Raw genomic sequence first — 53,846 nt, 5'->3', positions numbered from 1 at the left:
GTCCGCCTTCGTCCACACTTTAACGAAGACCTCTTGCAGCGCTTCTTCCGCATCTCCGCGATCCTTCAATACACGAAGGCACACGCCGAAAAGTTTCGCACTGGTTTGCCGGTAAAGCAGATCGAACGCAGTCCGATCCTTCATCGAGGTCCGGACAATCAGGGTGGAGATATCCTGCGGCGTCATACGGACAAGCTAAGCGATCACGATTTATTTGCAAAGGCAGAAATCTTGTTGTCCACGCAATCGATGTCCGCGCCCGATCGCCAGTAATCGCCGGTCGGTTGCCAAGGAAATCGGCTGTCGTTAGCCTCCCGCAGATAGGGGAACAGCAATGTCGGCCGAACGGATGCTGTGGGAGAACGATGCGACCGGCTTGGCAGAGCTGTTGCACAGAGGCGAGATCTCGCCGCCAGACCTTGTCGATGCTGCGATCGCGCGCGCCGAGGCAACCCGATCATTGCGCATCCGCCGCTTGCCTGAGGCGCCATGGACCCGAAGGGGGCCGACGAGCTCATCGAAAACCTGCTCGACAAATTGCATTTGACCCGTCTCTTGGAGATCAGATCCTTGTTTGGGCAATTGATGGACAAGAGCCTGTGGTTCACCACTGGCCGGCGATCCAGAATGTCAGCGGCCAGCCGTCGATCGCGCTGCCGGTCCATGTCACCGATGCCGGCCTGCCGCTCGGCATCCAGGCCGTCGGCCGCCCCGGCGACGAGCAGGACGCTTTTGTCGCTTGCTGCGCAGATGGAGAAGGTTTCCGGGTGGCTGACGCGGCGGGCGCCGCTCAAGGTGCCGGCCTGATCCGGCAGATTTCATCATCGTGATAGCAAAGCTGTTTGCGGCCTGGGCCAATTCCCGCTAAGACGCCGCCGTCCTTACCCACATCCAGGGAACCATGCCGATGACGGAGATCACCGCCACCGCCGAAATGCAGGCCGCCCTGCTCTCGCGGGCCCTGCCCTATATGCAGCGCTACGAGCACAAGACGGTGGTGGTGAAATATGGCGGTCATGCCATGGGCGATATCGAGCTCGGCAAGGCTTTCGCCCGTGACATCGCGCTGCTGAAGCAGTCCGGCGTCAACCCGATCGTCGTCCATGGCGGCGGGCCGCAGATCGGCGCCATGCTGGCCAAGATGGGCATCGAATCCAAGTTCGAAGGCGGACTGCGCGTCACGGATCAGAAGACGGTCGAAATCGTCGAGATGGTGCTGGCCGGTTCGATCAACAAGGAGATCGTCGCGCTGATCAACGCCGAGGGCGAATGGGCGATCGGCCTGTGCGGCAAGGACGGCAACATGGTGTTCGCCGAAAAGGCGCGCAAGACCATGATCGACCCGGATTCCAACATCGAGCGTGTGCTCGATCTCGGTTTCGTCGGCGAACCGGTCGAAGTCGACCGCACCCTGCTCGACCTGCTGGCGCGCTCCGAAATGATCCCGGTGCTGGCGCCGGTGGCGCCCGGCCGCGATGGCCATACCTACAACATCAATGCCGACACCTTCGCCGGCGCCATCGCCGGCGCCTGCCAGGCGACGCGCCTTTTGTTCCTGACCGACGTGCCCGGCGTGCTCGACAAGAACAAGAAGCTGATCGACGAGCTGACGGTGGCCGAAGCCAAGGCGCTGATCAAGGACGGCACGGTGTCGGGCGGCATGATCCCCAAAGTCGAGACCTGCATCGAGGCGATCGAGCGCGGCGTCGAAGGCGTCGTCATCCTCAACGGCAAGACGCCGCATGCGGTGCTTCTGGAACTGTTCACCGAACACGGCGCCGGCACGCTAATCGTGCCCTGATCGGCAACTGGCTTGGCGGCCAGTTGGTCGGCTGGCCAGCCCTTAGGCAGGCTGGGGCAGGCGCGCGATGACCTTTATCTCGAAGTCGAAGCCGGCTAACCAGTTGACGCCGACCGCCGTCCAATTGGTGTAGGGCGGTTCACCGAACACCTTCAGCCGAACGGCATCGATCACGGGCCATTGCGTTGCCGGATCGGTGTGGAAGGTGGTCACGTCGACTATATCGTCGAACGTGGCGCCCGCTGCTTTCAGCACTGCCGCGAGATTGTCGAAGGCAAGCTGGACCTGCTTTTCGAAGACAGGTTCGGGCGACCCGTCCTCGCGGCTGCCGACCTGGCCCGAGACAAACAAAAGATCGCCCGATCGGATTGCAGCAGAATAGCGATTGATCTCGTAGAGAGCCTGCCTGCCGGCAGGAAAGATCGCGTCACGTTTGGTCATTTTCACTCCATTGTCCGGGGCACTCACATACGTCCCGTATGCATGAGGTGGGTACATACGCCGCGTATGTCAATACGCATACGGTACGTATCTATGAATGGCAGCGAGCCGGTCAGGTGCCGGCCGAGATCGCGACAGCCGCTTCGGCCGGCTTGCGCGACGGGCGCATGACGAGCATGGATTCCTCATCAGCATCCTGCGGAGCGCCCCAGAACTCAGCCAGCGTCGGACCATCCTTGAGGCGGCGGTCGCGGGCCAGGAAACCCCAGACCTCGCGGAACCACACGCGGCGGCCCATTTGGGTGTACCAGCGCATCGAATGGCGCTGTTCGGGATCGGGGTGGAAGAGAATGCGCGCCAGCGCCTTCGGCCGCGACTGCACCGCGACCTCGATCAGCTTGACCGAGAAGAACAGCATCCACGGTTTCAGCCGGGTCATCTGCAGCACCTGGTGCTTGTAGTCCCACAGCCGGGCATCCGTCTGGATCACCTTGCGGTCCTTGGCGATGCGGAAGAACGGCGTCCAGCGGTGCGGCGTGACATAGAGCGCCTGGATCTGGTCGGGGTCGTAGGCAAGCAGCTGGCGAAAGCCGCGCCACAGATCGCGAAAGGTCTCATCTTCGAACCCCGCCACCCAGGTCGCCATGGACAGTATGCCATGCTGGCGGAGCAGCCGGATCGCCTCGCGGTCGGATGAGGTGCTGCCGCCCTTGCGGATCAGTTGAAGCGTCTGCTGGTCGGTGTTTTCCATGCCGAGCAGCCAGCGGATGACGCCGGCCTTGCGATAGAGGTGCAGGATGTCGGCATCGCGCACGATGTCGTCGGCCCGGGTCGAGCCGACGATCAGCACCGGCACGTTCTCGGCGATCAGCGCATCGAGAAAGGCGCGCCAAACCTTCTTCGACACGGTCGGGTTTTCGTCGGCGAGGTTGATCAGTTCGACGCCGTGCTGGCGGTGCAGCCAGGCAATCTCCTGCGCAAATTTCTTGGGGTCGCGATGCCGCCAGCGGGTCCAGAAACCGCGTTGGCCACAATAGTTGCACAGATGCGGGCAGCCCCGCGAAAACTGCATGACCACGGCGCGCTTGCCGCCCCAATAGCTGTAGCGGCGGTGATCGATCAGCTCCCAGCCGACGCGGTACTCGTCCAGATCGGCAATGGTCCCGGCCGGCCGCGTCGCGAAGGGGCGGCCGAGATCGTCGCGATAGGCGATGCCCGCGACATCGGCCAGTGGCCGGCGATTGTCCAGTGCCACGACCAGGGCAAGGATGGTTGCCTCGCCCTCGCCGCGCACGATGAAGTCGAAGACATCGCTCGCCGCCAGTATGTCGCGCCAGTGATAGGTCGGGAACACGCCGCCATAGATCACCAGCGTCGCCGGCTCGAGCGCCTTGACCATGCGGGCGATCGCGAGCGCGGTGGGATGCGCCGAGGTCGAGCCGGAATGGCCGATCAGGATGCAATCGGGCTGGCCGCTGAGCGCATCGCGCACCAGCGTTTCCAACGGCATCGGCCCGAATTCGGCATCGACCAGCCGGACTTTATGGCCGGCTTCGATAAGCGGGCCGCCCAGTGCCAGCAGGCCGAGCGGTGGCAGATGGTCATCGGGCACGCGGCTGCCGATGGCGGTGTGCGGCGGATTGATCAGCACGATGTTCATGACGGACCTTTGAGCGACGGTCCGCATGGCGTAGCCGGCGTTTCAGTTTCGCATTTGGGCTCCGTTCAGCAGTTTGCGTGCAGCTTTTCCGCAGAAATGGCGGTGCGTGTCCTACCGCCTGAGGTGGGCGAGCGGCACGTGGCCCGGGCCCTTGATGTTCTGCAGCACCAGCTGGGTGTGAACGTCGCGCACGCCGGCAAGACGCATCAGGCGGTGCATGACGAAGGCGTTGAGTTCGTCGACCGACGGCACCATGACGTGCAGCAGGAAATCGTGGTCGCCGGTCATCGTCCAGCATGACGACACTTCATCCATGCGTTGCACGGCGGCGATGAAGGTTTCGGGCGAACCGTCGCTGTGGCTGGTGAGCCGCACCTGGATGAACACCTCGACCATCAGGCCGACGCCGCGGCGGTTGAGCACGGCGGCAAAGCCCTTGATGATGCCGGCCTCCTGCAGCGCCTCGAAGCGGCGAGCGCAAGGCGTCGTCGACAGGCCGATCTCCTGCGCCAGTTCGGACACGGGCTTGCGTCCATCGCGCTGAAGCACATCCAGCATCTTGATCTCGAAATCGTCGAACTGAGGCATTTTCACTCTCTTTCAGCTTCTGCTTGGTGATTTTTACCCCAAATCATGGACCCAAGCCATCATCAAAGCTGAACTGCCTCGCCGGCCGCCGCTAGACTCTGCGGACATATTCAAGTGTCACGATCAGGGGAGAAGAACCATGACGACGATGAGCGTTGCCGAATATGCCCGTGATTGCGCGGCGCAAGGCCTGCGTGGCGACTATTCGGTCTGCCGTTCCGACTTCACCGTGGCGCAGGGCTACAACTACAGCGCCGACGAACAGGCGGTGTGGCGCACGTTGTGCGACCGGCAGACCAAGCTGACGCAGAAGCTGGCGCACCATTCCTATCTCGATGGGATCGCCGCGCTCGGCCTGCTCGACAAGATCCCGGATTTCGGCGCGGTCTCAGACAAGCTGCGCAAGCTGACCGGCTGGGAAATCGTCGCCGTGCCTGGCCTCATCCCGGCCGCGCCCTTCTTCGACCATCTCGCCAACCGGCGCTTTCCGGTGACCAACTGGCTGCGCACCAAGGACGAGCTCGACTACATCGTCGAACCCGACATGTTCCACGACTTCTTCGGCCATGTGCCCATCCTGACGCAGCCGGTGTTTGCCGACTTCATGCAGATGTATGGCGAAAAAGCCGAGAGCGTGATTGCGCTGGGCGGTGACGAGATGATCACCCGGCTCTACTGGTACACCGCCGAATACGGGCTGATACAGGAGGAGGGCCAGAAGCGGAAAGCTTTCGGCGCCGGGCTGATGTCGTCGTTCACCGAATTGCAGTTCGCCGTCGCGAGCCCTGACGCGCACCACGTGCCCTTCGACCTCGAAACGGTGATGCGCACCGGCTACGAGATCGACAAGTTCCAGCGCGCCTATTTCGTGCTGCCGTCTTTCGACGTGTTGCGCGATGCGTTCCGGACCGCCGATTTCAAGGCGATCGTCGCCCGCCGCAAGGGGCAGCCGGCGCTGGATCCAGCGACGGTTTAGCAAATCCTGAAGGGTTTGCGCGGCACCTACCCCCACCCTTAATCCCTCCCCAAAGGGGAGGGAGATCTCGTTGGCGCTGATTTCCGAGGGTTTCGACACCAAGGCATGGGTAGCGCCGGTAGCAATCCTGTCGCGCCGTTCGCTTTTTTGACAATCAGACGGTAATGACTTCGTCACACCGGGGATGACTTCGTCACACCGTGATTACTTTGGTCAGATGGTCGCCTAGCCGGCAGGCAAGTGCGGTGATCGTCGTCGTCGGGTTGCATTCGCCCGACGTGCAGAACACCGACGAGCCGCCGACATAGAGATTGTCCATGCCGTGCACCTTGCAGTTGGCGTCGACCACGCTCTTGGTGATATCGGTGCCCATGCGCGTGCCGCCCATATGATGGTGGCCGGCCAGTTCCTCATCCGTCGGGTAGTCCTCGCCATTGGTCAGCCAGTCCATGATGCGGACGCGGCCGAGGTCCTTCTCGATCAGCGTCGTTCCGAACAGCTTGAGCCCCTCGAGGATGGTGCGGCGCTCCAACGGCGACTTCTTCCAGTGCAGCTCGATGCGCGGCACGCCGGCACGGTCGACATCGGTCTTCGACAATTCGATATGGTTCGAGGCCAGCGGCGCCTGTTCCCAGGCGACGTAGAGCTGGGCGGCGCAGCGCAGGTTCTGGCTGAGCTGGTAGGCGACCCATTCGGCGGCCTCGGGCGCGGTGCAGGCGAGGTCGGCAATCAGGCTCTTGACGCCGGCATAGGGCGTCTCGATCAGGCGTATGCCGAAATTCATGATCTGCAGCCGCTCCATGGCGGCGAGCGTCGGCGAGAAGAACGCCTCGTTGACGGCATCGACCTCGAACTCCCTGTAATCGGCCAGGATGGCATTGCCGCCCTCGAAGGTCGGGTGCTCCATCCAGTAGCGGCCAAGTGCCGTGGCGTTCGGCACCACGCCGCCATTCGAGCGCTGGTTCGACCATAGAAGCAGCCGCGAATTCTCCAGCCCGCCGGCGCAGACGATGAAATAATCGGCGCTGAAGGCGCCGGCATCCTTGCCGTTCGACCACAGCCTGGCGCCGGTCACTCGTTTGCCGTCCCCGGCAAGTTCGGTGGCATAGGTGTTGAGCACGAGCGCTATGTTCTTGCTCTTGTCGAGCTCGTCGGAGAATTTCTCGCCAAAGCGCACGGCCGGGCTCTTGATCAGCTGCACCCAGCGTATGTCGTCTGAAATCGGCACATCGGGCTTGAAGTCGGGAAGCTCGAGTATGTCGTGCACCTCGGACAGATAGGGCTCGATGTCGGTCCGGGCGATTGGCCAGCCGGTGTCCGGCGCCCATGCCTTGGGCTCAAAGTCCTGCTTGTCGAGCACGCGGCACCAGCCGGCCCAGTGGTTCGACGACCCGCCCATGAAGCGCAGCCGGGTGATGTCGAGATCGAAATATTGATCGCCGACCGTGGAGCCGCGGTAGAAATCCTGCGACTCGTCGCTGAATTCGCGTGCGCCGGCCTCCAGCACCACGACCGGAATGCCGGCGGCGCCGAGCTTTCTGGCAATGGTGGTGCCGGCCGGCCCGGAGCCGAGAATGCAGACCTTGGGCTTGAAATCCGAGGCTCGAAACGCCTCATAGCTGTCGAAGATCATACCAGATCGCTCCGCTTCAGGATCCAGCCATTGACCACGACGATCTCGTCGGGATCGGATGGGGGGCGGTCGCTGTCAGGCAGCTTGCGAAAAAGCTGTAGCGCCGGCATCGCAATCAGCGCCTGCACGATGGTGCGGCGCGATATTTTCCTGATGAACAAACTCATGACACGTCTCTGGATGGGGGCTTCGATCCACGCATAGCGTTCCCTGAACGGCACACGTACCGGCCAGACATGCCATGCCCGTGCCAAGGCTTGCCTGTAAACGAGTTACAACCCGGTAAACGGCGCAGTTGCGTGGAAACAATGTCGGCGATCCGTTAACAGCCCCACCACCAACACCTCAGGCAGCTTCGGAAATATCCCGGTCTAGGATCGACAAATTGCGGCCGCGGTGCTTGGCCTCGTAGAGCCGGCGGTCGGCGGCGCGCATCAGGTCCGAGACATCGGCATCTTGCGCACAGGTGATGCCGCCGATCGAGACGGTCAGCGGCACCGTGCGCTCGTCGACCGGACGAAAGCGGACCAGCTCGACTTCACGGCGGATGCGCTCGGCCACGCGCCGGGCTTCGGCTTCCGTAGCGCCGACCAGGAAGGCGCCGAACTCCTCACCGCCAATGCGGCCAAGCACGTCGCCGCTGCGGACGCCGCGCTCGATGGCGCTGGCGATCAACAGCAGTGCGTCATCGCCGGTCAGATGGCCGAAACTGTCGTTGATCGCCTTGAAATGGTCGGCGTCGATGATCAGCAGCGCGCCGCGATCGGATTTGCGCCGCGAGCCGTCCAACGCGGCAAAGAAGCTCTCGCGGTTGAGCATGCCGGTCATGTCGTCGCGGCTCGCCTTCGCCGACAGGCGCCGATGCGCGGCGGCGAGCTGGGCATGCGCGCGGGCGAGATCGCGATGCGCGTTTTTCAGTCGGTCGCTCTGCCAGAAGGTGCTGGCGCAGGCGATCCAGGCGAGCGCCAGCGGGCACACCGTCGATGTCAGCCAGACAGTGCGGTCGACCGGAAAACCCATGGCCGGAACGATGATCAGCGTCAGCAAAAGCGAGATGGCTACCGAGCCGAATGCGACCGCGGCGGACTTTAAGACTATGCGACTCATCGCTGGCTCCCACTGAACCGTCTCTGTGCCAGCAAGCCCTGAAGGCCACCTTTCCGTGATGGCTAAAATTTGAATGGTGAGCCCATTTTTACAACTCTAGATGCACATAGGTTGTGGATAAGCTCTACATCAGAAAGGGGTTCGAACGGCAGATATTTCATGCCATAAGGACGCCATGACCACGCTGCCCGATCCCGCCCGCTTCGCCCATGTCACCGACTGGGTGTTCGACCTCGACAACACGCTTTATCCGCACCATTCGAATCTGTTTTCGCAGATCGACGTCAAGATGACGGCCTATGTCGGAGAACTGCTCACGCTGCCGCGCGAGGAAGCGCGCAAGCTGCAGAAGGAACTCTATCTCGAATATGGCACGACGCTGAACGGGCTGATGACGCGCCACGGCATCGACCCCGACGATTTTCTCGAAAAGGTGCACGACATCGACTATTCGTGGCTGGTGCCGGATCCGGTGCTGGGCACCGCCATCCGCCAGCTGCCCGGCCGCAAGTTCATCTTCACCAATGGCGACCGCAGGCACGCCGAGCGCACCGCGCGCCAGCTCGGCATACTCGACCATTTCGACGACATTTTCGATATCGTCGCCGCCGGGCTGACGCCGAAGCCGTCGCGGCAGACCTATGAGAAGTTTGCCGAACTGCACGCCGTCACCGGACACAATGCGGTGATGTTCGAGGATCTCGCCCGCAACCTCGAGGTGCCGAAATCACTGGGCATGACCACGGTGCTGGTGGTGCCGCGCAATTTCGAGCCGACCTTTGCCGAGATCTGGGAACGCGATCCGGCCAATGAGGACGACGTCGATTTCGTCACCGACGATCTCGCGACGTTTCTGACGGGGATAGTGGAGGGGGTAGAGGAATTGAGGAGCTGAAGAATTGAAGAACTGGTGAAAGGGAGACCGATCCGGACCTCCTTTTCCTCAATTCTTCAGTTCTTCAATTCCCGGTTCCCCTACTCCCCCAACTTGTAGAAGCGGCTGATGATCCCCCAGGCCTCGTCGGCGGTGTCGACAAAGTCGATGATATCCTGGTCGCCGGGCGTGATGGTGCCTTGTTCGGCCAGGAAATCGAGGTCGATCGCGCGCTGCCAGAACGCCTTGCCGAACAGGATCACCGGCACGCGCTCCATGCGGCCGGTCTGGATCAGCGTCAGCGTCTCGAAGAATTCGTCCATGGTGCCGAAGCCGCCCGGAAACACCGCGACGGCCTTGGCGCGCATGACGAAATGCATCTTGCGGATGGCGAAATAGTGGAAGTTGAAGCACAGCTCCGGGGTCACATAGGCGTTCGGCGCCTGCTCGTGCGGCAGGACGATGTTGAGGCCGATCGACGGCGCGCCGACATCGTCGGCGCCGCGATTTCCCGCCTCCATGACGCCTGGACCGCCGCCGGTGACGACGACGAATTCGCGGTAGTAGGACGTGGCCGATTGCTGTGAGCAGAGGCGGGCGAATTTGCGCGCCTCCTCGTAATATTTGCTGTTTTCCTCGAGGTTTTTCTTCTGCGTCTCGTTCTTGGCGGCCCAGGCCTCGCCGCCGGGCTCGGGAATACGCGCGCCGCCGAACAGGATCACCGTCGAGCGGATGCCGCGCTCGGCCAGGATCATTTCGGGCTTCAAGAGCTCAAGCTGCAAGCGCACAGCGCGCAATTCCCGGCGCGTCATGAAGTCGGGATCGTTCCAGGCCAGCCGGTAGGTTTCGGCGCGCGTCTGCGGCGTGTCGGGAACGCTTTTCGAGCGCTCGAGATCCTCGTCCGAATGCGGCAGCGGCGTCCATCCCGCCTTTTCCATGGGAGTCATATGCTTTCTACCCGTCCCAACAGTTCACTTGCGCCGTCCCATGGCGCACGCGCGATTGACCCCCAATACGCCTTAACATAGGGTCCGCGCGACTTTCAAAACAAGGTTAAGGCCGACGGCCTTAACAGCGTGGTAACGGAGCGAATTCATGTCGAAGCCTGATCTGGCCAGCCTCGAAAAGACGATCGAGAAGGCCTTCGAGGAGCGCGACACGATTTCGACCGCGACCCGCGGCGAAACGCGCGACGCCATCCAGTCCTCACTCGACCTGCTCGACCGTGGCACCGTGCGCGTTGCCGAGCGCCAGCCCGATGGCAAATGGCATGTCAACCAGTGGCTGAAGAAGGCGGTGCTGCTCTCGTTCCGGCTCTATCCGATGGAGATCATCAAGGGCGGCCCCGGCCAGGCGGTCTGGTGGGACAAGGTGGCGTCGAAGTTCGACGGCTGGAGCGCGGTCGATTTCGAGAAGGCAGGCTTCCGCGCCGTGCCGTCTTCGATCGTGCGCCGCTCGGCCTATGTCGCGCCGGGCGCGGTGCTGATGCCGTCCTTCGTCAATGTCGGCGCCTATGTCGATAGCGGCACCATGGTCGACACCTGGGCCTCGGTCGGCTCCTGCGCCCAGATCGGCAAGAATGTGCACCTCTCGGGCGGCGTAGGCATCGGCGGGGTGCTGGAGCCGATGCAGGCCGGCCCGACCATCATCGAGGACAATTGCTTCATCGGCGCGCGCTCCGAAGTGGTCGAGGGCTGCATCGTGCGCGAAGGCTCGGTGCTCGGAATGGGTGTGTTCATCGGCCAGTCGACCAAGATCGTCGACCGCGCCACCGGCGAAGTGTTTTATGGCGAGGTGCCGCCGAATTCGGTCGTCGTCGCCGGCTCGATGCCGGGCAAGGCCTTTCCGAACAACGAGCCGGGCCCTGGCCTCTACTGCGCCGTCATCGTCAAGCGCGTCGATGCTAAGACCCGGTCGAAAACCTCGATCAACGAACTGCTGCGTGATTGATCCTGTCCGAGCAACCAGAGCGCTCCAGATTGCCCAACACACCACCACTTCCCTGGCTTTTCTTCAGCCTCTCAGGGCGCGTCAGCCCAAGTGCCTACGTGCTCGCCGGGCTGCTGCTGGTGCTTGCACAGTTTTTCCCGCTCTACCAGTTGTCGAGACTGGAACCCGGCACCGCAACCAGCCAGAACTGGGCACTTGTGTTCTGGGTCGTTTTGCTGATCTCGACATGGTCGAGCTTTGCGGTAACCGCAAAGCGGTTTCATGATTTCGGCAAGCCGACTTATTACGCGTTGATCTCTCTTATCATCGGCCCCATTCTTCTCATCGTTCTAGCGTGTTTCCGCGGTGACCCCGGTCCGAACCGCTACGGCAAACGCAGCAACGCGCCGGCTGAACCATGAGCGCCGACCGGATATCTCGCCATGCGCTACCGCACGCTTGATCCGAAACTGATCATCGACACCGCCGAGCGGCTGGAAGAGCGCGTCGCCGAGCGTTTTCCCGATGCCGGCCTGCGCGGCGTCGCCGCCGAACTGGTGTCGCTGTCGCGCGACCTGGCCAAGGCGGCGCAGGCGCTGGAAGCGCCGATCTGGTGGCTGCGCGGCGCCATCGTCGCCGCTGTTGCCGCCGGCGCGCTGATCTTCCTGTTCGTCGGCACCATCCTGCCGCTCATCCATATCTCGCAGGCCGACGATGCGGTGCAGTCGGTGCAAGGCATCGAAGCCACGATCAACATGATGATCCTTGCCGTGCTCGGCCTGCTGGCGCTGATCCGCACCGAGGAGCGCATCAAGCGCAAGCGGGTGTTTCGCCAGCTGCATGGGTTGAGATCGCTGATCCATGTCATCGACATGCACCAGCTGACCAAGGATCCGGCAGCATTGTCCGCCAATTTCAGGCCGACCGCGCATTCGCCGGCGCGCATCACCAATGCCGCCGACCTGGCGCGCTACCTCGACTATTGCTCGGAAATGCTGTCGATCACCGGCAAGATCGCGGCGCTGTTTGCGCAGTCCGTCAATGACGATGTGGTCATCGACGGCGTCAACGACGTCGAGAACCTGGCGTCCAACCTGTCGCGCAAGATCTGGCAGAAGATCACGCTGATCGAGAACCACCCGGCGGCGCAGCCCGTGCCGGCGCCAGGCCCGGCGAGCAAAGCGCCGGCTCCGAGGCGCGCACCAAAGCTGTGACGCGGCGGGCCCACGCGCCTGTTTTCGGGCTATGCGGGCCAAGGCCCGAGGCTCGCGGCAAGTAGACTATCCAGTGACGGCTTCCGGCGTCAGCCCGGGTGAGCCGCGCTTTTCCCGCTCGGCCTGCCGCACCAGCGCGGTGACCCGCTTCAGCAGAGGCGCCGGCGTGCCGGCCTTTTCGGCGAGGCTCAGGACGGCCCCCTGCAGGTCACCGATCTCGGTCGGCCGACCGCGCTGGAGGTCGTCCCACAACGACGAGCGCGCCTGCGGGTCGATCGCGAGCATGCGGCGGGCGACCAGCCGGAACAGCCAGTCCGGCAGCCGGAGCAGTTTCGGCAGCAGGCCGGGACGCAAGCCGCCGATCCGCGCCGGCGCGATATGTAACGCCTTCATCGCCGCCAGGGCCTCGTCGATCTGACCGGCCAGGATCCGCCGCCAGCGGCGGTCGGCAAGTTCGCTCGCCAGCGGCAGGCCGGACAAGGCGACAAGCGCGTTGTTGAGGTTGATCAGCAGCTTGCCCCACTGAACGGCTTTCATGTCGGGATGGGTTTCCACGCCAAGCCCTTCGACATCGAGAAGGCCGGCAAGCCCGGCCATACCGTCTTCAATCATCACCTTGCCGTCGCTGGCGCGATGCACGTGAAGCGGCAAATTGCCTACGGCCGACTGGACGACATTGAACGGCACCATGCCGGCGAGCACAGTCCGGCCACCGAGCCCGGCGCGTAACCGGTCGGCATTGCCGACGCCGTTCTGGAGGCTGACCACCACGACTTCGCCGCGCGCATGTCCGGCAACAAGCGACGCCATCTCCTCGGTAGCGCCGTTCTTGACCGTCACCAGCACCACGTCGGCACTGGCCAGGGCAGCGGCGGGATCAGTGGTGACGGACTCCGGCCGGATGGATCGGTCGCGATTATCGAGATCGGTGATGCGCAGGCCGCCGTCCAGCAAGACCGTCGCGATGCCTGGCCGCGCCAAAAACACCACCTTGCGTCCGGCCAGCGCCAGGCAGCCGCCGACATAGCAGCCGATGCTGCCGGCGCCGGCAATGACGATGGTCTTTTCGGCGTTGGCCATGCGATTACCTCGTGTTGGCCTGCACTATACGACATGAAAACCATAATGTCGGCGGCAGGACCGGTCATCATCTCTGGCCGTGACAGGCCTTTCGCTTTCGACTATCGCTTTGCCCATGAAACTGCCGACCGATCCCGCCGCCAACCTCGCGACCCTCATACGCTGCGCCTCCGTAACGCCCGCCGAGGGCGGCGCGCTGGCTGCCCTGGAAGGCATGCTGAAGCCGCTCGGCTTTTCCGTCGAACGCCCTGTGTTTTCCGAAGACGGCACCCCCGACATCGAGAACCTCTACGCGCGTCGCTCCGGCAACGGGCCGCATCTGATGTTTGCCGGCCATACCGACGTGGTGCCGGCGGGCGACGAGGCGTCGTGGACGCATCCGCCCTTCGCCGCCGAGATCGCCAAGGGCGAGATGTATGGCCGCGGCGCCGTCGACATGAAGGGCGGCATCGCCTGTTTCATCGCCGCCGTGGCGCGCCATGTCGAGAAAAAGGGTGGTCCGAAAGGCTCGGTCTCGCTGCTGATTACCGGCGACGAGGAGGGGCCGGCGATCAACGGGACGACAAAACTGCTCGACTGGGCGGCGGCCAAGGGCGAGAGATGGGACGCCGCGATCGTTGGCGAGCCGACCAATCCGGACACGCTCGGCGACATGATCAAGATCGGCCGGCGTGGCTCGATGTCTGGCAGTGTCACGGTCAACGGCCGCCAGGGCCATGTCGCCTATCCATTGCTCGCCGACAATCCGGTGCGCGGCCTGATCAGCCTGGTCGACGCCTTGCTGTCACCCGTCTTCGACAAGGGCACGAAGGATTTTCAGCCGACCAATCTGGAAGTGACCTCGATCGATGTCGGCAACCCGGCGACCAATGTTATTCCGGCCAAGGCGACAGCCACCTTCAACATCCGCTTCAACGACACATGGACTGCCGAGACGGTGCAGGCCGAGATCCATAACCGCCTCGACCAGGCGGCGAAGCGCAAGAAATACCGGACCGGCAAGACGCCGGTCGACTACGAGCTGATCTGGCGCGACCGGCCGAGCCATGTCTTCCTGACGCGCGACGACAAGCTGATCGAGACGCTGCGCGGCTCGATCAAGGCGACGGTCGGCAAGGAGCCGGCGCTGTCCACCTCGGGCGGAACCTCGGATGCGCGTTTCATCAAGGACTATTGCCCGGTGGTCGAGTTCGGCCTCGTCGGCAAGACCATGCACATGGTCGACGAGCGCGTCGCACTGGCCGACCTCGAGACGCTGACCCAAATCTACCAGCGCTTCATCGATGACTGGTTCGAGCAGGGCTGATCATGCTTTCGGTTGACGAGACCTCTTCATCGCTTAACGGCGCCTGGCGGCTGATGCTCGGAAAGGCCGACGGCTTGCGGCTGCTCGACCTTTCGGCGGACGGCTTCTGGAATTCCTTCTTCGCCATCGTCGTCGCCGCGCCGGCGATGATCGTCGGCTGGGTCGGCACGGCCAACGAGATCGGCGATCCCAATGCGTTCGCCGGTCGGCTGGGCATGTTGGTTCGCCTGGCGACCGTCGACCTCGGCTCGTGGCTGCTGCCCCTGTTTGTGCTTGCCCTGGTCGCATCGCGCGCCGGCATTGGCGACCGCTTCGTCCACTATGTCGTCGCCAGCAACTGGGCGTCGGCGATCACCGCCTGGATGCTGCTGCCTTCAGCGCTGATCAGGCTTTTCCTGCCGTCCGGCAACCCGGTTGCCGAATTGGTGTGGCTGGTTCTGGTGGTGCTTTCGCTGGTACTCTCCTGGCGGATGACCAACGCCGCGATCGGCAAGGGCGCGGCTGTCGGCAGCGCCGTGTTCGCAGGCATGTTGGTGGTGTCTCTGGCCGTGTTGTTCGGCCTGGTGGCGCTGCTCGGCATCACTGTGCCGACCGCCGCTCCGGCCTAGAACTTTTCCGGATAGTCTACACCGACGAGAAAAAGCCCGTCGGGCGGCGCCACCTGGCCGCAGGCGGCGCGGTCTTGTGCAGCGAGCGCGGCCTTGAGGTCGGCGGCGGTCCAGCCGCCGTCGCCGACGCGTTTCAGCGAACCGACCATGGAGCGCACCTGGTTGTGCAGGAAAGAGCGCGCCGAGGCCCTGACTTCGATCAGGTCGCCCTGGCGGCTTACATCGAGCAGCTCCAGCGTCCGCACCGGACTGTTGGCCTGGCATTGCGTCGAGCGGAAGGTGGTAAAGTCATGTCGGCCGAGCAGGACTTTCGCCGCTTCGTGCATGGCGTCCGCATCGAGCCGCTTCGGCACCCACCAGACCTTGCCCTTTTCCATCGCTGCAGGCGCGCGCCGGTTGAGGATGCGGTAGAGATAGTGCCGTCCGCGGGCCGAGAAACGGGCGTCGAACTCATTGGGGACAACCGTCGCCTGCAGGATGGCGATCCGCGCGCCCGCCGCCTGCAGGTGCGCGTTGACGGCGTCGCGCACCTTGTCGTTTGGCCATGCCTTGGCGAGGTCGACATGCGCCACCTGGGCGGTCGCATGCACCCCGGCGTCGGTGCGGCCGGCGGCGCGTATCCGCACCGCCTCACCGCAGAATTTCTCGATCGCCTGCTCTATCGCCTGCTGCACCGAAGGCTGATCCGCCTGGTGTTGCCAGCCGGCGAAGAGGCTGCCGTCATATTCGATATCGAGACGAAAACGCGGCATACACCCTTCGTTCAGGCGGCGAGTGCGGTAAAGGCCTGGGCGTAGACCAGTTTGCCTTTTTCGGGTGCGTCACCCCAGGCCAGCGCCTGCAGCGCTTCGCCCAGATATTCGCTCTCGAACTTTTCGGCGCGCGCATGGCTGTAGCCGAAGCGGCCGTAATAGGCCGGATCGCCCAACACAACGGCGAGCGTCTCGCCGCCATCCCTGAGGCGGATATGCGCCTCGCGGATCAGCGCACCGCCAATGCCCGAGCCGTGGAACGAAGGTTCCACCGCCAACGGCGCCAGCGCCACGGCTGCGAACTGCTTGCCGCCGTTCTGGACGAACAGCCTGGAAAACAGGATGTGGCCGACCACCTGGCCGTCTTCTTCCGCCACCAGTTCGACAACGGCGTCGCCGCCGGTGACCAGAGCGTCGACCAGCCCGGCCTCCGCCTGCTGGCCGAATGCGTGTTCCTCGACCAGGCGTATGGCCTCGCGGTCCCGCGGCGTCGCGCCGCGTATCGACATCATGCTCATGAGAACTTCATTCCTTTTTCGATCTTGGCCCCGCGCAGAAACTCCTGCGCGGCAGCGGGCTTTCCGCCCGCCCGTTGAACTTCGACCAGCCTGACCGCGCCCGACCCGCAGGCGACCGTCAGCCGGTCATCGAGAATTCCTCCCGACTCGCCCATGCTTTCAGAAAGCGTACCTTCAGAAAGCGTCGAGCGAAGCAGTTTCAGCCGTTCCGTGCGGCCGCCGATGTCGGCCTCGCACCAGGCGCCGGGGAATGGCGACAGCCCGCGAATGTGATTGTGGACCTCCGCAGCCGGGCGCGTCCAGTCCACACGTGTCTCCGACTTATCGATTTTCCTGGCGTAGGTCACCCTGTCAGCCGCCTGCAAAGTCGATGCCAGGGTATTTGTCTCCAATCGGGACAGCGCTTCCACCATCAGCGTGGCAGCAATATTCATCAAGCGGTCGTGCAGATCGCCGGCGGTCATGTCGGGCTCTATGGCGCATTTTTCAACCAGTGCCACCGGACCGGTGTCCAGGCCCTCTTCCATGCGCATCACCATCATGCCGGTTTCGACGTCGCCGGCCATAATGGCGCGCTGGATGGGAGCTGCACCACGCCAACGCGGCAAAAGCGAGGCGTGGCCGTTGAGGCAGCCGAGGCGCGGAGCCTCCAGAATACCCTTCGGCAACAGCAAACCATACGCGACGACGACCGCGACATCGGCACGCAACGCATAGAAAGCAGCTTGCTCGGCCTCGCCCTTCAGCGACAGCGGCGTGCGCACTTCGATGCCCAGCCGCTCAGCCTCGCGCTGCACCGGCGACGGTGTCAGCTCCAGCCCGCGGCGGCCCGCGGCGCGCGGCGGCTGGGTGTAGACGGCTGCTATCTCGTGCCCGGCCTCGGCAATCGCGCGCAGCACCGGCACCGAAAACTCCGGCGTGCCCATGAAGATGACGCGAAGCGGCATTTTTCGTCCAGTATCCTGTTCTGCGCGCGGCAGTCCGCTCAAGCGTCTGCTTCAAACGGGTTTACGATCTTGAGGTCAAGCTCTTCGAAGTCCTTAATATTGCGCGTCGCCAGCATAGCGTCGTGCGACAGGCAGATGGCAGCGATCATGGCATCGGAAAGGCTGATCGGCCGGCCGATAGTTTCCCGCATTGCCCGGAGCTTGCCCGCCAGACGGGGAATGGGACCGGCAAATTCGACGACACGTCCCGAAAACTGCTTCGAAACCAGGTGGTCAAGTGCACGGACGTGGCGGTCCGAGCCGGTCTTGTTGAGAAACCTTTCGGCTCCAAAGGACTGCTCCATGACAACAGGACCGCAGAGATAGAGGTCGAGCAGGTCCTGTCTGCCAAACCACTTAGCGACGTTTGGATCGGGCGCGGGCCGGCTCGCTTCCGAGACGACATTGGTATCGAGGATTATCACTCGAAATTCTCAATGGTGCGGCCAAAGTCGCGTTTCCGTTCCGCTTCGATCTCATCCATCATCTGCGCAAATTCGTCGCTGATTGCATTTTCCGAGGCGAAGGCAGCGCGAATCGCATCCCAAGCCGTGAGTCCAGGCTCGGCCTTGCCTTCTTTTTCCGCAACCATGCCTTTTCGCAACAGATCGATCGCCTTGATCGAGAGGCTTTGGCCGCCCTTGCGTGCCGCATGCTCGATTTCACGCTTCAACGGCTCGGGAATATCTCTGATCAACATATCGCCCATCTGAGTCTCCAGTCTGATATCAATGATATCACGCAAGGAAGCGTCTCTCAATAGGGGCGGGTCGAGACGGGATTTTGTGCGAGTCGCCGAAAGCAGGGCCTATCCCACCAGCTTGCCCGGCGCCTTGTCCTTGGCGAGCTTCTTGAACTTCTTGACCACCATGTCGCGCTTCAGCTTCGAGATGTGGTCGATGAACAGCACACCGTTGAGATGGTCGATCTCGTGCTGCAGGCAGGTCGCCATCAGGCCTTCGGCCTCGATCTCCTGCAGCTTGCCGTCGCGGTCGAGATATTTCACGCGCACCGAGGCGGGACGCTCGACCTCGGCGTAATAGTCCGGGATCGACAGGCAGCCTTCCTCGTAGACCGAGCGGGCGTCGGCGCTTTCGAGGATTTCGGGATTGATGAAGACATGCGGCGCCGGCGGCTCGTCTTCCTTGGCGAGGTCGATGACCAGCATGCGCAGCGGCTCGCCGATCTGGATTGCGGCCAAACCGATGCCCGGCGCATCATACATCGTCGCCAGCATGTCGTCGGCCAGTTTGCGCAAAGGCGCGTCGACGCGTTCGACTGGTTTGGAAACCTGGCGCAGGATGGGATCGGGAAGGATGATGAGCGGCTTGATCGACATGGCGCCTCACCTAAAACGTCGCAGGAGAAGCGTCAACCGGTGCGAATCGGTCTCGTTCACGTTTTGATCTGTGCCAGGTCTGCGAATCGGCTATGCTGGCGGGATGAACGACCTGAGCACCATCCTTTCCGAACCCGTTGCCCGGCTTGGCGCCACGACGATCACGCTCGGCCATGCACTGGCCCTCGGCGCGCTGGTGTTTCTCGGCCTGTTCCTGGCGCTTGTCGTGGCGCTGTGGCGATCGGCCAAGGCGCGCACCATCGCCGCGGCGGAAGCCGCCGACCACGCCCGCGACGCCGAGGCGCGGATGGCCGGCATTTTGCAAAGCCAGGCCGAGATGCAGGGCCGCATGGGCGCCATCGCCGACGTGTTCGGCGCAAGGCAGGCCGAACTCAACCAGTCGATCGGCCAGCGCCTCGACGCCATGACCGGCAGGCTCGGTCAAACCATGACCGAACAGACCAAATCGACGCATGAGAGCCTCGCCAAACTGCAGGAACGGCTGGCGGTCATCGACACCGCGCAAGGCAACATTCAGTCGCTGGCCGGCCAGGTCGTGCAATTGCAGGCGATCCTGTCCAACAAGCAGACGCGCGGCGCCTTCGGCCAGTCGCGCATGGAGGCGATCGTCGCCGACGGCCTTCCGATGGGCGCCTACGAGTTCCAGGCAACGCTGTCAAACGGCAGCCGTCCCGACTGCCTGGTCAGGATGCCGAACGGTGCGCCGCAGCTTGCCATCGACGCCAAGTTTCCGCTGGAAGCCTGGAACGCCATCCGCGCCGCCGATGGCGCCGAACAACAGAAGATCGCGGCCCAGGCTTTCCGCCGCGACATCGAAATTCACGTCCGCGATATCTCGGAAAAATACCTGATCCAGGGCGAGACGCAGGACACCGCCTTCATGTTCGTGCCGTCGGAATCGGTGTTCGCCGAAATCCACGAGAATTTCGACGCCGTGGTCCAGAAGGCGCACCGGGCGCGTGTCATCATCGTCTCACCGTCGCTTTTGATGCTGTCGATCCAGGTCATCCAGGCCATCCTCAAGGACGCCCGCATGCGCGAACAGGCGCATCTGATCCAGGGCGAGGTGATCCGGCTGATGGAAGACGTCGCGCGCGTCGACGAACGCGTGCGCCGGTTGCAGACGCATTTTGGCCAGTCGGCCAAGGATATCGACGAGATACTGGTGTCGACGTCGAAGGTGACCAAGCGCGGCCAAAAGATCGAAGCGCTGGAGTTTGGCGAAAGCGAAGCCGAAGTGCGCGGTGGCGGACCCGCCAAGGCCGAAGCCGGAGTGCGGGTGGCGGATTCCAAGACGGGGCAGCTCAGGCTACGTGTCGTCGAAGGCGACGATTAAAGCGCGTCGCGCTGAACGGATTCATACGACGCGCTTTAAAAGTCTTTGTTTTGATGCATGTCGTTGTCCCAGAACCGCGGCACACTTCTGGGCGCCATGCATTAGACCGTAGCCACGATCACGTGCGCCTGGATCTTGGCCGCAACCTCGCCGCTGCCGTGTCTGGCTGCAATCACGGACGCGGCGTGATCGGTTGCGGCTTCCAGTTTTCCTCTAGCCTCGATTTCGTTGCGAAGCGGAGTTCCCTGGCAATAGGCAACCGCCGGAAGGCGCGGCGAGGAGGCACGGCTTTGTTCGGCCCTCGTGTCGATCACCACACGGGAGAAACCTGCGGCTTCCAACTCGCCGCGGATCAATGCAATGTCATTGTAGCCGTGCGGCGTGCGGGCGAGAAAGCGGGGCGGATCGTTCGGAAAAATCTCCGCAAGAGCATTCGTCACATCATTGGCGAATACATTCTCTTCGATGCGATCCCACACGTTGAACAGGAAATGGCCGCCGGTCTTCAGGACCCGCTTTGCTTCGCGATAGCCGGCGGCTCGGTCGGGAAAGAACATCGCGCCGAACTGACAGCAAACGAGATCGAAAGCCGCATCTTCGAACGGCAGCGCCAGAGCATCCGCCTGACGCCATTGTATACGACTGTCGGGAGCTTGTCGCGAGGCCGCGTAGTCGAGCATAGGCTGGTTGAGGTCGGTCACGACATAGCTTGCGCCGGGAGACAGTTTTGGAGCCAATGCGCGGGTGACAACGCCGGTACCGGCGGCGACTTCCAGGACGGCGCCGGGCGACAAGGACGCTGCCCGTCGTGCCAAATCCGCGGCGAACGGCTCGAAGATCAGCGGCACCATGTAATGGTCGTAGTTTTCCGGAATCGAGCCGGCAAACACTTTGTCCGTTTCCGACATTGCTATCCCCCGCCATCCGTTTGATGGCTAGCCTAGCACATTATTGGCTGGTTTGGGCCGCGTTTAACCGGGAGGCAGGTGCTACTGCGCCTCTACGATGCTTACGCCCTCGAATTCCGGAAGCCAGTGCAGGGCCGATCGGTGCCATTTCTGTTGGGTCGGAACGAGATCCTCGCGTTGCCGCGCGGTCCCCGCCCTGATCCCATAGACCTTCGGCCCGTCGCCAACCGACGTTGCGTAAAGATGGGAACCGCAGTCGCCGCAGAACGCCTGGGCACGCTTGGCGCCGCTCGATCCCGTCTTGATATAAACCTTCGGTGTGCCCTTTGTGATCCTATAATGATCCTCAGGCGCGGGAACAGTGACACGAAAGGCGGTACCGGTCAGTTGCTGGCAGTCGGTGCAATGACAGATAGAGGTCTTTTCCGGGTCGACGTCTGCTTCATAAGTTATGGCGCCGCAATGGCACCCACCATCGATTTTCATCGTTGATTCTCCGAAATCCGTCGGGTGATCTTAGCGGGACCAGGCGATGGCGCCAACGGTGGACTGCTGGTCCAGAACTAGTCCGACGCCGCCTCGACCTGCTTGCGCCGGTGCTCCCAGGTTCCGGTCGTCTGCGGCTTGACGAACAGTCTGGTGATCTCCGGCATTTCTTTTTTCAAGAGCGCCTCGATGCGCTCGACACAGGCTTCGATCTCAGGCGCCGTCAGATGGTCCTCGAATTCGATGCTCAGCCCAGCGACGATCTGTTGCGGGCCGAGATGGACGGTGAGAACGCCGTTGGCCCGCTGCACTGCCGGATCCTGCTGGGCGATGGCCAGCACCTTGGCCTGCACTTCCGGCGAGGCCGGCTCACCGATGAGCAATCCCTTGCTTTCGCGCGCCAGAAAGATGGCGGTGGCGCCGAGGATCATCGCGATGCCGATCGAGGCGACGCCGTCGAGCTCGGGCATGTCGAGGAGTTCGGCCGCCAATATGCCGGCGAAGGCGACGAACAGACCGAGCAGGGCGGCGCTGTCCTCGAACAGGATCGTGTAGACGCTCGGATCCTTGCTCGATTGCACGGCCTGCAGCCAGCCTTGGTTGCCCTTCTGCTGGCGGAACTCCTTCAGCGCCACGTACCAGGAGCTGCCCTCGAACAGCATTGAGAGGCCAAGCACGATGTAGTTGATTTTGGGATTGGCGACCGGCTGAGGCGCCATGATGTGGACGACGCCTTCATAGAAGGACACGCCAGCGCCGAGCGCAAAGACGAGCAGGGCGACAATGAAGCTCCAGAAATACAGCTCGCGGCCATGGCCGAGCGGGTGCGTGCGGTCCGGCGGACGGGCGGCGCGGTGCATGCCGTAGAGCAGCAGCCCGCCATTGCCGGTATCCACCAGCGAGTGCACGCCTTCCGACAGCATCGCCGAGCTGCCGGTGAAGAAGGCGGCGACGAATTTGGTCATAGCAATAGCTAGATTACCGGCGAGCGCCGCGTAGATGACCGTCTTCGACCCGCCATGCGCTGCCATGCTGTCCCTCCAAGGCGCCCAATGTAACGGCCTGCCGCCGAGCTCCACAGGCATCACAACGCACGAATCGCCTGGTCGTTCAGGTTGAAGGCCAGCTTGCGGAAAGACGCCCCTATTCGATGATCTCGTCCGTCCACACCTTGAAACCAGCCAGCGTGCCCGGTCCGAAGATGTGGGTCAGCGGCACGTCGGCGGCGTCGCGACCCGACGCGATCAGGATGCGGCCGATGCGTGGCGAATTGTTGCGCGGGTCAAAGACATGCCAGCGGCCACCGAGATAGACCTCCATCCAGGCTGCGAAATCCATGCTCGCCCAAGGTTTGGGCAGGCCGATGTCGCTGATGTAGCCGGTGCAGTAGCGGGTCGGGATGTTTAGCGCACGGCAAAAGGTGACGGCGAGGTGGGCAAAGTCACGGCAGACGCCGCTTTGCTCGCGATAGGCTTCCGCCGCGGTGCGGGTCGGCCGCGCATTGCCGTAGCTGAAGACGATATGGTTGTGGACGAAGTCACAGACCGCCTGGACGCGGGCAATACCGAGCGGCGTATGCCCGAACAGCCGCCAGGCTTCGCTGGCCAGCAGATCGCTCTCGCAAAAGCGGCTGGGCAACAGGAACAGCAATGTGTCCGACGGCAGATCGCGCACCTCGTGCTGCCAGGCCATCAGGTCGCCCATCTCGAACGTGCCGGGGTCGCGGATTACCGAATCGGTGCCGAAGGTGAAGCGACCGGGCGGGGCGACGAAACGGTTGCACCAATTGCCGAAACTGTCGCGGTAGCTCTGGATCGGCACCGGCGGGTTGGAGGTCAGGAAATCCGGGCGCTCGAGATCGGAGGCCCTGGAGTAGTGGACGTTGAGCATCGCGATCAGCGGCGTTTCCTGCGGAAAATCGAAACTCATCTCGCTGCCGATGCGGATTCGCATTGTCGTCCTGACCGCACTGCCTGATCATCGCCGGGCGAAGGCATGGCAGATGCTGCAGTGCGAAGGCAACCATGGCACGGACCGGAATGGTTTACGAGCAAATTAGAAACCGGTTGAAAGCGGCCCGACGGCGCCGGCGACAGACGCAGCCCTCTTGCAGTCCGGCGTTTCTCTTGTTTCACTTGGCCTCCCAGCAACTGGAGGAACGAATCATGGCTAAAGGTGCGATGAAGGCGGGCAAGGAAGCTCGGAAGCCGAAAAAAGACGCCAAGAAGCCCGCAGCGGCTCCGGCACTCAAGGCGCCGCCCGTCAAGGCGATGAGGCTCAAGGAAAAGTAAGCCCGCCTCGGAAGATCTTGGACGGTTGAAATCCGGACAAACCGTTTCGGCGCAGATTTTGACACCGGCGGCATGAACGATGCGGCCGGTGTTTTTGTTGATCGCACCGGCGCAGCCGCTTGTGTCGAAGCGGCGAGGACGACCTCGCGCCTTCCCATAAATCGGCCGGGACGGCCCGCCATGCTCATGGAATGGAGTGCATCCCGATGTCGTGGATTTTTCTGTTTTTCGCCGGCCTGTTCGAAATCGGCTGGGCGATCGGCCTCAAATACACCGACGGCTTCTCGAAGCCGCTGCCGACGGTGCTCACTGTCGCCTCGATGATCATCAGCCTCGGGTTGCTCGGCCTGGCGCTCAAGACGCTGCCTGTCGGGACGGCCTATGCGGTGTGGACCGGCATCGGCACGGTCGGCACGGCGCTTCTTGGCATCTGGCTGCTGGGCGAGCCTGCGACGGCCATCCGGCTCGCCTGCATTGCGCTCATCGTCTGCGGCATTATGGGGCTGAAGCTCGCCGCCTGAGCAAAGCAACCAAGGAAATCGACGCACAAACACATTCAGGGCCGCTGGAAGGCGACCCTGATGTCCGATCGTTTCGATCGAAGCGTTAGCGGGCGGAGAAGCCCGGAGGCGTCCTGCCGGTACGCTGCTTGCGCGCCGCATAGCGTGCGTCGCGCTTGGCCTTGCGTTCGGCTTCGTCGGCCAGCAAACGGGCGATGCGCTCGTTTTCTTCGGCTTCCTTGATCTTCGCTTCAGCCTGCGCTGCCTCTTCGGCCGCAATACGCGCCGCTTCGGCTGCTGCCTCGCGCTCGGCCTTCTCGACCGCCTCGCGTGCCAGCTTTTCCTGCTTCAGCCTGGCCTTTTCGGCCTCGCGTATTTCGCGAGCCTCAAGAATCGCCTTGCGTTCGGCCTGTTTGGCCAGAACCGCAGGATCATCAGCCGCCGGCTTCGACTTGAAGCGCTCCAGAAGCGCCTTCTTTGCCTCGTTCGCGGCATTGCGCCGCTCGAAAATGTCTTTTTCCCTGTAGATAGCCAAGTCCACTTCCCTGAAGTCAATTCGCGACGCTTACATACGCGCGAAAACCGAGAGTTCAAGCGCCAAAACGGTATGCCAGCCATGAAAGTTTAGGCTGTTGCAGCCGGGAGACGCGTTTTCCCTGAAACAAAGCCGGCCGAAACCGACATGCACTGTTCACCATCCGCCCCTCTGGCGGCCGGGGCGGCTCGCCGCTACCTCTAGCGGCAAATCAGAACATTTGGATGACATGCCATGGAACTCGGTCTCTACACTTTCGCCGACGTCAGCCCGGAGCCCGGCCCCGGCGCGATCGGCCCGCATCAGCGACTACGCAATCTGATCGAGGAGGTCGAGCTGGCCGACCAGGTCGGCCTCGACGTCTTTGGTCTGGGCGAACATCACCGCCCCGACTATGCCGCGTCCGCGCCGGTGGTGGCGCTGGCCGCTGCCGCCGAACGCACCAAGCGCATCAAGCTGACCAGCGCGGTCACCGTGCTGTCCTCCGATGATCCGGTGCGTGTCTTCCAGCAGTTCGCAACGCTCGACCTTTTGTCGGGCGGCCGGGCCGAGATCATGGCCGGGCGCGGCTCGTTCATCGAATCCTTCCCGCTGTTCGGCTACAATCTCGAGGACTATGACGAGCTGTTCGCCGAAAAGCTCGACCTGCTGCTGGCCATACGCGACAGCGTCAAGGTCACCTGGTCCGGCAATCTGCGCGCGCCCATCAACGACCGCGGCGTCTATCCGCGGCCGCTGCAGGACAAATTGCCGATCTGGATCGCAATAGGTGGAACGCCGCAGTCTGCGGCCCGCGCGGGGGTGCTCGGCCTGCCGCTGGCGCTGGCCGTCATCGGCGGCGAGCCGGCGCGGTTTGCACCGCTGTTCGACATTTATCGCGATGCCGCCAGGCGGGCCGGTACCGACCCCTCGGGCCTTGCCACCAGCATCAATGTGCACGGCTTCATCGCCGGGACCACTGAACAGGCGGCCGACGATTTCTACGGCCCGCAGGCCGAAGTGATGAACCGCATCGGCCGCGAGCGCGGCTGGGGCCCGACCTCGCGGGCGCATTTCGATCAGTCGCGTGGTCCGAACGGCGCGCTGTTTGTCGGTAATCCGGAGCAGGTGGCGGAAAAGATCGTCGCCCAGCACAAGATCTTCAACAATGACCGCTTCCTGCTGCAGATGGCGATCGGCGCCATGCCGCACGCCAAGATCATGAAGGCGATCGAACTGTACGGCACCAAGGTGGCGCCGATCGTGCGCAAGGAGACCGCCAAGCCCGGCGTCGCCGTCGCAGCGCCAGCCGCCTGAGCGACGGGCGGCCCGGATTGAGGGCCTTGCCGGCTAACGGAACCTTGGGCTTGCAGAGGCGTTTCCGTCAGGGGAATGCACCAATTGCGGTGCGCCGCTGAGGGAAAATCATGAAAGCCGAACCCGCCGCTTTGGGTGCTGGCCTTGCCGAGACCGAAGAGGCGAGAGTTGTGGCGCGTGCCGACACGCATCTGATGCGTTCGCTGCTCATCGGGATCTTCCTGTTCATGGCCATCTACGCGCTGTATTTCGCGCGTGCTTTCTTCATGCCGGTCATCCTCGCCTTCCTGCTGACGCTCACGCTGACACCAATCGTCCGCTTCCTGCGCAAGCGCGGCATTCCGGAAGTGGTTTCGGCGACAATGTTGGTCGTGCTGTCGATCTGCGTCTTCGGCGTTGCCGGCTATCTGCTCAGCGGCCCGGTCATCGACCTTCTCAACAACACCTCGTCGATCGGCCAACAACTTACCGAACGGCTGGCGCAATTACGGCGTCCGCTCGAGAGGATCATGCAGATCTCGCATCAGATCGAACAGATGACGGAGACCTCGCAGGAGCCGGGCATCCAGAAGGTGGCGATGGCGCAGTCCGGCGTCCTGTCGGCCGCCGCCAGCAACGTCCTGTCGGCGGGGACAAGCCTGACCATCATCTTCGTGCTGTCGCTGTTCCTGCTGGCGTCAGGCACGATGTTCTATGAGAAGATCATCCAGTCCTTCGCCAGCCTCAGTGAGAAGAAGCGGGCCTTGCGCGTCGTCTATGACGTCGAGCGCGAAATCTCGCATTATCTGCTCACCGTCACCGTCATCAATGCCGGTCTCGGCGCGGTTATCGGCCTTGGCCTGTGGGCGCTCGGCATGCCCAACCCGCTCGTCTGGGGAACGATGGCGGCGCTGCTCAACTTCCTGCCCTATGTCGGCGCGCTGATCACCATCGTGCTGGTCAGCGTCATTGCGATGATCAGCTTCGACTCGATCACCTACGCGCTTTTGGCGCCGGGCTTCGTGCTTTTGTGCGACATCGTCGAAGGCCAGTTCGTTACGCCGATGGTTGTCGGCCGACGCCTCGAGATCAACGCCGTGGCGATCTTCATCGCCATCGCCTTCTGGTCTTGGCTTTGGGGCTTTGTCGGCGCGCTGATGGCGGTGCCGCTGCTGGTCGTCGTCAAAGTGTTCTGCGATCATTTCGATGGCCTCAGCCATGTCGGCAATTTTCTCGCCGCACAGCAGACGGCCGTGGTGGAGGAGGAAGCGGCCGAAGAGAACGGAAAGGCCGCGGCATAAGCTTGCCGCGCCTGTCCGTCATCGCGCATTTGTTGTCTTCAGGCGGAGTGCCTATATCGAGCCGGTCAAGCCGGACCCTGCGATGAACGATGCCTCCTTCGACCTCGATTCCTATTTCGACCGCATTGGCTATCGCGGTCCGATCGATGCGTCGCTCTACAAGCTGAGCGCGCTGCATCGCCAGCGTCCGCAGGATCCCGTTCGAGAATATGGACCCGTTGCTTGGCACCAGCTCGACATCGTCATTCCCGACCGCGCCTTCGAAACCAGGGTCAGGCAGTTGAACATCGTAAAGGCTTGAGGCCCATGACCGCACTTTCCGTTCTCGACCTGTCGCCGATCGTCGAAGGCAGCGACGCCTCGCAATCGCTGGCAAATTCGCTCGACCTGGCCCGCCATGCCGAGCGGCTCGGCTACAGGCGCTATTGGCTGGCCGAGCACCACAACATGCCGGGCATCGCCAGCGCGGCGACCGCCGTCGTCATCGCCCATGTCGCCGACGGTACCAAGACCATCCGCGTCGGCGCCGGCGGCATCATGCTGCCCAACCATGCGCCGCTGGTGATTGCCGAGCAGTTCGGCACGCTGGCGGCACTGCACCCCGGCCGCATCGACCTCGGCCTCGGCCGGGCGCCCGGCACCGATATGGGAACAGCGCGCGCGCTGCGCCGCAATCTCGAGGCGTCAGACAATTTCCCCCAGGATGTCGTCGAGCTGATGGGCTATTTCCAGCCGGCCGCGGAAGGCCAGCGTATCCACGCCGTGCCCGGCGAAGGCCAGAAGGTGCCGGTCTGGATCCTCGGTTCCAGCCTCTATGGCGCGCAGCTCGCCGCCATGCTCGGCCTGCCCTATGCCTTCGCCTCGCATTTCGCGCCGGCCGAACTGGACCATGCGCTGGAGATCTACCGTTCGCGCTTCCAGCCTTCGGAACAGCTGGACAAGCCCTATGTCATGCTCGGCCTCAACGTTTTCGCCGCACCGACCGATGGAGAGGCAAAACTGCTGTTCACCTCGCTCCAGCAGGCCTTCGTCAATCTGCGCACCGGGCGGGCCGGCCGCCTGCCGCCGCCGGTCGAGGGCTATGACCAGACGCTCGAGCCGATGGCAAAAACCATGATTTCGCAGGCGCTGTCCTGCGCCGTCGTCGGCTCTCCCGAAACCGTCCGGCAAGGCATAGACGCGTTCGTGCGCCGCACCGGCGCAGACGAGCTGATGGTGACCGCGCAGATCTTCGACCATGCGGCACGCGTGCGCTCGTTCGAAATCCTGGCCGAGGCGCATAAATCGCTGTCGCAGGCCGCGTGACGCTTTTGCCTGTGTCTGCTGTGGGCAGGCGCCTTCCTCAGCCAGGAGCCGCCTCTCTCACGCATAGGTGACGTTTTCTTGTGGTTTCGAAGCCCTGACTGGGCGCTTCGCCGGGGGATCGCGCAGATCCTGGGGTTTTGAGCGCGGTTGGAGCACATCCGGGCCGCTGGGCGGCTGTTCAAAGGCGCCAAGTGCGGCGCGGTGGATGCCATGCGCAGAATGCTTGCGCCCGATGCCGCCTGTTCTTATATACGCGCCAAGCCGCCCAGTGCCGGAATGCCGGTTGCCGGAGCGGAATTTCTTGTGAACAGGGGCTTTCGTCGGAACGCCTTACGGGTCCTGAGAGCCTGCTTAGCGGAGAGACTAGAAAAATGGCAAAAGTAATCGGTATCGATCTCGGCACCACCAACTCCTGCATCGCCATCATGGATGGCAAGGAGCCCAAGGTCATTGAAAATGCGGAAGGCGCGCGCACGACGCCTTCCATCGTCGCCATCTCGGGCGACGGCGAACGTCTCGTCGGCCAGCCGGCCAAGCGCCAGGCGGTCACCAATCCTGAAAACACCATCTTCGCGGTCAAGCGCCTGATCGGCCGCCGCTATGACGACCCGGTGACGGAGAAGGACAAGAAGCTTGTCCCCTACAAGATCGTCAAGGGCGACAATGGCGATGCCTGGGTCGAGGCCGGCGGCAAGAAGCAGTCGCCCAGCCAGATCTCGGCCATGATCCTGCAGAAGATGAAGGAAACGGCGGAGGCCTATCTCGGCGAGAAGGTCGAGAAGGCGGTCATCACCGTTCCGGCCTATTTCAATGACGCCCAGCGCCAGGCCACCAAGGACGCCGGCAAGATCGCCGGCCTTGAGGTGCTGCGCATCATCAACGAGCCGACGGCTGCAGCACTTGCCTACGGCCTCGACAAGAAGGATGGCAAGACCATTGCCGTCTATGACCTTGGCGGCGGCACGTTCGACATTTCGGTGCTCGAAATCGGCGACGGCGTGTTCGAAGTGAAGTCGACCAATGGCGACACCTTCCTCGGCGGCGAGGATTTCGACATGCGTCTCGTCGAATACCTGGCGGCCGAGTTCAAGAAGGAACAGGGCATCGACCTGAAGAACGACAAGCTTGCGCTGCAGCGCCTCAAGGAGGCGGCTGAAAAGGCCAAGATCGAGCTGTCGTCGACGACGCAGACGGAAATCAACCTGCCCTTCATCACCGCCGACGCGACCGGCCCCAAGCACCTGACGCTGAAGCTGACCCGTGCCAAGTTCGAGCAGCTGGTCGACGATCTCGTCCAGCGCACCATCGAGCCCTGCAAGGCGGCGCTCAAGGATGCCGGGCTGAAGGCTGGCGAGATCGACGAAGTGGTCCTGGTCGGCGGCATGACCCGCATGCCCAAGATCCAGGAGATCGTGAAGCAGTTCTTCGGCAAGGAGCCGCACAAGGGCGTCAACCCGGATGAAGTCGTCGCTTTGGGCGCCGCCATCCAGGCCGGCGTGCTGCAGGGCGACGTGAAGGACGTGCTGCTGCTCGACGTGACGCCGCTGTCGCTCGGCATCGAGACGCTGGGTGGCGTGTTCACCCGCCTGATCGAACGCAACACGACCATCCCGACCAAGAAGAGCCAGGTGTTCTCGACCGCTGAAGACAGTCAGTCGGCCGTGACCATCCGCGTCTTCCAGGGCGAGCGTGAAATGGCTGCCGACAACAAGGCGCTCGGCCAGTTCGACCTGGTCGGCATTCCGCCGGCGCCGCGCGGCGTGCCGCAGATCGAGGTCACTTTCGACATCGACGCCAACGGCATCGTCAACGTTTCGGCCAAGGACAAGGGCACCGGCAAGGAGCACCAGATCCGCATCCAGGCCTCTGGTGGCCTTTCGGACGCCGACATCGAGAAGATGGTCAAGGACGCCGAAGCCAATGCCGAGACCGACAAGCAGCGGCGTGCTTTGGTCGAGGCCCGCAACCAGGCCGAGGCGCTGGTGCACTCCTCCGAGAAGTCGCTGAAGGAATATGGCGACAAGGTTTCGGAAACCGAGCGCACGGCGATATCGGAGGCTATCACGGCGCTGAAGGCTGCTGCCGAAGGCGACGATGCCGCCGACATCGAGGCCAAGTCGCAGACGCTTGCCGAAGCATCCATGAAGCTCGGCCAGGCCATGTACGAAGCTTCGCAGAAGGAAGCGGCGGAAGCCGACGCCAAGGCGGACGCGGCCAAGGATAGCGACGTGGTCGACGCCGATTTCGAGGAAATCGACGAAAACGACGAGAAGAAGAAGTCGGCCTGACCGGTTGACGGCAAATAAAGCGGAAAGCCCGGCGCAAAGCCGGGCTTTTTTGCAACCCTCGCTGAAAAAGTGCGGGCCTTGCCGAAAAAGTCACTGAAAAACACAGGCACAAGCGCGCCGGCCCTAGCATCCGGGCATCACCGCTCCTAAATCGAGACAACGTGCCGGCAAACGACGCAACATGCATCAAGACGTTGAGCATCCGGACTGCGGGAAAAGATGAAAGCTGATTTCTACGAGACGCTGGGCGTGCAAAAGGGCGCCGACGAGAAGGAGCTCAAGAGCGCTTTCCGCAAGCTGGCCATGCAGTTCCATCCCGACCGCAATCCCGGCGATCACTCCTGCGAGCACAAGTTCAAGGAAATCAACGAAGCCTACGAAACGCTGAAGGACCCGCAGAAGCGCGCGGCCTATGACCGTTTCGGTCACGCCGCCTTCGAGCAGGGCGGCATGAATGGCGGCGCGCAAGGTTTTGGCGCCGGCGGCTTCGCCGACATTTTCGAGGATATTTTCGGCGACATGATGGGCGGGCGCCAGCGCCGCTCGTCGGGCGGCCGCGAGCGTGGCGCCGATTTGCGCTACAATATGGAAATCACGCTGGAAGAAGCGTTTGCCGGCAAGACCGCGCAAATCCGCGTGCCGGCCTCGATCTCATGCACGGAATGCTCCGGGACCGGCGCCAAGCCCGGCACCCAGCCGGTGACCTGCTCGATGTGCCATGGCCACGGCAAGGTACGGGCGACGCAAGGCTTCTTCTCGATCGAGCGTACCTGCCCGCAATGCCAAGGCCGCGGCCAGACGATCAAGGACCCGTGCCCGAAATGCGCCGGCCAGGGCCGCGTCACCGAGGAACGCTCGCTGTCGGTCAATATCCCGGCCGGCATCGAGGACGGCACCCGCATCCGGCTTGCCAATGAGGGCGAGGCGGGCCTGCGCGGCGGCCCATCGGGCGACCTCTATATTTTCCTGGCGGTGAAGCCGCATGAATTCTTCCAGCGCGACGGCGCCGATCTCTACTGCAAGGTGCCGATATCGATGACGACGGCCGCCCTTGGCGGCTCGTTCGAGGTGACGACGCTGGACGGCAGCCAGACCAAGGTGAAAGTGACCGAAGGCACGCAGAACGGCCGCCAGTTCCGCCTCAAGGGCAAGGGCATGCCGGTGCTGCGCCAGCCCAATGTCGGCGACCTCTACATCCAGACCGCGGTCGAAACGCCGCAAAACCTGTCGCGCCGCCAGCGCGAGTTGCTGGAAGAGTTCGAGCAGCTGTCGTCGAAGGACAATTCGCCCCAGTCGAGCGGCTTTTTCGCCCGCATGAAGGACTTTTTCGAATCCTTCGGCGAGCACTGAACCCAAACCAAGGCCGCCACGCTTCCCGAACGTCATCAACATCTTATGCCAGATCGCGCCTTGCCTTGGACCTGTTAGCTGCTAAGTAGCGTTCGGGGAGTGTTGAGGAGAACTTGCATGGCACGTGGTCCGGGATTGCGGAAGGCGCTGGCGGAAAAGTTCGACGACGAACTCAAATTCTTCAAAGGCTGGATCGACAAGCCGAAGTCGGTCGGTTCGATCGTGCCGACAAGCTCCGTCACCGCCCGCAAGATGGCTTCCATCGTCAATCCGAAGTCCGGCCTGCCGGTGCTTGAAGTCGGCCCCGGCACAGGCGTCATCACCCGTGCAATCCTCGCCCAGGGCGTTAAGCCCGAAAACCTCTACGCGGTCGAATATTCCACCGATTTCGTGCGCCATCTGCGCCAGCTCTATCCCGGCGTCAACGTCATCGAGGGCGATGCCTTCAATCTCAACGCCACGCTTGGCGAGAAGAGCGGGATGGTTTTCGATTCCGTCGTCTCCGGCGTGCCGCTGCTCAATTTCCCGGTCGCACAGCGGATCGCCTATATTGAAAGCCTGCTAGACCGCATCCCGGTTGGACGGCCGATCGTGCAGCTGACCTATGGGCCGTTGTCGCCGATCCCGCCCGGCCGCGGCAATTACACGGTCAAGCATTTCGACTTCATCTTCCGCAACATCCCGCCGACGCAGCTGTGGATCTACCGGCGGGAAGCGCATTAGCTTGGTATCGAGGGCGGGAGAAGTCTCTGGCGCCTTGTAGAGGATCGACGTTCCAGAAAGGATCCACATCCTTGACTGTTATCCGCCTCGCAAACTCGTGGCGACTTCTCTGATCGCCGCGCACATGGCCCGCACGGCCGTTGCTTCGGCGCTGCTGGAGAACAGAAGCAGCAGAGGCCGACGCGCACGCGGCTCCAGAGGACGCCTCGCGACGGTTCGCTGCCAATCGGCCGGAAACGCCAGGCCTGGCGCAATCGACAAACCGCGCCCGGCCCCAACCAGAGCAAGCAGCGCCGCCATATCGCTCGCCGACAGGATGACAACTGGCGCAACGCCAAAATCCTGGAACAATTCGGCAAGCATTGGTCCGCAGCCGCCGCTCGACATGATGAATGGCTGGCCGTCGAGAGCGCGGATCGGAAATGACCCGCCTTGGACTGAGTTCTTTTGCGATGACGCCACAAAGAGTTCGTCGTCGACAAGTTCCTCGGCTTGGCAATTGCCGGCGATGTAGGACAGTCCAATATCGGCGGCACCGCGATCGACCCACTCCGCCACCTCGGTATCCGTGCCCAAGAGCAGTTCGACAGCAAGCTCCGGGTGCCGGACGGAAGTAATGTTCAACGCATATGGAGCAATCTTTACCGAGGCGCTGCTGACCAGCGCGAGCCGTACTCTGCCTTTGATGGAGTGTTCCCGTAGGCCGACAAGACGGCCTAAAGCATGCAAAGCGGCGCGCGCCGCGTCCAAAGCCGCCTCGCCGGTCGCGGTGAAAGCGACACCGCGCCGATCACGTATGACGAGGGGCGCGCCAACGATCTCCTCCAGCGCCTTCATTGCATGGCTTATGGCCGATTGAGAAAGACAGAGCCGCTCGGCGGTTTTGGTGAAGCTGCGCGTCTCGCTGAGCGATGTCAGGACGCGCACCATCGTGATGTTGATATTAGCTTTGTTCATGGCTGCCGAAATATCTTTCATTTCGCTCATATTAAAGAGCGCTGTAGGTTTTGTGAAGGTGAGGGAAACGACCCTCGAAATCGGCGAGCGGCTTTCCTGGCCTCTCCGGCATGCAGGCGTGCGGTACGACGAGACTGAAACTGGAGTATCGCATGAGCTACCTTCCGCAATTCCTGACCCTTGCTTCGGTCTTCCTGCTCGGCGCCATGAGCCCAGGACCCGATTTTGTAGCCGTGACTTCCCATGCGCTGATCAGCTGTCGCGCGGGGTTCCATGTGGCGCTTGGCATTGCCGCAGCGATCATGGTGTGGGCGGCTCTCGCGATGTGTGGCCTGGGCCTCGTACTGACGCAGATTGCATGGGCTCACCTTGCCGTCCGGATCGCCGGTGCCGTGTATCTCGGTTACCTGGGCAGCAAGATCCTTTTGTCGGCTTGGCAGGCGCGGCCACCGCTGGCCGTCGGTGGCGCAGAGACTACGGCTCCTTGGCGAAGCGGATTCGTTGTCGGAATTACAAATCCGAAGACGGCCGCGTTCTTCGCGAGCCTGTTCATATCGGTATTGCCGATGCAGGCTCCGATCTGGGTCCAGGCAGTGTCGCTGGCCATAATCGGGCTGGTCGCGATGGCGTGGTTTGGGCTTGTCGCGCTAATGTTCTCCACAAGAAGGGTTCGGTCGGTATATGGCAGCGTCCGCAGGCCGATAGATGCCTTGCTCGGAGTTGCACTCATCGCGCTGAGTGCAAGAATTGCGGTCACCCACTAGCAATAGCCCAGCTGCTCGGCACACCTTCGCGCGCTTGCCCCCCCGATCGTTTCCGTTTTTTGAGCCAGTGCGTTGATTTGCGCAGCCTCTGGCTGTACCTGTCCGGGAACAAGAGTGGCCAATGGCTGTGATCGCGAAAATCCTCGTCTTTGCCGGCTCGGTGCGCAGCGGCGCCTTCAGCGGCAGGACCGCCGATGTGGCGCAGAAGGAGCTGGCCATGCAAGGCGCCGAGGTGACGCGCATTTCGCTGGCCGACTATCCGCTGCCGATCATCGACGAGGACCTCGAAAAGGAAAAAGGCGTTCCCGACAACGCCGTGAAGCTTGGCCGGCTGATCGCCGCCAATGACGGGCTGCTGATCGCGACGCCCGAATATAATGGCTCGATCCCGCCATTGCTCAAGAACACGATCGACTGGGTGAGCCGGGTGCGCCTGGATGGCGGCCGGCCGGTGAGGCCGCTTGTCGGCAAGGTCGCCGGCCTGTGCTCGTCTTCCAACGGACATTTCGCCGGGATCCGCTGCATCAACCATCTGCGCGCCGTGCTGGTGCGCTGCCAGCTGGAGATGGTGACGCCGGAATGCTCGGTATCCGATGGCGGCAATGCCTTCGACGGCGACGGCAATTTCAGGGATGATAGACTGACCAAATCGATGGAGCACCTATGCCGCACGCTGATCGAAACCTCGCGCATGCTGTCGACCCGGACCGGGGCATGATTTCCACAGCCATGCAGGCCCATACGATGAGAGACAGGCTGATCGTCGGCCTCGACGTGCCGACGGTGAAAGAGGCCGAACAGGCGGTGCGCGAACTCGACGGCGTCGTCTCCTTCTACAAGATCGGCTATCAGCTGGCCTTCGCCGGCGGGCTCGACTTCGCCAGGGAGTTGGCCAGCGGCGGCACGAAAATCTTCCTCGACATGAAGCTGCTCGACATCGACCACACGGTGGCGAAGGGTGTCGAGAACATCGTGCGCATGGGCATGACCATGCTGACCATCCACGCCTATCCCAAGGCGATGCGAGCCGCGGTGGAGGCCGCCAGGGGCAGCGACCTCTGCCTGCTGGCGGTCAGCGTGCTGACCTCGATGGACGAGCAGGACGTGATCGACGCCGGCTATGAATACGACCCGCACACGCTGGTGCTGAGACGCGCCGAACAGGCGCTGCATGCCGGCATGGGCGGCGTCGTCTGCTCGGCCGAGGAGGCGGAAGCGGTGCGCCGCATCGTCGGACCCGACCTGGCGGTGGTGACGCCGGGGATACGGCCCAAGGGCAGCGACCATGGCGACCAGAAACGCGTGGTGACGCCCGGCCAGGCGATCCGCAACGGCTCCAGCCATCTCGTGGTCGGCAGGCCGATCGTGGCGGCAAGCGACAGGCGCGCGGCGGCGGAAGCCATACTGGAAGAGATGCGCGCCGCGTAACGAGGAGAAGAAAATGCCCAAGGGATACTGGATAGCCCGCGTCGATGTGCGCGACGCCGAAGGCTACAAGGACTATGTCGCTGCCGCCAAGCTCGCTTTCGACCGTTTCGACGTGAAGTTCCTTGCCCGTGGCGGTGAGCATGAAAAGGCCGAGGGGGCTGGCCGCGCCCGCAATGTCATTATCGAGTTCGAATCGCTCAGCGCGGCGCACGATTGCTACCACTCGCCGGAGTACCAGCGCGCCGTCGCCATCCGTCAGAAAGTAGCCGATGGGGAGATCGTGCTGGTCGAGGGTATCTGACGCGCGAAGCTGCTCTGCTCAGTGCGGCGCTTCCTCCTGCGCCAGCACCTCCAGTCGATGGCGGTGCCCCGACAGCTCATAGCCGACAACGGTGACGGCCGGCGCTAGCGTGAGTAAGATGAGGCAGACCGCCATGTCGACGCCGGCAAGGGCGGCGATGATGGCAAGTGCGACGACCGCAGCCGTTCCCGCCAGCAGCCAGACATGGAGGGGATCGAAGCGCTGGACGAGATAATAATACAGCGCGTAGATCGCCCCCAGGAACACGCCTAGCGGAATGGCAACTGACAGCAGCGTCGCCACCGGGCCGATATGGGTCTTGTGCTCGATGAAATAGGCCGCGACATGCAGCCCGGCGCCGGTGGCGACGATGGCAGCGACGATCAGCATCTGGCCATAGCCCCAGATAAAAGAGCGATTGCGGTGCTGGTGCAGCACCGTCCCCGAGGGCAGCATGTAATAGACCCACCACATGCCGAAGGTGAGACCCATTCCGGCAATGCCGATCAAGGCGGCATCGAGGTTCCAGCCCTGCTCCTCGACCACGGCCGACAGCGTCGCCAGCGTGCCGACCACCCCTTCGCCCAGCGCGATGATGGCGAACAGGCTGTAGCGCTCGGCGACGTGGTGCGCGTGCCAGGGCGTGCCGCCATCCCTGCGCTCGGCGATCGCCGGCCCGGCAAGCTCGATGAGAACCAGGATGGCGCCGAAAGCCAGGCTGGTCTCCAGCGAGAAATCGACCAGTATCTGCACCACCCAGCCGATCTGGGCGATCGCAATGGCGACGGCGTAGGTCAGGCAGGCACGCCGCCGCCCAGGGTCCTGCCGCGCCGCGCGCAGCCATTGGAAGATCATGGCGACGCGCATGATGACGTAGCCCAGCACCATCACCGAATTGTTGAGGTGTTCGCCATGCTCGATCGAGGCGAACATGCGCGGCAGGCCGATGGCCAGCACCAGCACGCCGATCATCTGCACCATGGTGACGAGGCGGAAGATCCAATCGTCGGTGTCATAGGCGGAGGAAAACCAGGAGAAATTGATCCACGCCCAGCAGATGGCGAAGCTGGCAAAGCCGAAGCCGATCAGCGCCGCCGCGTAGTGGCCCTCGGCCAAGGCATGCGCCAGTTGCGACGAGGCAAGGCTGAAGGCGGTGACGAAGGTCAGATCGAACAGCAGCTCGAGCGGCGTGGCGACGCGATGCGCCTCGTGCGGATCGCGCCCGGCCATGCGCCTGATGTGATGGTGGAGGGAGCTTGCTGGTGTGCTCATCGCGCGGCCTTGCCTGAGGACTGTCCCGCGACACTAAAGGTGGAGCAAAAGCCGTCAAGGCGCGGTAGGTCGCGCTGGTCCCTCGACCGTTCAGATCGCCTGTCGGTTCAGTCGGTTCGCCGCCGTCTCGGCAACCGCATCGGCCAGCGTCATGCCCCATTGCATCAGGCAATAGGCGCGGAAATCGAAGCAGGGCAGGCCGGGACAGACCTCGAACTCGATGAGGTGGACATGGTCGTTAGCCTCGACCCTGAAATCGAGGGAAAACACGTCTCGCAGGCCGAGCCCGCTGACCAGCCGCTCGGCGATGCGGCGGATGGTTGCCGCGGCTGCCGGCTGGGTGTCGGCAACCGCCTCCAGCACCGGCTCGCTGTATAGTCCAGCCGCCTTGGCGGCCTCGCCGGTGTCGCCGTAAAGCGCCATCGAGTCCGCCATGGTCTGGAAATCGCCGCCGGAGTCGACGAATGCAACGCCGAGCGCTTCCGCCCCGGCATCCGTTTGCAGCCCAAGGAAGCTGGCGCGGACATTGCGACCGCCGACATAGGGCTGGACGACGACATCGTCGCGATAAGCGGCATAGACCCGCCGGCTAAGCTCCAGCGCATGGGCCAGGTCGTTGCAGCGTGAATCCGGCCAGATGCCTACCTTGGAGCCGAGCCGGTTCGGCTTGACGAACCAGCCGGCTTCCGAAGCTGGCGGGTCGGCCAGCCAGCGGCCGTCGCGGGCCAGGCCTGCCTGCGGCGCCGGCAGGCCGAGCGCGCAAAGCACGGCGCCGGAACGGAACTTGTCCTGGCAAATCGCGAACAGCGCATCGTCGGCTCCGATGGTTCTAAGCCCATTCAGCCTGGCAAGTGCGGGCGCTGCAGCACCGCGGAAATAGGCAATGCCGTCGGTCAGCGTCCAGACCAGCGTGGTTGCGGGATCGGCCTTCGCCAGCGCGCTTGCCGCATCGTCGAGTGCAACCGGCATAAAGGCGAGGCCGCGCTTTTCACAAGCGGTCGCCAGTTGATCGAACTCAGGAGCGAGATCGGTCGACTGCGCCAGATAAGACGAGATTTCCAAGGCGCGCTCGGCGGGAAAGCCGTCGGCGACCAGCCTGTCGAAACAGGCCTTTTCCGGCTCGTGGACGAGGATCAAGGTCGGGCGCGGCATGGGTCAAAGCTTCTCGGTGATGCAGCCACACCATCGCACGGCCAATGCGATCGGCTTGCGCGAAATCGACCCGCGCCCGCCGCCTGCACGACAACCGGTACGCTCAGGCGATGACCACGCGCGGCTCGAAGCGGCCGTTGACGGGGATGTCGAGCAGGAAGGTCATGCCGGCCTGTGGGTCGAGCTTGCGCTGCTTGTCGTCCTTGCCTTTCCAGGCCGAGGTCACCGCCAGCCGATCGGCCTTGGCCCCGACAAAGGCCGGGCACGAGGACTGCCCCGCCGGCACGGCAATTTCGCGCAACAATGTGCCATCTGGCGAATAGGTCTTGACCGCCTTGCCGCCCCAGACGGCGTTCCACAGCACGCCGTCGCGATCAACGACCGAGCCGTCGACAAAGCCCTTGGACGAGCGATGGTCGACGAACACTTTCGACTCGCCGATCGGCAGGCCCGTTGCCGGATCGCAGGCGACGCGCATCAACAGGCCGGTCGAGGTATCGGTGTAGTAGGCGATCGTTCCATCCTGCGAGAAACAGATCGAGTTCGACACGGTGATGCCGGTGTAAAGCGTGCGCAGCTCGCCCTTGAAGAACCAGTAGATGGAGCCGGCGCCCTTCTCCTCACCCTTGCCCATCGTGCCGACCCAGAAGGCGCCGCACGGATGGACGCGCGAATCGTTGGAGCGGGTCAGCGCATTGTCGGCCTCGATGGCCGTGTGCAGCGTCAGCTTGCCGGTCGAGACGTCGCGGACATGCAGGCCAGTCTCGGTGGCGATAAGCTGGCGATTGTCATCGATAATGGCGATGGCGCTGGCCATCTGGGCGAGCTCATGGACCTTCCGCGCGCCGGACGTGACACCCTGCTCCAGCAAAAGCCCGTTGACGATGTCGAACCAGAACAGCGTATCGGTGGCGGGATCGTAGCTCGGCCCCTCGCCGAGTTCGCAGACATGGTCCGAAAAAACCGAAACGTTTCCCATCATGCCGCTCCGCCGAAGGCCGCGTCCCAGGCCGTCACCGCCGCCTGCGCGCGCGTGGCCACTTCATCGACGCTCATGCCGGGTTTGAACAGGCTGGAGCCAAGACCAAAAGCAGTTACCCCAGCGGCTTTGTAGCCGGCAAAGTCTTTGTCGGAAACGCCGCCTACGGCGCCGACCACGGTATCGGCCGGCAGCACGGCCCGCATCGCCGAAATGCCGCTGGGCCCGAGCACGCTTGCCGGGAAGAATTTGAGCGCCGAAGCCCCAAGCCTAATCGCCTGAAAAGCTTCGGTGGGGGTGAACACGCCTGGCATCGTCACCATGCCATGGTGCATGGCGCGGGCCATGACGTCGGCATCGATGTTGGGGCTGACCAGCAGCCGCCCGCCGGCCTTGGCCAAGGTGTCGACATCGGCTGAAGTCAGCACCGTGCCGGCGCCGACCAGCGTTGTCTTGGGCAAAGCGGTGACAATGCTGGCGATCGATGAAAACGGCTCCGGCGAATTGAGCGGCACCTCGATGGCTTCGATGCCGGCGTCAAACAGCGCCTGGCCGATGGCAACCGCCTCGCTGGGTTTGAGGCCGCGCAGAATGGCGACAAGACCACGCTTGAGCTTCGGGAAGGGGGCGGTCTGGGTCACGCTGTCACTCCACTCTGGTGAGTCATTTGGCGATCATGCCATTTTCCCGCGCTGCCTCGATAAGGCCGGCACGCACCGCCTCGTCGGCGTCGACCGTCCTGACGGCAAGCCCTGCAAGGTCTAGCGCCTGGCGGTAGAGGGCTGCTAGCGAGCCGGACGCAACCAGCACGATTGCGGTGGTGCTTTCGCCATAGCGGCGGCCCGCCGAGGCGATCTCGCCGCCGATCAGCAGGCCGGACAGGCAAGCGGCGGCATCGTCGGCCTTGAGGTTCTGCAGCAGGCCGGCGGCGCGGATCGAGAACAGCCGCGAGGTGACATCGCCGCCCTCCGCCAAAGCCTTGCGGCACCATTCCTGGAAGAACGGATTGTCCGGAGTGACCGGCTTCGGGCTCTCGCCCAGCGAATGGCGCAGGATAGAGTGAGTGGCCAGCACCGAAAACAGCTCGCCGGTCGGCCAGGTGCAGAAGCCGTCGACCGCGCCGTCTTCGACCAGAACCCATTTCGAATGGGTGCCGGGCATGCAGACGAGATGGCGACCTTTTGCCGGCAAACCGGCGCCGGCAAGCTGGGTTTCCTCGCCGCGCATTACGTCCGGCGCATCTTCCAGGCGCTGCGCCAGGCCAGGCACGATGCGGATGTCGCGGCTCTGGCCGGGAATGCGGGCGGCCCCCGCGAGGATGGCACTGAGCGGCGCCGGCACGATGACGTAAGGCGCTTCCAGCCAACCCTGGCGCGAGCCGGCCATGCCGCAGATGATGACTGGCAGTGTGTCAGGTGCGCCGAGCGCCGCCAGATGGCCCTCGAGGATGGTCGAAAAGCCTTTTTGCTGCGCGGTGATCAACCCATCATCGCCGCGACGCTCGGCAAGCACCCCGCCCGCCTCGTCGACCAGCCAGACCCGCATGCGGGTCGTGCCCCAGTCGACGGCGGCGACTGCCGGCGTGCCTTTTGCCGGATTTTGATTCACCGGGCTCACAGGAAACCCCCGTCCACGATCAACATCTGCGCCGTCAGCATACGCGAGGCGTCGGAGGCCAGGAACAGCACCGTGCCGACGATGTCGTCGGGCTGCATGACCTGCTTGATGCATTGCTTGGCGACATGGGCGGCGAGCCCCTGCTCGGTGACCCAGAGTTCCCGCTGCCGCTCGGTGATCACCCAGCCCGGCGCAATCGCATTGACGCGGATGCCGTCGACCCCAAGCTTGCCCGCGAGACCCTTGGTGAGGCCGAGTATGCCGGCCTTGGCGGCGGTGTAGGCCGGCATATCGGGGTGGTTGATGAGATAGGAGGTTGAGGTGAAGTTGATGATCGAACCGCCGCCGGCCCGCTTCATGCCCGGCGCGACCGCCTGTGCGGTGAAGAAATGCGGGCGCAGATTGACGGCGAGATTGTTGTCCCAGAACTCGACGGTAACGTCAGCGACGTCGTGGCGTTCGTCCCAGGCGGCATTGTTGACCAGCACGGTGACGTCGCCATGTGCCTCAGCCGCTTTGGCGGCCGAAGCGCGCAACGCCTCGACGTCGCGCAAATCGGTCTTGAGGTAGAGCGGTCGCCGGCCAAGTTCTTTTTCGACGCGGTCGGCAAGCAGCGTGCTTGGGCCATCGGCGATGTCGATGAAGGCGACATGGGCGCCCTGGCGAACGAAGCCCTCGGTCAGTGCCGCACCAATTCCGGAACCGCCGCCGGTGATCAGCACCGAGGCTCCCCTGAGGTCGGCAAAATCCGCCGATGGCATCATATCTTCATCTCCCGGTCCGGTCGGCGCGCATCCTATCCAGCCAAGTCCGGGGAGCAAGGGCGAAAACGGCGATTTGATTGGCTTATGTCAGACAAAAGGCCGCAAGATGGCGGCCACAGTCGATCTTGGCTCGCGCCGCTGACTTGCTCGACGCAGGCCAGACCGCCGGTCAGACTGCCTTGGCGTAGAGGGCGCCGCGATAGGAATCGCGGAGGTAGCCGAGCGTGGCGTCGGCATCGACCGGTTTGCCGAAGAGATAGCCCTGGCCGCCGGCGCAGCCGAACTGAACGAGGCGGTCGGCCTGCGCCTCCTCCTCGATGCCTTCGGCGACGACATCCATGCCGAGCCCTTCACACATGGCCAGAATGGCGCGGATGATGTGTTCCGACGGTCGGTCGTCGAGGATCGAGGAGACGAAGGCGCGGTCGATCTTGAGCTTGTCGAAATGGAATTCGCGCAAGCGGCCGAGCGAGGACTGGCCGGTGCCGAAATCGTCGAGCGAGACTCGGATGCCGACGCGACGCAGGTCCTCGACGATCTTCTCGGCCGAGGCCGGATCGTTCATCAGGCCGGTTTCGGTGATTTCGATCTCCAGCCGTCGCGGATCGAAGCCGGTGCGGTCGAGGATCGACAATATGTGCAGGCCAGTGTTCTGGTCGACGAGCTGCGAGGGCGACAGGTTGAAGGACAGGAACAGGTCCTTCGGCCAGCTGCGCGCCGCTTCGGTCGCCTTGCGCAGCACCAGCTGCGATAGCGGGCCGATGATGCCGCGCTCTTCGGCGATCGGGATGAACACGGTCGGCGGCACCACGCCGAGGTCGCGATCGGTCCAGCGCGCCAGCGTCTCGAAGCCGATGGTGCGGCGGGTGGTCAAATCGACGATGGGCTGGAAATGCGGTTCGACCTCACCGGCCGAGACGGCACGGCGCAGCGCCTGTTCGATGCGGGTGACGCGCTTGGCCGCCTCTTCCATTTCGCGGGTGTAGACGACGACCCGGCCACGGCCCGAACGCTTGGCGTGGTAGAGCGCCGTTTCGGCCTTGTTGACGAGGATTTCCGTGGTTTCGTCGCCGGAATAAAAGAGCGAGCAGCCGACCGAGGCCGAAAGCCTGGCGGTGCGTTCGCCGACATCGTAGGGCGCCGACAGGATTTCGATCATCATGCGCGACTTCTCGGCCGCCGCTTCCTCCGAGAACACCATCGGATACAGGAAGGCGAATTCGTCGGCGCCGATGCGGCAAACGGTGGAGTGGCTGTCCATCGAAGCGCGCAGCCGCATTGCCACCTGGATCAATATGTCGTCGCCGGCCTTGTGGCCGAACAGATCGTTGATCGGCTTGAAGCCGTCGAGGTCGAGAATGCCGACCGTGAACGGCGCGGGATCGTCCGCACGGTCGCTGATCAGGCGATCGACCTTGTCGAAGAAGCGGCGATGGTTGCCAAGCCCGGTCAGCGCATCGGTGAACGCCAGATCCGAGTTTTCCCTGCTTGCCTGCCCGGTGCCAAACGTCGTTTGCATCGGTATCCCTGTTTGTGACGCCCGAAATTTAGGCTGAGACTGGCAGCAAAGCGTTTAGGAAGCGTATCGCGAAATCGATTTTTCGCTGGCGAATGATGCTTTAGCGGACGCGGTAGAGTTCGATCGGGTCTCCGCGCGTTTCGGCCATCGGTTCGAGCCAATCGGGGACGCTTCCCTGCATCAGCCCGGCCAGGAAGCCTTGCGGCGCCTTGGCGGCGAGCACCTTGCTTTCGGCGCTGCCGCGGCACAGCGCCACCAGGCCGACGTGATGAGCCGCTGCGATCGTCCCCGCCTGGTCCGCCGATCCGAGGAAGGCATCGAGCGCAAGCAGATCGCCGGCGATGTTGCGATGATAGGGGCCGGCAAAGACGCGGTGCCCGGAATATGCAAGGATGGGCGAGCCGAGATTGGAAATGGCAAGCACCGTGGTGTCCGGCAGCCGGGCCAACGCCGCGAAGGAGGCCTTGCGCTCGCAGGACGGATCGCTGTCGGTGTCCTGTGCCTCGACCGAGACCTTGCTGGCCTCGAATACGTTCGACGTCGCGGCGGCAGCGCCGGCCCAGACGGCATTCACCGACACCAGCCAGACCGCCGCCATGCGCAGCGATACGCTGCGCGCAGGGCTGATCCTCGCCCGTTCGCGCCAGCTTGCGATCCAGGCCGACAGCGGGATGACGGCAAAGGCGATCGAGAATGTCGAGCCGCGGACCTGCCAGGCGCTGACGATGAAGGCGCCGACCAGCAAGGCGCCGACGAGGATGTCCTGGCGGCGCCATGGTCCGCGCAGGCGAAGCGCCATCAGCGCGATCGCCACCAGCGGCGTGACATAGCGCGCCGCCAGCGACGCCGGCTCATTGACGGCAATACTGAACAGCGACTGCGCCTCGTCGATGTGATCGAGCCACAATTCCTTGAGGCGCGGATCGAGGTTTGCGTAGGGAGCCGCAAGGCATTGCGGAAACAGCGCCACGATGACGACGCCCAGCCCAAGCGCGAGCAGGCTAAGCGAGATCAGGCGGCGGCTGGCCGTGCCATTGGACACCGTGAGCGACGTCACGGCGGCAAGCCCCAGTCCGGCGATTGCCGCCACCACGAACTGCACAGCCGAGAAGGCATCGCACTGCGGCTGGCCCATGGCCGATGGCGGGATGGTGGTGACGAAGACGAGGGCTGAAACCCCGGCAAAGCCGAGACCGAAATCCCTGGCGATCCGGCGTTCGCCGCCGGGATCGACGACGAACAGCAAAGCGATGCAGGCGCCGATGGTGGCGACATAGGGCGCGGTTTCCATGCCGACGGCCAGCGTCAGGGCCGCGCACAGGCCGGAAGTCAGGGTCGCCCAGCGACGCGTCGGCGCCTCGAGCAGCAGGCTGAGGCTGGCCATGGTCAGCGTCAGCTGGACATTGTGATGATCGAGCGCACCCGGCAAGAAAATGCCGATGAAATGCAGCGCCGCCGCGCCGATGACGATAGCGGGCAGCACGGCGCCGACGCCGGCGAAGCTGCGTGCCGCACGGGCTGTAAAAAACACCGCCAGGCAAAACAGCAGCGACGGCCACAGCACCTGTGCGATCACTTCGGCCATGGCCATGCTGCCGGTCAGCGCCGAGGCGGCGAGGATGATGGCGGCGAGCGGTGCGTCGACCAGCCGCGACCAGTGCATGACGAAACCGCCTTCCGGCCCCATCCTGTACTGATGCAGGTCGAACCAGCCCTGGCCGGCCAGCATGTCGCGAACCTCGACCAGCCGCAGCAGGCTGTCATTGTCGCCGCCGGCATTGCTCAATTCGCGAAAGCCCGTGGCGGCATTGACGGCCAGCACCACCAGCATGGCAAGCAGCGCCAGCGTCATATCGGACTTCCAGGAGGAAGCACCCGCCTTGGCTGCGTTCATCATCATGACCTTCGTCGGAAAGACTGCGGCCTTAAACCTAGCCTTAACAGCTTCAATAAATAGTAAAGTCGCCTGAGCGAGGCCGCATATGAGCGCGGCCGGAGGCTCCGCCGGGTGTCGGGAGACGGAAATGCCGCACGAAGTCCGCCATGAGCCGGCCATTGCCGTGCTCCTGCCTTGCTACAATGAGGAACTGACCATCGCCGAGGTGGTGCGGCGCTTTCGCGAGACGCTGCCATCGGCCGAGATCTATGTCTATGACAACAATTCCAGGGATTTGACCGCGCTCAAGGCGCGCGCAGCGGGCGCCATCGTCGTCCGCGAGCCGCGCCAGGGCAAGGGCAATGTCGTGCGGCGCATGTTCGCCGACATCGATGCGGACATCTATCTGATGGCCGATGGCGACGGCACCTATGCGCCGGAAGATGCCTCGCTGCTGATCAACATCCTGCAGACCGAGCGCTGCGACATGGTGGTTGGCACCAGGCGCGGCGTCACCGACGATGCCGGCCGTTCCGGCCATGCCTTCGGCAACCGCATCTTCAACAGCCTCTACAAGCGGCTGTTCGGCGCCGACTTCACCGACATCTTCTCCGGCTACCGCGTCTTCTCGAGGCGTTTCGTCAAGAGCTTTCCCGCGGTTTCCGGCGGCTTCGAGATCGAGACCGAAATGTCGGTGCATGCCTCGCAGCTCAAACTGCCGGTGAGCGAGATCGCGCTCGATTATGGCCGCCGGCCTGAGGGATCGTCGTCGAAGCTGTCGACCTATCGCGACGGCGCCAGGATCCTGTGGATGTTCGCCATGCTGATGAAGGAAACGCAGCCGCTGCGCTTCTTCGGCGCCTTCGCGATTTTCTTCCTGGCGTCGAGCCTTGCCCTGATGACGCCGGTGCTGATCGAATTCGCCCAGACCGGCCTCGTGCCGCGCATGCCGACCTGGGTGCTGTCGGTCGGCCTGCTGCTGCTCTCGATGCTTGCGATGGTGACCGGACTGATCCTCGATTCGGTATCGCGCGGACGCGCCGAGCAGAAACGCATTTTCTATCTCTCGGTTCCGTCGGGCCGGGTCGAACGGCGCGAACGCACGAGCGAAACAGCGAAGGCCGAACCGGGCAAGACGCCCCGGGCCGCCTGAGGCCGTGAGCCGGCTCGCCCGCTTCGTCCTGGCCGGCGGCGTTGGTTTCGTCGCCGATGCCGCGGTGCTCTGGCTGCTCTTGGCGGTGACGCCGCTCGGTCCCTTCGTCGCCCGTGTCCTGTCGATCGGCTTTGCGCTGTGCGTCACCTGGCAGATCAACCGGCACCTGACCTTTTCGCCGTCGAGCCGCGGCGTGGCGCAGGAGGGCGCGCGCTATGGCGGCGTCGGCATCGCCACCAGCATTGTCAACTATCTCGTCTACTGCGCCATCCTGTTCGCGCTGCCGGCAATGCCGCCGCTGGCGGCACTTGCCGTCGCCTCGCTGGTCGCCGTGGCGCTGTCCTTCCTCGGTTACTCCCGGCTGGTCTTCGACCGGTAAAGGTCTGGGCCAAGCAAGCGCGATTGGCAGAAGCCGCCAAGTTCCGTATATCGGCGACTTGCCTTGCCGCAATTCCGGGACGGAAAACCGCTACGCACTTTTCCTGGACTTGCTCGACCCGCTGGAGACCGGAAGATGACCCTGAAGATCGCCGTCCAGATGGACCATGTCTCCACCGTCTCGATCGCCGGCGACACGTCTTTTGCGCTGTCGCTGGAGGCGCAGCGGCGCGGCCACCAATTGTTCCACTACACGCCCGACCGGCTGTCGATGCTGGGCGGCAAGGTGTTTGCCCGCATCGAAGAGATGAAGCTCCGCGACGAAAAGGGCAATCATTATACGCTGGGCGACAAGGTGCGCACCGACCTGTCGGAGATGGATGTGATCCTGCTGCGCCAGGATCCGCCCTTCGACATGAATTACATCACCACCACGCACATTCTGGAGCGCATTCACCCGAAGACACTGGTCGTCAACGACCCGGCCTGGGTGCGCAACAGCCCGGAAAAGATCTTCGTCACCGAATTCCCCGATCTGATGCCCGAAACGCTGATCACCAAGGATCCCCAGGAGGTCGCGGCCTTCCGCAAGGAATTCGGCGACATCATCGTCAAGCCGCTCTATGGCAATGGCGGCGCCGGCATCTTCCATCTCAAGGGAGACGATCGCAACCTCGCCTCACTGCTCGAAATGTTCGCCCAGCTGTCACGCGAGCCGTATATCGTCCAGCGCTATCTGAAGGATGTGCGCAAGGGCGACAAGCGCATCATCCTGATCGACGGCGAGGCGGTCGGCGCCATCAACCGCGTGCCGGCCGACCACGATTCCCGCTCCAACATGCATGTCGGCGGCCGCGCCGAAAAGACCGAGCTGACGGAGCGCGAACGCGAGATTTGCGCCCGCATCGGCCCGTCGCTGAAAGAGCGCGGCTTCATCCTGGTCGGCATCGACGTGATCGGCGACTACATGACCGAGATCAACGTGACCTCGCCAACCGGCGTGCGCGAAGTGCAACGCTTTGGTGGCGCGGATATCGCCAGCCTGTTCTGGGACGCGGTGGAGGAAAAGCGGGGGGTAGGCTCGGCATAGGGAGCATCGCGATCGTGTGTGTGTTCCCGTAATGTTCTTGCCTTCGCCTGAAATCTATGGTTGTCTTGTCCTGACGTCGCTCGCGGTCTGAACCACGAGGCCGAGGCGAGCCGATATCCGGGGGCAGAGCAAGATGGTGGCGCGCGTTCGCACGGTTGCTTTCCAGGGCATCGAGGCCGTACCGGTCGATGTCCAGGTGATGATCGCGCCGGGCAAGGTCGGCATGCAGATTGTCGGCCTGGCCGACAAGGCGGTGGCCGAAAGCCGCGAGCGCGTGCAGGCGGCGCTGCACGCTTCGGGCCTGTCGATGCCGTCGAAGAAGGTGACGGTCAACCTGGCGCCTGCCGACCTGCCCAAGGAAGGGAGCCATTACGACCTGCCGATCGCGCTCGGCCTGATGGCAGCACTCGGCGCCATTCCGGGCGATATGCTGGCGTCTTATGTCGTGCTGGGCGAATTGTCGCTCGACGGCACCATTGCCACGGTCGCCGGTGCGCTGCCGGCGGCGATCGGCGCCAATGCCGAGGGAAAAGGCCTGATCTGCCCGTTCGGCTGCGGGCCGGAAGCGGCCTGGGCGGGCAAGGATTTCGACATATTGGCGCCGCGCAGCCTGATTGCCATCGCCAATCATTTTCGCGGCACGCAGGTGCTGTCGCGGCCCGAGCCCGGCATCCATGTCTCGGCCCGCGACCTGCCCGACCTTTCCGACATCAAGGGCCAGGAAAGCGCCAAGCGGGCGCTGGAAGTGGCGGCGGCCGGTGGCCACAATCTCTTGATGGTCGGGCCTCCCGGCTCGGGAAAATCGATGCTGGCGCAGAGGCTGCCTTCAATTCTGCCACCACTGGCGCCCAAGGAACTTCTTGAAGTCTCGATGATCGCCTCAGTGGCCGGCGAGCTCGGCGAAGGCAAGCTCACCGACCGGCGGCCGTTCCGCGCCCCGCACCATTCGGCTTCGATGGCGGCAATGGTCGGCGGCGGCATCAGGGCGCGGCCGGGCGAAGTATCGCTTGCCCATAACGGCGTCCTGTTCCTCGACGAGTTTCCCGAATTCACGCCGCAGACCTTGGATGCGCTGCGCCAACCGCTGGAGACCGGCGACTGCATGATCGCGCGCGCCAACCACCGCGTCACCTATCCAGCGCGCATCCAGCTGGTGGCGGCGATGAACCCGTGCCGTTGCGGCATGGCCGGCGAGCCCGGCTATCGCTGCCTGCGCGGCGAACGCTGCCGCACCGATTACCAGGCGCGCATCTCAGGCCCGTTGCTCGACCGCATCGACCTCAGGATCGAGGTACCGGCGGTCTCGGCCGCCGACCTGATCCGGCCCGACCGAGCGGAGAAAAGTGCAGCCGTCGCCCAGCGCGTGGCGCGCGCCCGCACCATCCAGCGCGAACGTTTCGAGCGGCTGGGCGTTACCAGCGCCACCACCAACGCCCATTGCTCGCCTTCTGTTATCGAGGACATCGCCGCGCCGGACGCAGCAGGCCTGTCGCTGCTGAAAGACGCCAGCGAGAAACTCGGCTTTTCTGCGCGCGCCTATCACCGCGTGCTCAAAGTGGCGCGCACACTGGCTGACCTCGACGCCAGCGAAACCGTCGGCCGAATTCACCTGGCCGAGGCGATTTCCTACCGCATGATGTCGGAGCGGGTAGCGCAGGCGGCGTAACGCTCCTCCTTGAGGGGAAGGTGGCCCCGAAGCGGCAGGGTGGGGGTCGCCGAAGAATGGTCGATCTTTTTGGAGCCGAGCCGAGAAAGGGCCTCTGCAATTATATTGCTTGTAGTGTCGTCCGAAGGGAGTCGCTGCACTTCACGCAGGACCCCACCCGGCCCTTCGGGCCACCCTCCCCTCAAGGGGGAGGGAAACGCAGGCGCTAATTCGCCCGCTCTTTCGCCTTCAGCTCCAGCCGCCGTGCGTGCAGCACCGGTTCCGTATAGCCATTCGGCTGTTCGCGGCCTCTAAACACCAGGTCGCAGGCGGCGTGGAAGGCGATGGAATTGTCGAAATCGGTGGCCATCGGGCGGTAGAGCGGGTCGCCGACATTTTGGAGGTCGACGATCGCTGCCATGCGCCGCAGCGAATCCATCACCTGAATTTCGGAGCAAACCTTGTGGTGCAGCCAGTTGGCGATGTGCTGCGAGGAGATGCGCAGCGTGGCGCGGTCTTCCATCAGGCCGACATCGTTGATGTCGGGCACTTTCGAGCAGCCGACGCCCTGGTCGATCCAGCGCACGACATAGCCGAGAATGCCTTGCGCATTGTTGTCGAGCTCGCGCTGGATCTCGTCGGGGGTCCAGTTCGGCCGCACCGCCACCGGCACCGACAATATATCATCGAGCTTCGCCTTCGGCCGGCTCTTGAGCGCCGCCTGGACGGCATGGACATCGACCTTGTGATAGTGCGTGGCGTGCAACGTCGCCGCCGTCGGCGACGGCACCCAGGCGGTGTTGGCGCCGGCCTTGGGATGCGCGATCTTCTGTTCCAGCATCGCCGCCATCAGATCCGGCATCGCCCACATGCCCTTGCCGATCTGGGCGTGGCCGGCCAGACCGCATTCCAGCCCGGTGTCGACATTCCACGCCTCATAGGCGGAGATCCAGGCGGCCTGCTTCATGTCGCCCTTGCGGATCATCGGCCCGGCTTCCATCGAGGTGTGGATCTCGTCGCCGGTGCGGTCGAGGAAGCCGGTGTTGATGAACACGACGCGTTCCCTGGCGGCGCGGATCGCCTCCTTGAGGTTGATGGTGGTGCGCCGCTCCTCGTCCATGATGCCCATCTTGATGGTGTTTGCCGCCATACCGAGCAGCGCTTCGACGCGGTCGAAAATCTCGACTGCGAAGGCGACTTCCTCCGGCCCATGCATCTTCGGCTTCACCACATACATTGAGCCCGCGCGGGAATTCATCCGACGCCCGTTGGCGCCGACATCGTGCAGCGCGATCAGCGCCGTCATCGCCGCATCCAAGATGCCTTCCGGCACCTCGTTGCCATCGCGGTCGAGGATGGCCGGATTGGTCATGAGGTGACCGACGTTTCGCACCAGCATCAGCGAGCGGCCAGGCAAGCTCAGCGCGCCACCACTGGGCGCGGTCCAGGCGCGGTCCGGATTGAGCTTGCGCGTGAAGGTTTTGCCGCCCTTGCTGATTTCCTCCGCCAGATCGCCCTTCATCAGGCCGAGCCAGTTGCGGTAGACGATGACCTTGTCCTCGGCATCCACCGCCGCGACCGAATCCTCGCAGTCCTGGATGGTGGTCAGCGCCGATTCCAGGATCACGTCGGCAATGCCGGCCGGGTCGGTGCGGCCGATCTGGTTGGTGCGGTCGATGAGGATCTCGATGTGCAGGCCGTTCTGGACCAGCAGGATGGCTTCCGGGTTGGCGCCGTCGCCGCGGTAGCCGGCAAATTGTTTCGGGTTGGCCAGTGTGGTGCCGCCGGCGCCGGCGCCGAGCCGCAAGGTGCCGCCCGAAACCGTCAGCCCGTTCACGCCGGCCCATTTGCCCGAGGTGAGCGGCACGGACTCGTCCAGAAAACTCTTCGCCCAGGCAACCACCTTGGCGCCGCGCACGGGGTTGAAGCTTTTACCCTTCTCGGCGCCACCGGTCTCGGCAATGGCGTCGGTGCCGTAGAGCGCATCGTAGAGCGAGCCCCAGCGGGCATTGGCGGCGTTGATCGCATAACGCGCATTCATCACCGGCACCACCAGCTGCGGCCCGGCAACGGTGGCGATCTCGGGGTCGACATTGTCGGTCGACACGGAAAAGGCCGGCCCTTCGGGCACGAGATAGCCGATCTCACGCAAGAAGCTTTTGTAGGTCTCCATATCGATGGGCGCGCCATTGGCGCGGTGCCAGGCGTCGATCCGTTCCTGCATGGCGTCGCGTTTGGCCAACAACGCCCGGTTCTTCGGCGCGAGATCATGGACGATAGCCGAAAAGCCGTTCCAGAAGGCGTCGGCGGCAATGCCGGTACCCGGCAGCGCTTCGCCGACAAAGTCATGCAGTTCGCGGGCAATCCGCAATCCGGCGATCTCGACGCGATCGGTCATCAGGGCTTCTCCAGATGAAAGGCTTTGCGGCCTTTGGCATGTCAGGGGTGAAGGGTCAATTCAGCTTAGGGTGAAGGCGGGGAATTTGAAGCTGCTGATCTCTCCCCTCGTGGGGGAGATCACCTAAACCGCAATCCTCGGCCGACCCGATGCAACCGCCACCACATGCGCTTCGATAAACATCCGTTGGGCCTCAACCGTAGACACCTTGAACTCGGTCGAAACGTCGATCTCGGCATTATCCGTGCCGGCATCCTTCGCGCGCGCGGCTACGATCGCCCGCACATCAGCCTCCGCTGCCGCGATCGCCTCGGCCTCGTCCGTGAAGTCGCGCACCGTTTGCCCCGACGCCAAACGAAACAAACCTTCCTTAGGCTGGCTGACGCGGGCTTCGGCCGAGACGCGGACCTGGCCGACGACGGCGCCGAGTGCGTTGGCGACGTCGGTATCCTCCGGCACAACGCACTCATTACCGACCAGCTCGGCCAAGCCGGCATAGTGCAGCGGCGCCGAGGCGCCGAGGCCGATGACCGGACGATCGAGCGCGACGCTGAGCCTTGCGATGCCGGGATGGGAATCGACGGCGCGCTGCACCAGCGCATGCGCGACGGTGGCGGCGCCATCCAGCCCGTCTTCGGCAAAGGCGGTCTCCAGAATGTATTCGGCCGACCAGCGCGTCAGCGTCAGCAGCACGCGTTCGGAAATCACCTCCGGAGACGGCGCGATGTACTGGCCGCGGCCGTCGCGCTTGCGGGCAAACAGTTCGGCGCCGAGCCGGGCCGCAAGCGGGTCCCAGTTGGCCTGCTTGCCGAGCACATGGGCGGCGTCCGAAGGGGTGAAGCCCGAGATATGCACAAGACCGCGCGAGACCAGCCGGTTCAGCGTGGCGTTCTGGGCGTTCGAGGTGAGCAGCCTGTCGATGGCGAGCGGCACGGCACCAATGAGTTCATACAGTTTCGCCTCGGGCGCGGTCAGGCCGGCGGCGAGCCTGTCCGGCACGCCCGTGCGCAGCGCAAAGCGGCCGTCCATGCGGCCGGGGTTGGGCGCCCTGAGCTGGCGCTCGAGCTCCGATGTCACGGAAACACCATGCATCATGCCGGCCAGCGCCAGCGGCACCAGGCGGCGCGGCCCGAGCAGGATTTTCGGGTTGAGCGCGCCATCTTCCAGTGCCACTTCGGAATCGCCGCCGAGGCCGAAAGTGCGCATGGCGACCGCCTCGACCATGGTGCGGAAGCCGCCGACGGTGGCGCCTTCGGGATCGAGCCGAGGACGGCCGCCGTCGAGCACGGCGACATCGGTGGTGGTGCCGCCAATGTCCGACACCATGGCGTTGTCCAGGCCCGTCATGTGGCGGGCGCCGACCAGGCTGGCGGCCGGGCCGGAGAGGATGGTCTCGATCGGCCGCTGGCGGGCAAACGCCGC

At 63.7% G+C, this 53,846-nt stretch carries 59 protein-coding genes (2 of these 59 cut by a window edge); 27 read left to right on the top strand and 32 right to left on the bottom strand.

The genetic code is table 11. The features are described 5' to 3' along the window. Together NLY36_RS16245 and NLY36_RS16240 are read right to left on the bottom strand one after the other, a co-directional pair. Nucleotides 1–186, bottom strand: partial view of a sigma-70 family RNA polymerase sigma factor gene (locus NLY36_RS16245; RefSeq protein ID WP_023673234.1) — the beginning only. The gene continues 354 nt to the left of window position 1, outside the view; 186 of the gene's 540 nt are visible here — the first part of the coding sequence; its start codon is at nt 184–186; the stop codon falls past the left edge of the window. A 120-nt stretch (nt 187–306) separates the two neighbouring features. Beyond that, on the bottom strand, nt 307–543 hold the full coding sequence (locus NLY36_RS16240; protein ID WP_023696029.1) for a hypothetical protein: 237 nt from the start codon (nt 541–543) through the stop codon (nt 307–309). A gap of 56 nt (nt 544–599) precedes the next feature. Between NLY36_RS16240 and NLY36_RS16235 the strand changes: the two genes are divergently transcribed. Beyond that, nucleotides 600–830 carry an amidase family protein gene (locus NLY36_RS16235; protein ID WP_023696030.1) on the top strand — a complete coding sequence of 77 codons (231 nt, stop codon included), beginning with the start codon at nt 600–602 and terminating at the stop codon, nt 828–830. 77 nt (nt 831–907) lie between these two features. Beyond that, nucleotides 908–1,801: an acetylglutamate kinase gene (argB, locus tag NLY36_RS16230; RefSeq protein WP_013528489.1), complete on the top strand. Its 894-nt coding sequence runs from the start codon at nt 908–910 to the stop codon at nt 1,799–1,801. 42 nt (nt 1,802–1,843) lie between these two features. Here argB and NLY36_RS16225 read toward each other — a convergent pair whose 3' ends face one another. The 3 genes from NLY36_RS16225 to NLY36_RS16215 all read right to left on the bottom strand — a co-directional run bounded on the left by NLY36_RS16225 (nt 1,844) and on the right by NLY36_RS16215 (nt 4,490). Next, nucleotides 1,844–2,242 (bottom strand): RidA family protein, encoded by a 399-nt coding sequence (locus NLY36_RS16225; protein WP_023687463.1) that lies wholly within the window; start codon nt 2,240–2,242, stop codon nt 1,844–1,846. Nucleotides 2,243–2,354: 112 nt separating this feature from the next. Continuing rightward, entirely contained in the window at nt 2,355–3,902 is a 1,548-nt protein-coding gene (gene bchE, locus NLY36_RS16220; RefSeq protein WP_023736963.1) for a magnesium-protoporphyrin IX monomethyl ester anaerobic oxidative cyclase, read from the bottom strand. A gap of 111 nt (nt 3,903–4,013) precedes the next feature. Continuing rightward, complete coding sequence (locus NLY36_RS16215) at nt 4,014–4,490, bottom strand: Lrp/AsnC family transcriptional regulator (RefSeq protein WP_023728109.1); 477 nt, start codon at nt 4,488–4,490, stop codon at nt 4,014–4,016. Nucleotides 4,491–4,629: 139 nt separating this feature from the next. Between NLY36_RS16215 and phhA the strand changes: the two genes are divergently transcribed. Next, complete coding sequence (gene phhA / locus NLY36_RS16210; RefSeq protein WP_023732756.1) at nt 4,630–5,466, top strand: phenylalanine 4-monooxygenase; 837 nt, start codon at nt 4,630–4,632, stop codon at nt 5,464–5,466. 193 nt (nt 5,467–5,659) lie between these two features. On the opposite strand, the gene NLY36_RS16205 is transcribed toward phhA, so the two are convergent. From NLY36_RS16205 to NLY36_RS16195, 3 genes are all read right to left on the bottom strand, one after another. Next, the gene (locus NLY36_RS16205) at nt 5,660–7,099 is read right to left on the bottom strand and encodes a GMC oxidoreductase (protein ID WP_023725317.1); all 1,440 of its coding nucleotides are present in this window, start codon (nt 7,097–7,099) and stop codon (nt 5,660–5,662) included. Next, on the bottom strand, nt 7,096–7,266 hold the full coding sequence (locus NLY36_RS16200; protein WP_023736964.1) for a hypothetical protein: 171 nt from the start codon (nt 7,264–7,266) through the stop codon (nt 7,096–7,098). Before NLY36_RS16200 ends, NLY36_RS16205 begins: the two co-directional genes overlap by 4 nt. Nucleotides 7,267–7,444: 178 nt before the next feature. Further along, on the bottom strand, nt 7,445–8,206 hold the full coding sequence (locus tag NLY36_RS16195; RefSeq protein ID WP_023696034.1) for a GGDEF domain-containing protein: 762 nt from the start codon (nt 8,204–8,206) through the stop codon (nt 7,445–7,447). A gap of 175 nt (nt 8,207–8,381) precedes the next feature. Here NLY36_RS16195 and NLY36_RS16190 point away from each other — a divergent pair, with 175 nt between their 5' ends. Continuing rightward, nucleotides 8,382–9,101, top strand: a complete 720-nt coding sequence (locus tag NLY36_RS16190) for a pyrimidine 5'-nucleotidase (protein WP_023687469.1) — start codon at nt 8,382–8,384, stop codon at nt 9,099–9,101. An 80-nt stretch (nt 9,102–9,181) separates the two neighbouring features. On the opposite strand, the gene NLY36_RS16185 is transcribed toward NLY36_RS16190, so the two are convergent. Further along, nucleotides 9,182–10,027 carry an LOG family protein gene (locus tag NLY36_RS16185; protein ID WP_023681343.1) on the bottom strand — a complete coding sequence of 282 codons (846 nt, stop codon included), beginning with the start codon at nt 10,025–10,027 and terminating at the stop codon, nt 9,182–9,184. Between the two features lie 148 nt (nt 10,028–10,175). Between NLY36_RS16185 and dapD the strand changes: the two genes are divergently transcribed. Genes dapD through NLY36_RS16170 form a run of 3 tightly spaced genes read left to right on the top strand, consistent with a single transcriptional unit; the run spans nt 10,176 to nt 12,223 of the window. Next, nucleotides 10,176–11,030 carry a 2,3,4,5-tetrahydropyridine-2,6-dicarboxylate N-succinyltransferase gene (gene dapD, locus NLY36_RS16180; RefSeq protein WP_023696035.1) on the top strand — a complete coding sequence of 285 codons (855 nt, stop codon included), beginning with the start codon at nt 10,176–10,178 and terminating at the stop codon, nt 11,028–11,030. Next, on the top strand, nt 11,027–11,431 hold the full coding sequence (locus NLY36_RS16175; RefSeq protein ID WP_081725464.1) for a DUF805 domain-containing protein: 405 nt from the start codon (nt 11,027–11,029) through the stop codon (nt 11,429–11,431). The genes dapD and NLY36_RS16175 overlap by 4 nt, the downstream gene beginning before the upstream one ends. A gap of 21 nt (nt 11,432–11,452) precedes the next feature. Then, entirely contained in the window at nt 11,453–12,223 is a 771-nt protein-coding gene (locus NLY36_RS16170; protein WP_023673220.1) for a hypothetical protein, read from the top strand. A 66-nt stretch (nt 12,224–12,289) separates the two neighbouring features. Here the strand turns inward: NLY36_RS16170 and NLY36_RS16165 are convergent, their stop codons facing one another. Then, nucleotides 12,290–13,303: a 2-dehydropantoate 2-reductase gene (locus NLY36_RS16165; protein ID WP_023736965.1), complete on the bottom strand. Its 1,014-nt coding sequence runs from the start codon at nt 13,301–13,303 to the stop codon at nt 12,290–12,292. A gap of 115 nt (nt 13,304–13,418) precedes the next feature. Between NLY36_RS16165 and dapE the strand changes: the two genes are divergently transcribed. After that, on the top strand, nt 13,419–14,609 hold the full coding sequence (gene dapE, locus NLY36_RS16160) for a succinyl-diaminopimelate desuccinylase (protein ID WP_023696037.1): 1,191 nt from the start codon (nt 13,419–13,421) through the stop codon (nt 14,607–14,609). Nucleotides 14,610–14,611: 2 nt separating this feature from the next. After that, nucleotides 14,612–15,217, top strand: a complete 606-nt coding sequence (locus tag NLY36_RS16155; protein WP_023696038.1) for a hypothetical protein — start codon at nt 14,612–14,614, stop codon at nt 15,215–15,217. On the opposite strand, the gene truA is transcribed toward NLY36_RS16155, so the two are convergent. The 6 genes from truA to def all read right to left on the bottom strand — a co-directional run bounded on the left by truA (nt 15,214) and on the right by def (nt 18,812). Beyond that, complete coding sequence (gene truA, locus NLY36_RS16150; protein ID WP_023696039.1) at nt 15,214–15,969, bottom strand: tRNA pseudouridine(38-40) synthase TruA; 756 nt, start codon at nt 15,967–15,969, stop codon at nt 15,214–15,216. The genes NLY36_RS16155 and truA overlap by 4 nt on opposite strands. A gap of 11 nt (nt 15,970–15,980) precedes the next feature. Continuing rightward, complete coding sequence (locus tag NLY36_RS16145; protein ID WP_023696040.1) at nt 15,981–16,487, bottom strand: GNAT family N-acetyltransferase; 507 nt, start codon at nt 16,485–16,487, stop codon at nt 15,981–15,983. After that, nucleotides 16,484–17,434 (bottom strand): methionyl-tRNA formyltransferase, encoded by a 951-nt coding sequence (gene fmt / locus NLY36_RS16140; protein WP_023696041.1) that lies wholly within the window; start codon nt 17,432–17,434, stop codon nt 16,484–16,486. The genes NLY36_RS16145 and fmt overlap by 4 nt, the downstream gene beginning before the upstream one ends. 38 nt (nt 17,435–17,472) lie before the next feature. Next, entirely contained in the window at nt 17,473–17,898 is a 426-nt protein-coding gene (locus NLY36_RS16135; RefSeq protein WP_023696042.1) for a type II toxin-antitoxin system VapC family toxin, read from the bottom strand. Beyond that, complete coding sequence (locus NLY36_RS16130; protein WP_023696043.1) at nt 17,895–18,182, bottom strand: hypothetical protein; 288 nt, start codon at nt 18,180–18,182, stop codon at nt 17,895–17,897. Before NLY36_RS16130 ends, NLY36_RS16135 begins: the two co-directional genes overlap by 4 nt. 99 nt (nt 18,183–18,281) lie before the next feature. Continuing rightward, entirely contained in the window at nt 18,282–18,812 is a 531-nt protein-coding gene (gene def, locus NLY36_RS16125) for a peptide deformylase (RefSeq protein ID WP_023673213.1), read from the bottom strand. A 103-nt stretch (nt 18,813–18,915) separates the two neighbouring features. Here def and NLY36_RS16120 point away from each other — a divergent pair, with 103 nt between their 5' ends. Then, on the top strand, nt 18,916–20,169 hold the full coding sequence (locus tag NLY36_RS16120) for a DNA recombination protein RmuC (protein WP_023692996.1): 1,254 nt from the start codon (nt 18,916–18,918) through the stop codon (nt 20,167–20,169). Nucleotides 20,170–20,270: 101 nt separating this feature from the next. On the opposite strand, the gene NLY36_RS16115 is transcribed toward NLY36_RS16120, so the two are convergent. The 4 genes from NLY36_RS16115 to NLY36_RS16100 form a co-directional block, all read right to left on the bottom strand. Then, a complete protein-coding gene (locus tag NLY36_RS16115; protein ID WP_023673211.1) occupies nt 20,271–21,077 on the bottom strand; it encodes a class I SAM-dependent methyltransferase in 807 nt (268 codons plus the stop codon). 81 nt (nt 21,078–21,158) lie between these two features. Then, nucleotides 21,159–21,563 carry a GFA family protein gene (locus tag NLY36_RS16110; RefSeq protein WP_023673210.1) on the bottom strand — a complete coding sequence of 135 codons (405 nt, stop codon included), beginning with the start codon at nt 21,561–21,563 and terminating at the stop codon, nt 21,159–21,161. 77 nt (nt 21,564–21,640) lie between these two features. Continuing rightward, nucleotides 21,641–22,594: a cation diffusion facilitator family transporter gene (locus NLY36_RS16105; protein ID WP_023696044.1), complete on the bottom strand. Its 954-nt coding sequence runs from the start codon at nt 22,592–22,594 to the stop codon at nt 21,641–21,643. 112 nt (nt 22,595–22,706) lie between these two features. Beyond that, on the bottom strand, nt 22,707–23,516 hold the full coding sequence (locus NLY36_RS16100) for a transglutaminase-like domain-containing protein (RefSeq protein ID WP_023687480.1): 810 nt from the start codon (nt 23,514–23,516) through the stop codon (nt 22,707–22,709). Nucleotides 23,517–23,587: 71 nt separating this feature from the next. Here NLY36_RS16100 and NLY36_RS16095 point away from each other — a divergent pair, with 71 nt between their 5' ends. Together NLY36_RS16095 and sugE are read left to right on the top strand one after the other, a co-directional pair. Beyond that, complete coding sequence (locus NLY36_RS16095; RefSeq protein ID WP_032889372.1) at nt 23,588–23,854, top strand: hypothetical protein; 267 nt, start codon at nt 23,588–23,590, stop codon at nt 23,852–23,854. 206 nt (nt 23,855–24,060) lie between these two features. Then, the gene (gene sugE / locus NLY36_RS16090) at nt 24,061–24,375 is read left to right on the top strand and encodes a quaternary ammonium compound efflux SMR transporter SugE (RefSeq protein WP_023681326.1); all 315 of its coding nucleotides are present in this window, start codon (nt 24,061–24,063) and stop codon (nt 24,373–24,375) included. A gap of 85 nt (nt 24,376–24,460) precedes the next feature. On the opposite strand, the gene NLY36_RS16085 is transcribed toward sugE, so the two are convergent. Beyond that, nucleotides 24,461–24,889 carry a DUF6481 family protein gene (locus NLY36_RS16085; RefSeq protein WP_023673205.1) on the bottom strand — a complete coding sequence of 143 codons (429 nt, stop codon included), beginning with the start codon at nt 24,887–24,889 and terminating at the stop codon, nt 24,461–24,463. A 234-nt stretch (nt 24,890–25,123) separates the two neighbouring features. Between NLY36_RS16085 and NLY36_RS16080 the strand changes: the two genes are divergently transcribed. From NLY36_RS16080 to pmtA, 7 genes are all read left to right on the top strand, one after another. Further along, on the top strand, nt 25,124–26,185 hold the full coding sequence (locus tag NLY36_RS16080) for an LLM class flavin-dependent oxidoreductase (RefSeq protein ID WP_023681325.1): 1,062 nt from the start codon (nt 25,124–25,126) through the stop codon (nt 26,183–26,185). A gap of 110 nt (nt 26,186–26,295) precedes the next feature. Continuing rightward, nucleotides 26,296–27,465: an AI-2E family transporter gene (locus tag NLY36_RS16075; protein WP_023673203.1), complete on the top strand. Its 1,170-nt coding sequence runs from the start codon at nt 26,296–26,298 to the stop codon at nt 27,463–27,465. 82 nt (nt 27,466–27,547) lie between these two features. Next, nucleotides 27,548–27,766, top strand: coding sequence for a hypothetical protein (locus tag NLY36_RS16070; protein WP_023696045.1), 219 nt, complete (start codon nt 27,548–27,550; stop codon nt 27,764–27,766). 5 nt (nt 27,767–27,771) lie between these two features. Beyond that, nucleotides 27,772–28,770, top strand: a complete 999-nt coding sequence (locus tag NLY36_RS16065; RefSeq protein ID WP_023696046.1) for an LLM class flavin-dependent oxidoreductase — start codon at nt 27,772–27,774, stop codon at nt 28,768–28,770. Nucleotides 28,771–29,141: 371 nt separating this feature from the next. After that, nucleotides 29,142–31,058: a molecular chaperone DnaK gene (gene dnaK / locus NLY36_RS16060; RefSeq protein WP_023673200.1), complete on the top strand. Its 1,917-nt coding sequence runs from the start codon at nt 29,142–29,144 to the stop codon at nt 31,056–31,058. Between the two features lie 219 nt (nt 31,059–31,277). Next, complete coding sequence (dnaJ, locus tag NLY36_RS16055) at nt 31,278–32,408, top strand: molecular chaperone DnaJ (protein ID WP_023681322.1); 1,131 nt, start codon at nt 31,278–31,280, stop codon at nt 32,406–32,408. A 117-nt stretch (nt 32,409–32,525) separates the two neighbouring features. Next, nucleotides 32,526–33,131, top strand: a complete 606-nt coding sequence (gene pmtA / locus NLY36_RS16050) for a phospholipid N-methyltransferase PmtA (protein ID WP_023681321.1) — start codon at nt 32,526–32,528, stop codon at nt 33,129–33,131. Between the two features lie 78 nt (nt 33,132–33,209). Here the strand turns inward: pmtA and NLY36_RS16045 are convergent, their stop codons facing one another. Further along, nucleotides 33,210–34,118: a LysR family transcriptional regulator gene (locus tag NLY36_RS16045; RefSeq protein WP_023681320.1), complete on the bottom strand. Its 909-nt coding sequence runs from the start codon at nt 34,116–34,118 to the stop codon at nt 33,210–33,212. Between the two features lie 122 nt (nt 34,119–34,240). Between NLY36_RS16045 and NLY36_RS16040 the strand changes: the two genes are divergently transcribed. The 4 genes from NLY36_RS16040 (at nt 34,241) to NLY36_RS16025 (ending at nt 36,581) form a co-directional block, all read left to right on the top strand. Next, nucleotides 34,241–34,852, top strand: coding sequence for a LysE family translocator (locus NLY36_RS16040; RefSeq protein ID WP_023696049.1), 612 nt, complete (start codon nt 34,241–34,243; stop codon nt 34,850–34,852). 121 nt (nt 34,853–34,973) lie between these two features. After that, nucleotides 34,974–35,570, top strand: coding sequence for an NADPH-dependent FMN reductase (locus NLY36_RS16035; protein WP_023687487.1), 597 nt, complete (start codon nt 34,974–34,976; stop codon nt 35,568–35,570). After that, nucleotides 35,567–36,280 (top strand): orotidine-5'-phosphate decarboxylase, encoded by a 714-nt coding sequence (gene pyrF / locus NLY36_RS16030; protein WP_023696050.1) that lies wholly within the window; start codon nt 35,567–35,569, stop codon nt 36,278–36,280. Before NLY36_RS16035 ends, pyrF begins: the two co-directional genes overlap by 4 nt. A gap of 13 nt (nt 36,281–36,293) precedes the next feature. Continuing rightward, nucleotides 36,294–36,581 (top strand): DUF1330 domain-containing protein, encoded by a 288-nt coding sequence (locus NLY36_RS16025; RefSeq protein WP_023687489.1) that lies wholly within the window; start codon nt 36,294–36,296, stop codon nt 36,579–36,581. 18 nt (nt 36,582–36,599) lie between these two features. Here NLY36_RS16025 and NLY36_RS16020 read toward each other — a convergent pair whose 3' ends face one another. From NLY36_RS16020 to NLY36_RS15985, 8 genes are all read right to left on the bottom strand, one after another. Next, nucleotides 36,600–37,853, bottom strand: a complete 1,254-nt coding sequence (locus tag NLY36_RS16020; RefSeq protein WP_031201382.1) for a low temperature requirement protein A — start codon at nt 37,851–37,853, stop codon at nt 36,600–36,602. Between the two features lie 90 nt (nt 37,854–37,943). Further along, the gene (locus NLY36_RS16015) at nt 37,944–39,005 is read right to left on the bottom strand and encodes a D-alanine--D-alanine ligase family protein (protein ID WP_023696052.1); all 1,062 of its coding nucleotides are present in this window, start codon (nt 39,003–39,005) and stop codon (nt 37,944–37,946) included. 103 nt (nt 39,006–39,108) lie between these two features. Beyond that, nucleotides 39,109–39,984, bottom strand: coding sequence for an SMP-30/gluconolactonase/LRE family protein (locus NLY36_RS16010; protein WP_023696053.1), 876 nt, complete (start codon nt 39,982–39,984; stop codon nt 39,109–39,111). Next, nucleotides 39,984–40,625: a 2-dehydro-3-deoxy-6-phosphogalactonate aldolase gene (locus NLY36_RS16005; protein ID WP_023696054.1), complete on the bottom strand. Its 642-nt coding sequence runs from the start codon at nt 40,623–40,625 to the stop codon at nt 39,984–39,986. Before NLY36_RS16005 ends, NLY36_RS16010 begins: the two co-directional genes overlap by 1 nt. Before the next feature lie 22 nt (nt 40,626–40,647). Continuing rightward, nucleotides 40,648–41,529, bottom strand: coding sequence for a 2-dehydro-3-deoxygalactonokinase (locus tag NLY36_RS16000; protein WP_245260326.1), 882 nt, complete (start codon nt 41,527–41,529; stop codon nt 40,648–40,650). Between the two features lie 68 nt (nt 41,530–41,597). Continuing rightward, nucleotides 41,598–42,365 carry an SDR family NAD(P)-dependent oxidoreductase gene (locus NLY36_RS15995; RefSeq protein ID WP_023673186.1) on the bottom strand — a complete coding sequence of 256 codons (768 nt, stop codon included), beginning with the start codon at nt 42,363–42,365 and terminating at the stop codon, nt 41,598–41,600. 169 nt (nt 42,366–42,534) lie between these two features. Beyond that, nucleotides 42,535–43,884: a putative bifunctional diguanylate cyclase/phosphodiesterase gene (locus NLY36_RS15990; protein WP_023681311.1), complete on the bottom strand. Its 1,350-nt coding sequence runs from the start codon at nt 43,882–43,884 to the stop codon at nt 42,535–42,537. 100 nt (nt 43,885–43,984) lie between these two features. Further along, nucleotides 43,985–45,784, bottom strand: coding sequence for a hypothetical protein (locus NLY36_RS15985; protein WP_023696055.1), 1,800 nt, complete (start codon nt 45,782–45,784; stop codon nt 43,985–43,987). A gap of 124 nt (nt 45,785–45,908) precedes the next feature. Between NLY36_RS15985 and NLY36_RS15980 the strand changes: the two genes are divergently transcribed. From NLY36_RS15980 to NLY36_RS15965, 4 genes are all read left to right on the top strand, one after another. Further along, nucleotides 45,909–46,913 carry a glycosyltransferase gene (locus NLY36_RS15980; RefSeq protein ID WP_023681309.1) on the top strand — a complete coding sequence of 335 codons (1,005 nt, stop codon included), beginning with the start codon at nt 45,909–45,911 and terminating at the stop codon, nt 46,911–46,913. Between the two features lie 4 nt (nt 46,914–46,917). Then, nucleotides 46,918–47,292 carry a GtrA family protein gene (locus NLY36_RS15975; RefSeq protein WP_023696056.1) on the top strand — a complete coding sequence of 125 codons (375 nt, stop codon included), beginning with the start codon at nt 46,918–46,920 and terminating at the stop codon, nt 47,290–47,292. Nucleotides 47,293–47,427: 135 nt separating this feature from the next. Further along, nucleotides 47,428–48,381, top strand: a complete 954-nt coding sequence (gene gshB / locus NLY36_RS15970) for a glutathione synthase (protein ID WP_023696057.1) — start codon at nt 47,428–47,430, stop codon at nt 48,379–48,381. A 133-nt stretch (nt 48,382–48,514) separates the two neighbouring features. Beyond that, nucleotides 48,515–50,047: a YifB family Mg chelatase-like AAA ATPase gene (locus NLY36_RS15965; RefSeq protein WP_023687500.1), complete on the top strand. Its 1,533-nt coding sequence runs from the start codon at nt 48,515–48,517 to the stop codon at nt 50,045–50,047. Between the two features lie 205 nt (nt 50,048–50,252). On the opposite strand, the gene NLY36_RS15960 is transcribed toward NLY36_RS15965, so the two are convergent. Both NLY36_RS15960 and NLY36_RS15955 read right to left on the bottom strand, forming a co-directional pair. Continuing rightward, nucleotides 50,253–52,424 (bottom strand): malate synthase G, encoded by a 2,172-nt coding sequence (locus NLY36_RS15960; RefSeq protein WP_023696058.1) that lies wholly within the window; start codon nt 52,422–52,424, stop codon nt 50,253–50,255. 123 nt (nt 52,425–52,547) lie between these two features. Next, nucleotides 52,548–53,846, bottom strand: the 3' portion of a protein-coding gene (locus NLY36_RS15955) for a hydantoinase/oxoprolinase N-terminal domain-containing protein (RefSeq protein WP_023736967.1). It continues 723 nt past the right edge of the window; the window shows 1,299 of its 2,022 coding nt (coding positions 724–2,022); its start codon lies off the right edge, out of view — the gene reads right to left on this strand; the stop codon is at nt 52,548–52,550.

Origin of the sequence: Mesorhizobium sp. C399B, from assembly GCF_030323185.1 — a bacterium.
In the GTDB taxonomy this organism is placed as follows: domain Bacteria; phylum Pseudomonadota; class Alphaproteobacteria; order Rhizobiales; family Rhizobiaceae; genus Mesorhizobium.
Note: the sequence above shows the minus strand (reverse complement) of the source record. Positions and strands in the feature narration are given on the sequence as shown.

What these genes read in the sequence shown, in the direction of transcription:
- NLY36_RS16240 (WP_023696029.1), bottom strand. Translation starts at nt 543, where the DNA reads ATGCAATTTGTCGAGCAGGTTTTCGATGAGCTCGTCGGCCCCCTTCGG.
- argB (WP_013528489.1), top strand. Translation starts at nt 908, where the DNA reads ATGACGGAGATCACCGCCACCGCCGAAATGCAGGCCGCCCTGCTCTCG.
- NLY36_RS16225 (WP_023687463.1), bottom strand. Translation starts at nt 2,242, where the DNA reads ATGACCAAACGTGACGCGATCTTTCCTGCCGGCAGGCAGGCTCTCTAC.
- bchE (WP_023736963.1), bottom strand. Translation starts at nt 3,902, where the DNA reads ATGAACATCGTGCTGATCAATCCGCCGCACACCGCCATCGGCAGCCGC.
- NLY36_RS16215 (WP_023728109.1), bottom strand. Translation starts at nt 4,490, where the DNA reads ATGCCTCAGTTCGACGATTTCGAGATCAAGATGCTGGATGTGCTTCAG.
- phhA (WP_023732756.1), top strand. Translation starts at nt 4,630, where the DNA reads ATGACGACGATGAGCGTTGCCGAATATGCCCGTGATTGCGCGGCGCAA.
- NLY36_RS16205 (WP_023725317.1), bottom strand. Translation starts at nt 7,099, where the DNA reads ATGATCTTCGACAGCTATGAGGCGTTTCGAGCCTCGGATTTCAAGCCC.
- NLY36_RS16200 (WP_023736964.1), bottom strand. Translation starts at nt 7,266, where the DNA reads ATGAGTTTGTTCATCAGGAAAATATCGCGCCGCACCATCGTGCAGGCG.
- NLY36_RS16195 (WP_023696034.1), bottom strand. Translation starts at nt 8,206, where the DNA reads ATGAGTCGCATAGTCTTAAAGTCCGCCGCGGTCGCATTCGGCTCGGTA.
- NLY36_RS16190 (WP_023687469.1), top strand. Translation starts at nt 8,382, where the DNA reads ATGACCACGCTGCCCGATCCCGCCCGCTTCGCCCATGTCACCGACTGG.
- NLY36_RS16185 (WP_023681343.1), bottom strand. Translation starts at nt 10,027, where the DNA reads ATGACTCCCATGGAAAAGGCGGGATGGACGCCGCTGCCGCATTCGGAC.
- dapD (WP_023696035.1), top strand. Translation starts at nt 10,176, where the DNA reads ATGTCGAAGCCTGATCTGGCCAGCCTCGAAAAGACGATCGAGAAGGCC.
- NLY36_RS16170 (WP_023673220.1), top strand. Translation starts at nt 11,453, where the DNA reads ATGCGCTACCGCACGCTTGATCCGAAACTGATCATCGACACCGCCGAG.
- NLY36_RS16165 (WP_023736965.1), bottom strand. Translation starts at nt 13,303, where the DNA reads ATGGCCAACGCCGAAAAGACCATCGTCATTGCCGGCGCCGGCAGCATC.
- dapE (WP_023696037.1), top strand. Translation starts at nt 13,419, where the DNA reads ATGAAACTGCCGACCGATCCCGCCGCCAACCTCGCGACCCTCATACGC.
- NLY36_RS16155 (WP_023696038.1), top strand. Translation starts at nt 14,612, where the DNA reads ATGCTTTCGGTTGACGAGACCTCTTCATCGCTTAACGGCGCCTGGCGG.
- truA (WP_023696039.1), bottom strand. Translation starts at nt 15,969, where the DNA reads ATGCCGCGTTTTCGTCTCGATATCGAATATGACGGCAGCCTCTTCGCC.
- NLY36_RS16145 (WP_023696040.1), bottom strand. Translation starts at nt 16,487, where the DNA reads ATGAGCATGATGTCGATACGCGGCGCGACGCCGCGGGACCGCGAGGCC.
- fmt (WP_023696041.1), bottom strand. Translation starts at nt 17,434, where the DNA reads ATGCCGCTTCGCGTCATCTTCATGGGCACGCCGGAGTTTTCGGTGCCG.
- NLY36_RS16130 (WP_023696043.1), bottom strand. Translation starts at nt 18,182, where the DNA reads ATGGGCGATATGTTGATCAGAGATATTCCCGAGCCGTTGAAGCGTGAA.
- def (WP_023673213.1), bottom strand. Translation starts at nt 18,812, where the DNA reads ATGTCGATCAAGCCGCTCATCATCCTTCCCGATCCCATCCTGCGCCAG.
- NLY36_RS16120 (WP_023692996.1), top strand. Translation starts at nt 18,916, where the DNA reads ATGAACGACCTGAGCACCATCCTTTCCGAACCCGTTGCCCGGCTTGGC.
- NLY36_RS16115 (WP_023673211.1), bottom strand. Translation starts at nt 21,077, where the DNA reads ATGTCGGAAACGGACAAAGTGTTTGCCGGCTCGATTCCGGAAAACTAC.
- NLY36_RS16110 (WP_023673210.1), bottom strand. Translation starts at nt 21,563, where the DNA reads ATGAAAATCGATGGTGGGTGCCATTGCGGCGCCATAACTTATGAAGCA.
- NLY36_RS16105 (WP_023696044.1), bottom strand. Translation starts at nt 22,594, where the DNA reads ATGGCAGCGCATGGCGGGTCGAAGACGGTCATCTACGCGGCGCTCGCC.
- NLY36_RS16100 (WP_023687480.1), bottom strand. Translation starts at nt 23,516, where the DNA reads ATGCGAATCCGCATCGGCAGCGAGATGAGTTTCGATTTTCCGCAGGAA.
- NLY36_RS16095 (WP_032889372.1), top strand. Translation starts at nt 23,588, where the DNA reads ATGGCACGGACCGGAATGGTTTACGAGCAAATTAGAAACCGGTTGAAA.
- sugE (WP_023681326.1), top strand. Translation starts at nt 24,061, where the DNA reads ATGTCGTGGATTTTTCTGTTTTTCGCCGGCCTGTTCGAAATCGGCTGG.
- NLY36_RS16080 (WP_023681325.1), top strand. Translation starts at nt 25,124, where the DNA reads ATGGAACTCGGTCTCTACACTTTCGCCGACGTCAGCCCGGAGCCCGGC.
- NLY36_RS16075 (WP_023673203.1), top strand. Translation starts at nt 26,296, where the DNA reads ATGAAAGCCGAACCCGCCGCTTTGGGTGCTGGCCTTGCCGAGACCGAA.
- NLY36_RS16070 (WP_023696045.1), top strand. Translation starts at nt 27,548, where the DNA reads ATGAACGATGCCTCCTTCGACCTCGATTCCTATTTCGACCGCATTGGC.
- NLY36_RS16065 (WP_023696046.1), top strand. Translation starts at nt 27,772, where the DNA reads ATGACCGCACTTTCCGTTCTCGACCTGTCGCCGATCGTCGAAGGCAGC.
- dnaK (WP_023673200.1), top strand. Translation starts at nt 29,142, where the DNA reads ATGGCAAAAGTAATCGGTATCGATCTCGGCACCACCAACTCCTGCATC.
- dnaJ (WP_023681322.1), top strand. Translation starts at nt 31,278, where the DNA reads ATGAAAGCTGATTTCTACGAGACGCTGGGCGTGCAAAAGGGCGCCGAC.
- pmtA (WP_023681321.1), top strand. Translation starts at nt 32,526, where the DNA reads ATGGCACGTGGTCCGGGATTGCGGAAGGCGCTGGCGGAAAAGTTCGAC.
- NLY36_RS16045 (WP_023681320.1), bottom strand. Translation starts at nt 34,118, where the DNA reads ATGAGCGAAATGAAAGATATTTCGGCAGCCATGAACAAAGCTAATATC.
- NLY36_RS16040 (WP_023696049.1), top strand. Translation starts at nt 34,241, where the DNA reads ATGAGCTACCTTCCGCAATTCCTGACCCTTGCTTCGGTCTTCCTGCTC.
- NLY36_RS16035 (WP_023687487.1), top strand. Translation starts at nt 34,974, where the DNA reads ATGGCTGTGATCGCGAAAATCCTCGTCTTTGCCGGCTCGGTGCGCAGC.
- pyrF (WP_023696050.1), top strand. Translation starts at nt 35,567, where the DNA reads ATGATTTCCACAGCCATGCAGGCCCATACGATGAGAGACAGGCTGATC.
- NLY36_RS16025 (WP_023687489.1), top strand. Translation starts at nt 36,294, where the DNA reads ATGCCCAAGGGATACTGGATAGCCCGCGTCGATGTGCGCGACGCCGAA.
- NLY36_RS16020 (WP_031201382.1), bottom strand. Translation starts at nt 37,853, where the DNA reads ATGAGCACACCAGCAAGCTCCCTCCACCATCACATCAGGCGCATGGCC.
- NLY36_RS16015 (WP_023696052.1), bottom strand. Translation starts at nt 39,005, where the DNA reads ATGCCGCGCCCGACCTTGATCCTCGTCCACGAGCCGGAAAAGGCCTGT.
- NLY36_RS16010 (WP_023696053.1), bottom strand. Translation starts at nt 39,984, where the DNA reads ATGGGAAACGTTTCGGTTTTTTCGGACCATGTCTGCGAACTCGGCGAG.
- NLY36_RS16000 (WP_245260326.1), bottom strand. Translation starts at nt 41,529, where the DNA reads ATGCGGGTCTGGCTGGTCGACGAGGCGGGCGGGGTGCTTGCCGAGCGT.
- NLY36_RS15995 (WP_023673186.1), bottom strand. Translation starts at nt 42,365, where the DNA reads ATGATGCCATCGGCGGATTTTGCCGACCTCAGGGGAGCCTCGGTGCTG.
- NLY36_RS15990 (WP_023681311.1), bottom strand. Translation starts at nt 43,884, where the DNA reads ATGCAAACGACGTTTGGCACCGGGCAGGCAAGCAGGGAAAACTCGGAT.
- NLY36_RS15985 (WP_023696055.1), bottom strand. Translation starts at nt 45,784, where the DNA reads ATGATGATGAACGCAGCCAAGGCGGGTGCTTCCTCCTGGAAGTCCGAT.
- NLY36_RS15980 (WP_023681309.1), top strand. Translation starts at nt 45,909, where the DNA reads ATGCCGCACGAAGTCCGCCATGAGCCGGCCATTGCCGTGCTCCTGCCT.
- gshB (WP_023696057.1), top strand. Translation starts at nt 47,428, where the DNA reads ATGACCCTGAAGATCGCCGTCCAGATGGACCATGTCTCCACCGTCTCG.
- NLY36_RS15965 (WP_023687500.1), top strand. Translation starts at nt 48,515, where the DNA reads ATGGTGGCGCGCGTTCGCACGGTTGCTTTCCAGGGCATCGAGGCCGTA.
- NLY36_RS15960 (WP_023696058.1), bottom strand. Translation starts at nt 52,424, where the DNA reads ATGACCGATCGCGTCGAGATCGCCGGATTGCGGATTGCCCGCGAACTG.